This window comes from Sulfobacillus sp. TH-112 (assembly GCF_057473405.1).
This window is the reverse complement of record NZ_JBYCKN010000126.1, coordinates 1-41,758: the sequence shown is the minus strand read 5'-3', so window position 1 is coordinate 41,758 and position 41,758 is coordinate 1. Positions and strand designations below refer to the sequence as shown.

The window sequence follows — 41,758 nt, the reverse complement described above, 5'->3', positions numbered from 1 at the left end:
AATACCGTGGCTGATTCGCCTCATTCCCGTCATCTTAGCCACAAATTTTGCTTTTGCTGCAGCATTTACCATGTTGCCCTATTGGAGTCGGCATGTCCTTCACGGCAATGCCTTCATTTTTGGCGTGGTCGAAGCGAGCTGGGCCCTAGGAATGGTCATTGGCAGTGTGGGCGTGGGCCTTACCGCACGATTCAATCTCAATGCGGTCATTTGCGTCACCGGTATCGGACTAGGCGCGGGCGCCTTGGCCTTTGCCTTAAGCGGCTCCTCTCTCTTATCTATCGGTATTCTCCTAGTAACCGGCGTAGCCAATGGGATCGCGAACGCCCTCTTGTTTACCATGATGCAGCGCACCATTCCGGAACACATTCGCGGTCGAGCGTTTGGCCTTCTCATTTCCCTGATCACTATTTCTAGTCCCCTAGGGACTTTCCTTTCCGGGGCATTGCTCAATGTCCTTCCTCTGTGGTGGTCCTGGATATTAGCCGCTATCGCAGGAGTAGCGCTGGCAGTCTTAGCCTGGCGTTGGTTACCGAACGATCAGTCGCATGTATCCTCAAACTCCGTTGAGCTATCGGAAACCGTCTAAGCTCTCAAACGGACCACCTCGAATCTGACATCTATTCCCTTGACTATCCACCCTATCATTCCGGGAGACACCGAGACCTACCACACCATATCGGCAAGTTCTCTCACACAGGGATTCAAACTAGCTCTCCGATCCCAGATTAAGCCGTTACGCGCCAGCCATTAGTCGACACAACATCTCCCAGAACAAGGTACAGGGGCTTGCTGAATATTGGTCTGATTTAAGCCCACGAATTTCTCAGGCGTAGGACTGGGAAACCCACCTTTGCATGAAAGAGATATGCGACTATTTCAATTCGCGATCCGAAGATAAGCGCACCAGATGTCCCACCCTCCCGGCAAACGAAGGAGAATTCATCACCAACGGTTATTCACTACTGCACGTTCAACGAAACACGCCGGGCAAAAGGCTGTTGGAAAGTGTCTTCTTTTCCATGTATAGTTAAATGCGGCCGAGATTCCTATTGCACATCGGAAGCAATGACGCAACGAGCATCCCAGCTGAAATTGTGCAGGACACCGGTCACAATTTTCGATGTGACGGCGACCATAAATCATTGATAACTGCAGTAATTTAGAATATGGTTTTCATAATGAGGTGATCCCTAGTGTTAGCGACCCGAATCAGGGCGGTGGCCATCTTGAGTGTCATGGTCGCGACCATGTCTGTTTCGGTTATCGGATGCGGCTCATCAACCACGGCATCTCCGTTGACCTCGTCCAAACTCTCCCGACAGTTCACCGCTATAGCGAACTTTATCGCACAAAACCAACCCACGTTGCAACAACCCTCGACATTGGCACAATTTCGTCGCCGAGAAGACCGATTAGCGGTTCGGTTGCGGAAAAATCCCACCCAGTCGGCCTTGTGGGTGGCCGGAGCTCAATTGGCAGCGAGCCTGCATGATGCTCACACTGTCGTGAGTCCGCCAGAAGATCCCCACTCAACGTTGCCAGTAGCTTTTTTCTCGGTGGCGGGTGGTGTAGTGGCGGATCCAGTGCCAAACTATCACCTCGGGTTTAGACCAGGCGATCGCGTCCTGAAAGTCGGTCCATTGACCCCCACCGCCATTGTCCGACGCCTTAAGGCTGTGTTGCCGGGCAATGTCTACTGGCGCGAGAGTAACCTCACACCATATATGCAACGCTCTACGGTATTGGAGTGGCTGGGCGTCGTCCAGCACCACAAGGTTCACTTAACCCTGAGGACGCAGCACGGGCGAACGATCGCCGTAGAGGTTCCGTTAGTCACGATGACAGCGAGCCAAGCAGCCGATCCAGGTTTTCTTCAAGCTCGGTTTATCCTGAGCTATTTGGCGCCACTGACAATTCCTTCCAGCCAACAAAAGCCGGGCTATTTCTTCTTCTGGCAAGTAAACCGTCCAGCCGACTACGCGGTATTTTGGTTGCTTCAGTGCACAAACACACCTGCATACCGGGCGGCAGTACAGGAATTTTTCCATCGTGTCACCACGGAACATGTCACGCGAGTGGTTTTCGACTTGCAAGAAAATGGCGGTGGGAACTCCGATGTCATCAACTCATGGGAAGATAACCTCCCGTACTATGAGGGCCAACTCTATGTGCTCATTAATGGCAGTACGTTTAGTTCGGCGGTCTTGGTCAGTGATGTGTTAGCAACCCTCGACGACGCGATCCTCGTGGGCCAACCGAGCGGTCTGGGTTACTCAGGATACGGCAACGTAGTGGACAGGAAGATTGGCGGTCTGTATGTACAATCGTCCACCGTGCCCATCGAAGGGCCGAAAAACAGTCAAGCCACCGTCACCACACTAGTCCCGACGATTTCTGTTCCGGTGACGCTCGCTGATGTCTGGCGCCACACCAACCCCATCCAGCAGTGGTTATTGCACGGATTGGGTAAACGTCACATCGCCCCCATCAATCGGTGAATGCGAGCGGGGTTAACCTCCTCGTACGGATCAGAGGAACGCCATATCAAAACTTATCGGACAAGGTCATGCCGCGCCCATCGACCCGTGCTGTTCAATACCCTGGGGGTGCTACCAATCGCCCCGTCCTCTGTAATACCAAGAGGTTCTGTAGACAAAGCCCACCCCGCATGTGGGGTTAAGGCTCCTAAGGAGGGCTCCGTCGCAGTATCGCGTCATCTCGGTGAGTGGTATCCGCACGCTGTATGAAGTCGAAAAAATCCACACCTTTCTAATATCGGGCGACTCATCTGCCCGGCTGCATCCACCGTAAGCCATCGTTTGTCCGCGTTATAGGCATCTCGTGATCGCGCTTCAATCAGTGCCGTATAGGCACCCTGTCCACGAAATTCTGGTACTGTCGCTCCTCCCCAACATGAAGCAAATGCGCTCCCCTTTTCTAGATACATCCAGCCCGCACTGACGAGACGCCCCTCGACTCGTATTCCATAGAGACGAACATCGTTGCGATGGTGCATCACGTCCTGCTTAAGCGCATACCGCAAGGACCCGTAAGAGGTGTGCCAGATGGACTCTTCAAGATCAATTACCTCGTCCACCCCGTCGCTCGAATTCAAAGACTCCACTTGAAGTGCTGACGACGACGTCGCTGAAGACACATGCCCGTCAAGTGGTAAGATCATCACAGCTTCGGAATCCTCTGCGTGAAATCCTTCTCCTAAAAGCAGTTCTCCTAAGTTAGACGGAATATCAGTGTCATATACTTTCCACTCGAATTCTTGACCAAGACCACGAAAATATTCCACTTCTCGTTCAATAATACGGGACGCGTTGATCTCATCAAGGTGCGAACAGAGAATATAGCCCGACCTATTAAACTCCGAGAGAGACCGTACCACTTCGGCAGTCTCTTCTCGGCGATAGCCCTCAGTGACAAGATAATGTCGCATCTCACGATGATAGAGGTCTTGCAGATCCTGTGATGTCATGGTAACCCCTCCCATTCGCGATGGATAAACCGCACCCCGCATCGCGCGTTAACTACCGCGATTCTCCACTTCAAATCGAATTTCACAAAATCCCCTTCCGCGTCTGGCCCCCCAGATATTGATGCCTCATGAGCGAATCTTATACCAGCGAGTTTGAATTTACATGAACTTAAAGGAGGCTTACACGATGCCAATTGAAAATAATAGCAATGATACCACTCATCCTTCCACCATCGAGACCACGCGTACCGTAGAGACCGTAGATAACCGCTATGGGACGCCACAACGGGCCCGAGGGCAAATCATAGCGACCCGAGTGATCTGGCTCGTTGACGCCATCCTCCTCATATTATTAGCATTTCGATTTGTGTTGGCACTCATGGGAGCTGATCCTGCCAATCCCTTTGCGAACTTCATCTATTCGGTATCCTATCCCTTTGTCGCCCCATTTTTTGGCCTCTTCGGCTATCATCTCACCTATGGCATCTCTCAACTTGAAGTCTTCACCTTAGTCGCCATGGCGGTCTATGCCGTGATCGCCTGGATTATCGTTAAGATTGTCAACATTACTCGCACCAGCCCGACACCATAACAAATCACTACTCATCACAACGAGCGACCCCGCAGTCGCTCTTTTTTTCATTGCAGGCATTGTGATGCGTATTCACTCTAGTCGGGATATGAGGGTGCTCGTGTCCACCACCTCGGCAAACTCTCCATGTAGACTGGCTAAGTGGCTCGCATGAATGACCTCGGCAGAGAAGTCTTGCCCCCGATGATCGCACTTTCCGAAAGTCGCTGTGGCATCATCAATGACATAGCAGTGAAATCCCAAATTAGCGGCCATGCGCGTCGTGGTGGAGACACAGTGATCCGTCGTCAATCCCACAATGACCAACACGTCGTATCCATTCTGACGTAATCTTTTCTCGAGGTCAGTGCCGATAAAAGCACTATTCACCTGTTTCGTTATCACGGGCTCTTTGTCTAACGGCCGCACCACATCTTTAATCGCATACCCCGCATTGTTGGGATGGAGCGGGCTTAAGGCATCCGTCGACCGATGTTGAATATGATAGATCGGTCGATGAGTTGTCCGCCAAGACTTCAAAATCCGTGCCATGTTATCTTCCGCCTGCCAATTATTCCGCACACCCCAACGTGGAGCATCAAATCCTTTTTGAACATCAATAACCAGTAGTACGGCATTGATGGGCACCCTATCCATGTCTTTACCCCTCTCGTTTAGACGCTCAGATAATAGTTCTGAACACGTTATGGATCCCTACCCTTCCCGCCCCACGGCTCTCATCATCATGACGTATCGTTCCTAATCCGCTACAATCAAATGACAACGTTCGGCAAATTCAATGATCACTGCCTAGGGGTGGACAAAAACATCATGCCAGATTTCACGGTTTCTCATCGTCAGCGAATCGTTTATATGGACTATAACGCCATGGCATCGCGCATTGACTCCTATTGTGACATCATCCGATCGCAATTCGATGCGATTGTGGTCATTCTGCGTGGTGGGACATTTCTCGGATTGCAGCTGTCCTTTGGCACCAACCTTCCCGTCTATTTCCTCCAGTATAATCGGACCAACAACAGCCCATCATGGTTTAGCCCGCCAGTCCCTGCAGGAATGCGAATCTTACTCTGCGAAGATATTGCCGGTCGGGGGACCACCCTCATCCACTGTCGACAATTTCTCGAGTCGTCTGGCTATGCCGTGCAAAGCTTTGTGATGTTTCAAGATACCTATTCGTCCACTCGTCCCGACTACTGTTGTTATGAAACCAAAGATCCTCATAGTCACTTTGTACCACCATGGGAGCGCTATCGCATCAATTTGCTCACTAATCCCTCCCTAGCCGATGATGTCCCCGATCCCGACCTTTTTAAGACCGGATGGGATCTTGATGGCATTTTCCTCAGCGATCTCGACCCACTTGAGTGGGCCAAAGGGTTCCCCCACGCCCTGGCCACTAGGGATCTACTGCCCCTGGCCGAGGATGCACCCACGCTCCGTGCAGCAGACCTCATTATTACCGGACGTCCGGAAATGGATCGTGCGCGAACGACCCAATGGCTCCATCAGCAGGGACTAAGCGCGCCATTATATCTGCGGAATGACGGCATTGAATTTCCCAGTGCACTTACAACCGCACAGTGGAAGGGAGCCACCGCCATCGCCCTTGGATGTACCCACTATGTTGAAAGCGAAGCCGCCCAAGCCATTCACATGGCGTCCCTCTTTCCCGAACTACAAGTCTCTTGGTGGAACCAGGGGCAGCCTGTCATAATCAATGCCTCTCTAGCACAAGAGAAATTGCGTCTTCCGGTGCAGTGATAGACCCGCCATCGATCACGAGGACTTGTTCAATTTGCGCAAACTTGAGGTCAGGTATCGATGGGAGACCTCTCCTGGATAAAGAGAGAAGCCTTGTTCTCTTGCGCGTTTCCATCCTCAGTGACCTCAAAAAGAATGGATTTGAAGACCCGTTATCGTCGTGACGGTCTCTTGCGACCAGGACGGCCAAATGCCACAGTCACGGCTATCCTTTTCACACTCTGCGGTAGACTACGTCTCGAAATTCGATCGCCCTAAGTCTTCACACAAATTTAACCCAAACTTCACAGAACGACACGATAGCCCTGGTAATCTAATGAAAGAAATGTCATTTCACTAGGATCGTCCTGATTGGGTGGACCGTGTTGGTGTAGAGTTCACTCCACAGCTCATAAATAGAAGGAGATAATCCATGACATCACGAAAATCTACGGCCTTATTGATCGGTTCTCTGGGATCGATGGCTATCCTATTGAGTGGATGTGGGCAGAGTAACAGCGCAGCGTCAAGTGCTACAACAAAGACAGATACCGTTACCATTTCCTTTATGCAACGCGAATCGACCTCAACCTTAAAACCCTACCTTATCCATTTGACCAATCAATTTATGAAATTACATCCTCACGTGAAAGTTAACTTAATATTTGAACCCAATAGTTCTACCCTGCATACCGAAGAAGAAGCCGCCATTGCCGCCAAAAATGCTCCCACATTGGGGCAAGTTGGCGGAGGATGGGCACAAGCCTATGCTGATTCTGATGCCATCGTGCCCCTCACTGCGTTCATCCACGGAAAAGACGGGCTCACACCGGCGCAAATTTCCGATATTTGGCCCGGGATGTATCAAGAAGCCCATCTCACCAACGGCGACGTCTGGATGTGGCCATTTAACCAAAGCGTCTGGGTCATGTACTATAACAAGCAATTAGTGCAGAAATTGCATCTTTCCGTCCCCAAAACTTGGCCACAATTCCTCAAAGTCGCAGACGATATTCATGCCCCGAACACTTGGGCACTCAGTATTGATCCAAACGACATGGGGGAAGATCTGGCCCTCATCATGGCAGAGGCCTACGGGTCTCCCATTATAAAAAACGGGGAGCCGAACTTCGATACCTCAGGCGCAAAAGATGCCCTTTCACTAATGGAAAAACTGTACGCTTCCGGGGAGATGAAACTCGGCACGGACTATCCCGGTGAAGTCGCTTTTGGTTCGCAACACGCCGTGTTTCATATTACCACCACGGATGGCTACTACTATGACTTAGCGTCGGCGGCGGGAAAATTCACTATTGCCACCGCTCCCATCCCGGAAGGTCCCAATGGGGACGTAGGCAACATGCTGGGGGGAGACAATCTGGTCATTTTTTCTCAAGCAAGTAAGCCCCAACGCCAGGCGGCCTGGACCTATATGAAGTGGCTCACCGAGCCTCAACAGACCGCCTATTGGGGAACGCACACGGGGTACCTTCCCGTCACCAAGACGGCAGTTCCTCTCATGAAGCAGTACCTCGCGACTCACCAGTATAAGGAAGTAGGGATGAGCGAACTTGGTAGCGCACCCCCAGAACCTGAAGTCACCGACTTCACTGAAGGAGCCGATGATTTCGGCGATGCGTTACAAGAGGTCTTAATCAATCACGAATCCATTGCGCGAGCGCTCAATACGGCAGAACAGCAAGCAAAACAATCGATGAGTGCCTCGAATTAACCCGCCATTTGGGGATCCCAAGGGTTCACTAGCGCAGGTGCTCGGGTCTCATGCAGGACGACACGACACCTAGCGCCTCACCAATAATAAGAAGGGCCCATAGCGCACTGCTACGGGCCCCTCTTCAATGCGGATCACATATCAAGCATTGCTAACCATTCGTGCAGGCATCCGCCACGCGTCGACCGGACCGGTGGAGGAAAAACCATGGCCCGGTTCCGCAGGTAGCCTATGAATTCGATATCCACCAGTATTGCGGTTGAATCCCTCCTGTGAGGGCGTTGGTGTACTTAAAGGAATTGTGCACCGTTTTGGCATTCACTTGCAAGGTCGCCGTTTGGTTCAACCATAGCACGGGCAACTCTTTGGCGGTAAAGTACTCATACTGATAGAACGCGTTCATTGTCTCCGCCGTGGTCGCATAGGGCTGATGGGTCGCATTAATCAAGGAATTTTCTTCAGCGTTGTTCCATCCGAAGGGTGCCGCGGCGGCCGTATCAAAGAAGCTCCCACCTGTCGGATATGATCCTCCATAAATCCACCCAGTACCACCAATGGCTGCCCATTGCGATGCTGTCGACGGCGAGGAATTAATCCCTTCCAACGTCGCAAAAGGCTCTGACTTCAAGGTAATCTTCACACCCATTTTTCCCCAGTCTTGCTGAATGAGCGCCATTTGATTATCGGTCGACGTCGTACCCCCTGCATAGGTTAGGGTAAACTCCAGTTTCTTGGTCCCTTTCGTCATGACGCCGTTGACTTCATGCCAGCCATGGGACTCCAGCAGCTTTCGAGCCGCGGTAATGTTGTACGGATAGATGGGCTTATTAAGTTTGGGATCAAGAAACTTGGTTTTCGGAATGGTCGGGATGGGGCCATAGGTCGGTGGACCAAACCCTTCGAAAATGGCAGAATTCATGGCTGGTTGGTCGATCCCCATTTGCAGGGCTTGACGCACATAGAGCTTGGAAAAAATCGGCCCCATGCCACTTTGCGCTTGAGGCAACATGTTGAGACTCAGATAGTTAAAAGCCAGTGCATAGGTGGGACGAATGACATTGGTACTCAGCAATTCACCGCGAGCGCCATATTCCGAATTATCCAGGTATCCAACCTGCACGGTACCGGTTTTGAGTGCAGCAAATTCCGCGGCATTCGATCCCTCATATGCCATGACAAATTTATTCACATACGGCTTCTGACCCGCGTAGGTAGGATTCGGAACCAGCGTCCACGATTGATTGGCGATAGCACTCTCGAGCTTAAACGGGCCATCGACAACACTATCGAAATTGGGGTCCGTTCCCTTGGCACCGAGGTATTCCACTTCCTTCACAATGTTGGTGGGATATTTGTCCCAGACTTGGGCTGGCATGGGAGTCAGTTGGCTAATGCCGTTGTAGATAAACCACTCTTGGTTTACCGGGGCCTTGAGGGTCATAGTAAATTCATATTTACTGTTCATAGTTATGCTCTTGACACCGTCGGGTACGTCGCCGTAGGTCGAGCCGCCGGCCCACGGATTGGGCGCATTCGGCTGTGAAATTTCTTTATCCACTTGCCAAGCAAACTCAATATCTTTAGTGGTCACCGGTACGCCGTCCGACCATTTCCACTTAGGATTTAGATAGATATGATAGACTGTACCCTCTTTATTATAGGTAATTTTGTCGGCAATGGACTGGTGATAGTTAATGTTATAGGCGGTATTAATCATTAGGAGGGGCTTATACAGTTGGTTCACGAGCTGATAGTTTTGGAGTAAATCATAGGCTCCCGGAGTATATGGAAAATACCAATTGATGTTCGTTTGAGGAGTCAGTGCCCAGACAATCGTTCCACCTTTTTGCGGCTGTCCAGCGGCACTAGCGCTGGAAGAGTGTATAGGACTTGCCCCACAACCGGCAATAATCGCTGTCATCGATACCGAGAGCGCACTGGCCATCATAATCTTGTTTAATTTCACACGATAAAACTCCCTTCCCTTGGACCTAGAGTGATCGCCAATAGCGATAAGTCAAACAATTTCGCCAAGAGCAAGGAAAATCCTGCTTGAGAGACCGTATTCGTCGTGGGATTCTCTGATATCGCCGCTGTCACCGCGACTATTTTCCAAATTTCTTCGTCGACTCACGTCACCTCCTGGGTGATCTCCCCATACCATATTCCATATTTTACCATATAGGAGGAGTTTCCGATGGCCTTATTTGAAACAACCTATGCTCCTTATGTCCCCTTCGGCAGTCGAACCCTAACCCGCGGCATCCACGGAACCGACGTCGCTATCGTGCAGACCGTCTACAATTTAATGCTAAAAAGCATGAACCCCCCGCAAGGGCCAATGGGTTCTCCCATCGCTATCACTTGCCGCTATGACGCGCCCACCGCATTCGCGGTAAAGAATATTCAATCATATTTTGGTCTCGCGATTGATGGTATCGTAGGAAAAGAGACCTTTCTGGTGTTCGGCCAAGACACCCATTTACATGGTGCCGATGCGCCTTCCTATGGACGCCGCACGCTATTACTCGGCGACCAGGGTAGTGATGTCCTTATCCTACAAAACCGCCTTAATTGTTTTCGTTATGCCAATATTGTCGGTAGCCCTGCGACGGGGCAGTTCGATGAGCCCACCGCCTCTGCCGTACTCGCTTTTGTGCATGACGCTATCTCGCATGGCGATCTAGGAATTCCCCAAAAACCAGTGGCTAGCGATGGATTCTATGACGCTAGTTGGTTGTATACCTTTGCCGGGGGACGCCCCTTGTCCATAGGGCGAAATGGTTTTGACGTGGTATTCGTTCAATTCCTTCTCGAGAGATTGGGCTATTACCATGCACGAATCAACGGGTACTTCGGATCACGGATGCAATCTGCCGTGAAATCCTTCCAGAACGCTCACAAGATTTCCTGCGATGGAATCATTGGTCCTCAAACTTACTATGCTATAGGTCTAAGCAATGACCAAAGTGCTCCCTCTCCGTTCGCCATCGAATGGCCGACCACCGTTCCATCCTCCTGCCTCAACGGCGTGGATAATAATGTCGACCTTTCCTCCATTGCGCAATGCTTAGCTAATCAGGGTTACTCCTTCGTCCTGCGATATTTGGGCGGGCCGTGCTACGATGCCGGCATTCCTGTGACTCGCGTGGAAATTGAGGCGCTACTGAATGCGGGTCTCATGATCGGGACCATCTATAGTGGGGCCAATAGCGTCAGCGCCTATACCTGTGGGTGTCAAAGTCTAGGGCAAGGACAATTAGACGGTGAAAGCGCCGCTCAGTTAGCAGCATCTGTGGGTCAACCACTCGGATCCGCCATCTACCTCGATCTACAATCAGACCAAGTAAGCCCAGAATCTGATTGGTTGTCCTATGTCGAGGGATGGACCACCACTGTGGCAGCGCAAGGATACTTACCCGGAGTGTATTCTTCTCGCACGCAACTAGAGGTAATCCAGTGCCAACCCTTTGGGGGAAGCGCCCTTTTATACTGGGTCGCCCATTGGATTACCGTAGGCCCTCTCGATCCCCCTCCCTGCCCAGATGAAGAATTCACTAATGCGGCCCTCTGGCAATATTCTGATGGCACCACCATCTGCGGCATTTCCGGGTTCGATATCGATAGTCTCGAAAATGACGCTGGTCTGTTCGACGAAATTTCCCCGGGTACCACAAAGATCTAGTGCAGAGTGCATACTCCCATCGCCACTGGCCGTCCCAAGGGATCGTCCTAAGGTCGGCTAAAATACCCAGTTTAAGTTCCCGGGACCGGCCTTTATCCCGAGGCGCCGACTTCGGAGGGACAGTGGGTTCCATGTGACAAGTTACAGCGGAATTATGAGACGCAACACGAGACTGCACACTGCTACCGCCGCAGAGTATAGTCCAGGCGATAGACGTTTTCTAGACATGTAAGAACGGAGGCAGTCATGTGATGCATCTGATGCGATGGGCCATAACGGGAATGACATTACTGGTTGCAGGAGCGATAAGCTCTCCAGTGTCAGCGGTCACCATTATCGGGGGAGGAGGGGGTGGGGGCGGGTCGTCCCCAGCGGCACTCACCGTGAACTACATTAGCCAACCCACTCAGACCCCTGCCACCTACAGCTATACCATCAAAGTGTCCGGATTAGTCTATTCATCCGGATCTGGAGATTATATAACGTTCACGGACAATAGTGGACATTTCCCGGTTGACAATGCGGGTAGCGCGATTTTCGTCGACTCCTATGGCCTCAATGCCTCCATCCCGAACTACCTGACAGTCACCGAATACAATAGCAGCGGCAACGAAATCGCCGTCTCGGCGCAATATACTCTCTTTAAGGGACTCCCCTACGGCCAATTACCCGAAACCCCATGGGCCGGCGCTCTCCCTTTGATTGGGCTCGGTGCAGGTATTTGGTTCTGGAAAAGGCAGTCTGTGAGACACTAGCTATCCTTCCCCTCACCCTCCAGTTCCTTGGAGGGTGAAATTTTTCTCCCTCTCGTTCGCCATGCCACCAGTTAAGGTCCCGCGTCATTTCCCCGAAAACACACCTTCAACATCGCTACGGCGGAGAGGGTTACTTTGTCGCTGTGCACCCCTTCATCCATTCCATAATTACCCTGTAGAAGGGACAGTCCGTGGTTCGATACGGTAGAACCCATCCGCCAATCGGAAGGAGTCTTCCTATGTCTCGTGGTGCCGCGCCATCCCTTTTAATTCTTGCCTGTACCGGTTTTTTCGCCATGACCCTTAATTGGTTTGACATGAGTGCCGGATTCCCGACACTGTCGCATCACTTTCACCTCAGTGTGCGCGGTTTTTCCTTCATTATCGCAGCGTTTCTCATAGGTTATGGGGTATTTCATATCCCCTCCGGGATGTGGTTACGGCGCTATGGTATTCGACGCATTGTCCTAGTGGGGCTCATAGGGGAATCTCTGATGGCGGTGCTCAGCGGATTTCCCCCCAGTGTCCCCGTGATTTGGGTGCTCAGATTCTTCGCAGGTGGCGGAGCCGCCATGGTCGCTGGTGCAGAATTAACCTTAGTGACCACCCTCTTTCACCCTAACCACTTGGCCCGGGCCCAAGGTCTCGCCGCGGGTGCGGCCTATGGATTGGGGGCTCTCACTGGACTCTGGTTGTGGAGTCCCCTGGTACAACACTGGGGCATGGCCAACGCCTTCATGCTGGCCGGCGCAATAGGACTGGGAGTGGCCAGTCTGCACTGGATTGCACTCCCTAAAGAGCTCCCACACACCCCCCACCATGATTCGTATGTTGCCCTCAAACGAGTGCTGCGGCAAAAAAACTTATGGTGGATAGGGCTTGGTTCGATGGGCGGCTATGGAGCCTACTTCACGGTGTCGCAAATCGGTGCAGCCACCATCGCGTCAACCTTCCACGTGCATAGCAGCACCGCACTCTACGGAGGTGTCATGCTCGCCACGGGAGTGGTCGGTGCCCTTATTGGCGGATACTTATCCGATCGACACCATACACGGAAGTGGCTCATACTGGGGCCGGGTCTTGCCATCGGTATCTGGATTATCATTTTTCCACATCTCAGTGCAGCGTTTGTACTACCGGGGTTTATGGTCACTGGATTTCTTAGTATGCTACCTCGGCCCGCATACGCTGCCGTTCCAGGCGACGATATCCGGTATATTCCGCTCCATGATGTAGCAACTGCGGAGGGATTAATCTTTACCTTCTTAGCGATTGGGGGCGCCCTCCTTCCCATCCTATTTGGCGCCACATCATGGGCTTTTGGAGATTCGGTGGGATGGAACGTACTCGGAATAGCGGTGCTCTTGTGCACTCTATTCGCATGGCCAATTCAAGACGCATGGGCATCTACCCGAAATCCATCGGTGTCATCAAACTCCACCGAATCATCGCTGTCACCTCTTCCCCATGACTAAAGGGCCGCTTGTTCGTCCGTGCACGTATTGCGGGTTGAGGATCCCAAAGTAAAATTGGCGCGCGTCCCACATAAGAGTGTCTGGATGGCCTCGCGACCATTTTTTCAGGGCCACCGACCTTTGAAGCACGGCATTCCCGACCATAAGTCGGACAGTGCCTAGCCGATGTCAATTCTTTCCTTGTCTATGCCGCGCACCCAGTCTACTCTTTGGGCGCCCATGAAAACTTGGGATAGGGTACGTTTCGGCTGTAATTTTACATTAGTCATCGTTAAGAATTCCCTGCGACGATCATCTAGGCTTTTTCTCGCCCCGGACGATAAGAGACCGAAACGGGGCTGGTCTTTATATTCATGACATTTTACAACCTCGGCGAAGGTACATTCCTGCGTCCACTTTCTTCCCCTGGTGACAGAAGATGGGCGAATACGACGTGTAAGCATCACTACCTTGTTCAAATCTCCGCCTTGAACCTCACAAACCACCTGGGACGTCCCATAAAGAGTAGGGACTTGGGTAGATAGCGATGCTGACCGGGAAACGATTACGGTCGATATCGGGATGGCATTCCGGTCCCCATAACCCCAACCCCACTTATCCTCGCTTGATCGACAGCACCTCATACATTCGATTAGCTTCACGCGTCACTACGACCACAGCTACATGGTGTTGATATCGCACCCTGACAGAAAGAATGTTCGAGGCGACTTCCGTGTTGTTCACAATGTGTCCATGAGTTACACCGTATGCGTGGAGTGCTTCATTGACCACACCGGGCACGGTGTATTGCCATGCTTGCAGGCGAAATACCGTGCCAAGGAGGCTTTCGGGTGCCATGTGAAGGCCGGTAATCGCATGATGCTCTACCGTCATAAACCCATTTTCGTAGCCGATACTTTGGGTTGCGGGTTCATTGACATACCATACTGCCGCTTCCACATAAAATTTGTCCGCCGATACCGGATAGAGCGTAAGCAACTGTGCCAGATGGACGTTCCTGTACGACGTCACCCACGACGAATAGGTCAAGTGTTGGCGTAAGGTTGGGGAGAGCAAATGATAGGCTTGTTGCTCACCGACAGCGACGGAATAGGTCTCGCCTATCTCCCGAAAATCCTGCCAATATGTATAAATCACGTGGCTCGCGGAATTCGAGGCGATGTGAGAGGTGCTTAGTGGGGATTGCAACAGGGGGAAAATCTCGGACGTATCCCATTTGCGCAACGTATTGTGAGTCGTCACCGCAAGGGATTCGTCATGAGATGATGGCATCGACGCATGACCGACACCACAAGCAGTGAACCCTACCAACGCAAGTATTCCAAAAAGACTCGGAATAATGGCACGAAAACGCTTAGACATTGCAGAGCCTCCTACAGGCATTAACGTCAGGAAACTCCGGCAAGTTACCGAACTCGGAATCAAAACACACGTACTTCCATGGACCACAGGCACTATTGCGATAATTGGAGGAACAGCCACATGGTTCCTTGTTCCACTTCAACCATCGTGCGCTGCATCGGGGTTTTCCGCGTTTCCCGAAATACCGCTCCCACTGCAACAACAGATTATTTGGCCCTTATGATCCTACATCTTCCATGGGCACAGAAACCTGGTGGCCGGTTACCGATGGATTTGACAAGTCGTTACTTTCGCAGGTAAGGAAGGTTGACGGTAGAATAGCAAATGCTTCTCTTAATAGTTACCTCGATCGGAGCCCCCATGTATCACCGAACCCAGTGCATGCTTTGCCCGCCCAACGCCCGACCACCTTCTGTTCGTCATCAATAGCTTGGATTTCATCACAGATTACGGGTGCCCTTATCTTAGAAATAGATGATATACGTCGGAGGTAACTCCGATGTGTTCGCCCCGTGTGCGTCAGAAAAAAGTGTGGGTGAGTCGCCATGACTTGGGATATCATACAGCTATGAACATCTCCATTGCCATGGCGACCTACAATGGTGCAGCCTATCTAGTAGAGCAGTTAGACAGTCTCGCCAAACAAGATTTGATACCATTCGAATTGGTTATCAGTGATGATCTGTCAACCGACACTACCCTCGAGATTGTGAAGGAATTTAAAAAAACTGCACCCTTCCCGGTTGTCATTCTGGAAAATCAAGAACGGCTCGGCTACGTCGCTAACTTTCTGCGAGCTGTCGCCCATTGCCAGGGTGACTACATCAGCTTTTGTGACCAAGATGATGTCTGGTTTGCCCAAAAACTTGCACTGGTATCGAACACGCTTGTAAAACATCAGGCACTCATGGTGATACATACTGCACGACTTACCAACCAATGTTTGGAGCCTCTGGGTAGTGTCCTTCCTGTGATATCGCATACCACCATCCTTCGCCCTAATCGTTTGGACGGTGGGCCACTAAAAACCTTCCCGCTGGGCTTTTGCCTCACCTTTCACCGCTCTGTCCGCGACATTGTCATACCCGCCCTCGTGACCTATCCGGAAGAATATCAGCATTACTTTGGTCACGAACAGCCGTTTCATCTCATTTCCCGCTCCCTAGGGCCGGTGGCGTATCTGACCACTCCCCTGGCGTGGTATCGACGCCACGAGAACAATGCCAGTGCTGGGCGAACCCAAGAATCCCCGCAAAAAAACGGTGCCCAAGAATATGCGGCCTATGCACACCACCAATATATCTACAGCCAATTTCTTGAATGGCTCGCTGACCGAGTGACCGCCGAGAGCAGTGATACTCAGTACAAGACATCTCAGTGGCTCAACCATCTCTCAGCCATTCATGCGCACCATGCCCAATTGATGGACGAACGCGCCGCTTATTATGAAAGCCAGCAGATCACGACAAAGGTCCCACAACTTTTTTCTCTCGTACGCCGATCCGCCTACTCCTCGCGCGCCCGGGGTGGACTCGGTGCTAAAAGCCTACTGAAGGATCTAGCTCACCTGCTGCGCTAAGCGGTCTCTCCCAGTCATTTGGCATTATGCACGCCGCATACGTGTCCTCAGAAGAGAGGTCAATTGGTCCAGCGTAGAGTTCTTCCCAAGGCGCAGAACGCCCAGAAATATTAATCCTGAAATCATTACTTCCCCACCAAGCCGTAACGCCACCAGCCACTCGGAACGCGGAAGAGGACCAAATAAATGGCTAAGAGCGACTAACACCACCACCATCATGCCCCCACCCACCATAATCGGAGCGATAATGCGACTCCAACTAATGCCACTCAAGTATCCATACTTGTGCAGCCGATACGCTAAAAGTCCTGCATTAATCCAATTGGCGATGCTGGTAGACAGTGAGAGCCCTTGCGCTGCCAAGGGATGCACTAAGGTTAGGTCGCCAGCGACGTTACACAATATCCCGATAATCCCCAAAAACGCCGGGACTTTCGTGTCCTTCATGGCAAAAAATAGATTGCGAAAGTACAATGTCAGCCCGAACCCTGGAATACCCAGTCCAAATGCGAGTAACGTGCCTGATGTCAGCCTGGTTGATCGGCTGGTAAATGCCCCATGTTGGAACAACACGACGAGAATCGGAACCCGCAATACGGTAAACCACACCGTCACGGGAACCAGGACCAGTAATACGATTCCGAGTCCTTGGTGTACCAGCCGAGTGAAACCGACACGGTCAGATCTCGCATGATATTGTGATAGCCGTGTTAATAACGGCGTCACTAAAGGCGTGAGGAATAACGTTAGCGGGACTTGGACGAGCGTAAACGAATAGTTGATAGCCGCTATACTGCCTGTGATAAGCCACGAGGAGAGAACCCGATCCACAATGATTTCAATACTGTTCACGGACGAATTCACAATGTAGGGCAATGACATGCGGCCCATCTTTCGTAGCAATGGGTGATCAAATCTCCCCGGCCACGCCAACTGAATGTGAGCTCGACGTAGCGGTGGGACCAAGACAAAGATTTGTGCAAACATAGCGACCGTAAACCCGATTGCGACCCCTTCGATATTCCACCAACGACTGAGGACGACAATGCCGATAATGCGGATGATATTTTGAAGAACGGGGATAGACGCTGGTGCTCTGTACTGGTCTCGTTCTTGCAGTATTCCACTAAAAAACCCTGCCACCGCTTGCACCACCAGCGTAGGTGTCACTATCCGTGCCAACACAATCGTTAGTTTCAAGAGAGAACCGTGAAATCCGGGCGCTAATAAATGCGACAGCGTAGGGGTCACGATCTCGGCGATCACCGTGATGACAAAGGCGATTACTGACACAGCCCAAAAGGCCTGGCGCACAAATAACTCTTGGGACTCCGCGGAATGATTCTCCCGAGCTTCCGCCATTAAGGGTACGGTCGTAGAGGAAATCGCCCCTCCAATCGCTCCGAACAATAAGTTGGGAAGTACTGATGCAATAAGCCACGCATCATTTGAGGCCAACGTCCCAAATTCTAAGGCCATCGTAAATTGACGAATAAATCCCCCTAACTTGCTAATTAAGGAGAAGATAAAAACGGTCGTCGCCGACCGTGTTATGCTCGGCCTTTTAGACGAAGGAATATCTTGGTCCAGATGCCTTTCCCTCCCATGCCGTCACCTGTCGAATCCCGTACACGTTGATTTAGATTATCACATTTTACTCGGTTTACTCGACAGACCCATGGACTTATCTTCTGCATTCACAAGACCTATCGACATGCAACACGGATGATAAGCATATACCGCACCCAGAGACGCGAATCATCAAAAAGAGTGTTTTCTTCACTCCTTTCGTAAGGTCTATGGTGCTTTGGACATGACTGCCAGCACCTATTCAAGATCCGACCGAGTGTCGAGTACTCGCCCCATGGCTTCGCTCAATAAGACAAACCAACAGGTCATTGCTGCAGATGATGTCCGCGACTCCTCCCGCAATAGACGAGATCGCAAAAAGAAAATATCCCCATCGTCCCGTTGGGATTATGCGACGGACGCCAAGCGTCCATTCGCGCAAAGAATTTTCGCAAGATACAAATCAACCAACCGATGAGAAGGCATTATAGAAGATGTTAGCGGCCGGTACAAGAGGGAGCGGGCGATGGGAGATTGGGTGCAGATCGCGAGAATCAGCAACAAGACGGTGCCATGAATTCTGTGTACAGTGCGGCAAGGAATCATAACTTTGGACACCATTGGGCTCGGAATAAAGGAAACACTCATGAGCGCAAATGGCCCTGTAGCCATCGGGGCTGTCAAGAGTATAGCTCCCTATTGCACCATGTCGTTCTCCCGGAACCGGATATCTTCGGCCAAAAATTCGAAGAAGAGACCTTGGTCGAAGTGATTCCACATCCCATTGTAAAATCGGCCAATGAGGTGGACATTCTGGTTTGCCAACACATTTTCACCTCTCGCCATCGTTCTTGGTTTCCCTCCTACAGCATATTCCGAGTCCGGGAGGAGCCACTACTGTTTGCGGCGTATAAGCTCCCGCATGCCGTCGGTTACCTCCGTGACGCAATACCGCGGGTTATCTGGTCAGGTCGATTAATCCGGCCTTGGTCGTGCGAAACCCGCATGCTTCCACGTAGAAGTCTTCCAGATGGTCTTCAAAGTCCACATGTAACCACTCGCAGCCCGCTTCGCGGGCCCTTGGTACGCTCCCGGTCAATCAATTGCGTGGCAAGGCCACGGCGCCGCTGATTAGTCGCCACCATGGTATCCAGTATGAAGGCGTAACCCCCACCGTCCCAGGCGACATTGACGAACCCTCTATTCCAGTCGTAATCGATAATTAAGTGGTCGAACGCCTCCGGGTGCAACCTCTGGACTTCCGTATTTTCGAAACAGCCACGCCAAACATATTCGGTTGCAGATTGCTGGTGAGCCAATGCCTCGTCCTCCTCAGAGGACCCTAACTTCGCTCATCACACGACGTCTTTGGCTTTTATGATTACCCAGTATTCTTGAGCAATGACCTTTCTCCTCTTCGATCATACCCATGGCCCGATCGCGCCGAATGCAGACTCGCCCCCGTTAGTTGCCTAACAGGGGCGAGATCTTGCGACGAACTTGGTTAGCTGGCCACGAACTCGGAGCGGAGAAGGCCCATGACGACTTGATCCATCGGCTGCCCGTTCACGAGGGCGGCATCACGCAACCGTCCCTCAATCTGGAATCCCACCTTGGCGTACGATTTGATGGCCCGCTCGTTGTCAGCCCAGGTATCCAATTGAATCCGGCGTAATCGAAATCGATTGAAAAGGAAACGGCATAGGGTCCGCACGGCATCGGTACCGTAGCCTCGGCCCCAATAGGACTTGTCCCCAATCATAATGCCCAGCACGGCGGTTCCCGCGACTAAATCCATGTCCCGGAAACTCACTTCGCCGATGAACACACCGGATTCCGTAAAGATCCCCAGAATCCCGGACTCTTGGTGTCGATCAGTTAAAATGGCCTGATCGAACCGGCTCATGAACGCCTCTTCCGGGACCAGGCTGGACTGATGCGCTTCCCCCGTGGCCCAATACATCACCTCATGATCCCGACGCCAGTAATAATAGGTGCGCCACATATCCCGGGTAAAGGGCTGGAGCGTCACCTGATTTCCTTGTATCAACCGAAGTCCTCCCTGAGGGAGGTCCTGACCGTCGCCACCCCGCCGTTGGAGTTACGCCCCGTGACCGGCAATCTCAGACACTCCGCGATTTGAAACTCCCCGCCGTTCTTTCTCGCGTCCTGGAATCCACTCGTTCATGATTTTTACCATGGCCATCGCCTCCTCATGCGGTGCTTCCATCATAACGATGTTGGCCTGTCGCGGAAAGTTGCTGAAGCAGTTTCTCCCCCGAAAGCGCATGATTAACAACACAAAATAATATTAGCAGGCGAGAGAGAGCAGCAAGAAGCTCATTGACAAGAACAGGGTTCAAATGGCGGCAGGCCTAACTTAACAGCGACTCGGCAGCATCAAAGGCCTCGCTAATGGAACGGGACCAAATTGTGACCGGCAGCCCAGCATGATTTTGAAAATGGATGAGGCAGGACGAGTTAGGTCCCCCCATTCCGTACTGGGCGCTAACTGTAATTTGGCACGTGCCCGATGCCCAGGCGCCGACCGGGTTGCCCGTAGGAGGAAGTTCCTGCAGCACATAGGCAACGACCGCGGACAAACTCCAAGCCGATCCCCGGTGGGTGAACTGTACGACGTAGCGGAAATGGCCCTCCTGCCAGGTGGCCGCCCTTGAATCGATGGTGACCGCCACACCGTGAATCTCCTCCGTCTGGCCCTGCACGGCCACGAACGTGGGCGTAGCTGCGTTGCTCCCTTCTTTAAGCTGCAAGTTGGGAACCTCGGTGTGGTTGGGACCTACGCCGGAAATGCCGACCGTGAGCCCCGTGGCCGACGTGGTTGCCTGGGACCGTTCACTGGGCGTCTGCACAGGCCAATATGCGGGCAATGAGGCGCCTTTTGGCACGGACACCACTAGCGCCGTGGGCCACGCCGGGCTGACCGGCTGCGTCAGGGATACCGCCTTCGTTCCGAAATCCACATTGCCACGGGCAATCTGCAAGGGAGGGATTCCATTCGGATTGGGTAGCGACACACTTTGGGTTACGCCGGTCCCCAGATGATACACGAAGCCCTCAAAGCTAAAATTGCCGATCGGGACAATGGCGTCAGTGCCGGATTCCCATGCTACTACGCCGTCCGCGGCTACAATTTCAGAAAAGTCCCCGCCGGTATCGTGGAGCTGTGCCAGAAGCCGGGCAGCATGGCCGGGTTCGATCAGGTACACCGGATCGGAGACGGGCTGGTTCATGCCCGCGCCTCGCGCTGCAGCCTCAACAATGGCCGTACCAGCGGTCACCAGAATATTGTCCGGGAAATTGTAATAGCCGCCCTGGGCTAACAGGGCCGGCACGGTGAATGGCACCGAACCCACCAATATGGCAGAATCCGGGTTAAGCACAGCCCCCTGGACCGGAATGGGAGCACGATATACGGTAAACGGACCGCCGGGAACGCCCGGATTGAGGTTCGGACCGGGTTCCACGCTCATCACAGGAGGCTCCACCCAGTAGATCTCCCCGTGATAAGTGGTTGCCGGTACATCGATACCCCGCGCGGATGCCGGAATCCGAACGGCATAGACGGCACTTCCCACCTTTACGGTGGTCGTGATCCACCTGGGCGCCGGGGCCTGCGATCGCGTCAGAGAGCCTGGGCTGAATGAGTTGGCCACCGTGGTGACCATGCCTTGCCACTGCGCCTGTTCCGTCGCCGGATAGGTAATGTGAAGCACGTACTGTTTAGTGGGTCCCAAAAACATCTTGGTGTAATAGATCGTGCCGCCCGAGGTGCCAGACACCACCAGCCAATCGGTGCCCCGCGCGTGGTAACTCGGATGGTCTGTGGCCATCAATTGTTGCAAGGTCGACGAGACGGTGGACGAGGGCACCACGGCGTCATACTGACCGTAGGCGACAATTTTGGCGGATCCAGACGTCCAGGTCGCTCCATCCCCATCGGGCGGGGGTGGAAGCTGAGCGAAGTCGCCGGGAACGCTCACCGAAAACGCCCACGTACTATTGTGATACGCGAAATACCCCGATGGAGAGGTGGCCGCGGGGGTAGCTTTGGATGACGTGTGATGACTTGTGAAGCCTGTCGCGTTGACGACAGGCGCGGGACGTGTTCCACATCCGGCCAGCGCGGCTCCTCCGAGTAGAACCAGCGGTAAAACTGCCCTAATCTTCTTCATCAGGGTCCTCCCATGCAATGCGACTCTTATGCTACTCTAACGCCTCTCACACGAAAAACGTTACACGTCAGGGACTTGTTACCACAGTGCGGGTGTAAGTAATTCCATAGGCCGAGCCTAACTACACTTATGCCCCCGTTTGTCCCGTAATCGGTCATGGCAACCTTACCGAATAGAATCTAAGCCGCAGTTCCATAAAGCCGATTTGATTGTTGGCTTGCGCTAGTGCGTGGGATTAGTGCGTTCGCGGTTCCGACTGTCGTTTCCGGCATGATACTATATCCTAAAATTATCCTGAAAGGAGCGAACTGATGGCGTATGGCACCCACGTCGATATTTCATGCAGCATCCTGGCTCACTATGACACCAGTCATTCGAAATCATCTTTCATTTCGCCAGAGACGCAGACACTGATCCTGTGGGTCGTCGATGGCCTTGGCTATACTCTGATGGAGCAGGAGATCAGTCAGGGACTCCTGCGGCACTACAGCCATCATCCGGGGAACCATCAACCACGGCGGCTGGGCTCGCGAGCATGACATTCGCCGCCCCGCCTGCTGACGTTCCCGTCGCCGTGCTCGAAGCATTATTTTCTCTACCCGGGTCCTTCTGATACGACACACCATCCTACCGACCCCGAATTACACCGCAGCACTGAATTGAATTACCGGCATTGCATATAACTGATAATTGCAGTATACTGTAATTAGATTAACGATAGTTTTGATACTGAACGGACAAAATAAACGCGATACCGTGATGAATTACAAGGGGGAATTATGTTATGCAAGAAAGCGATGCACGCCGACAAATCGTCAATGCCGCCCATTTACTCGCCCAATCCGGAATGCTGTTCCGAGGCGAACACGCTAATCTTTCTGCTCGAATCGACGATCAACACATATTGATGACCCGTGGGGGATCAATTGCCAATCTATCCACCGATGATTTGGCGATTCTCGACTTAAACGGCAACATCGTCAACGGAGAATCCATGGACCCGACGATGCAAGAAATTATTCAAATGCACACCCGCGTCTACAAGGCTCGGTCGAGTGTGGGAGCGGTCATTCACACACACGCACCCCATGTCACGGTGTTTGCCGTTGCCAATCAGCCCATCCCGCTAGTCTACGAACCACTCTTGCGATTTGGCGTGACCGAACCCGTACCGGTAGTTCCTTGGGCCCCGCGCGGTTCCGAAAAGTCCGTGAACGGCATCATTGATATTGTAGAGAAACATCCCGGCTTGCCCGCTATCATGATGGCTAATCATGGAGCGTTGGTGTTCCATCAAGATCCGATGAATACGGCGCGCTTGTTGGCAACCTTAGACGAAACCGCAGAACTTGTCATTCAAGCCAAGGCTATTGGTGGTGCTAAGGAGCTTCCTAGCGCAGCTATTGAAGAGGTGCGTGAGCGAATGGCCGCCTTCGGAAGTCGTCGATAAGTTTCAGCGGATACGACGACAATCCCTCTTTCTCGATTCGCCATTGCACGCCGTCCCTTCGGGGGCGGCACTACTTTGAGGACTGTATGGAAGGATAGACATCACCAATGCCTGGATCGCCCATTCATCATGTGCCCGAACGCGCCCCCAAACGATCGATGGAGCTTAGTGGTCGCGCACTTTGGCTGAGCTTTGCGGCCGCCACCACCGGTACCTTTATGGTGAATTTGGATTCCAGTGTCGTCAACGTGGCGCTACCTGTTCTGCAACATCAATTTGCCTTGTCCATTGAGACCCTGCAATGGGTGATCACTGCCTACCTTTTAGTCATTACCGGGCTGCTCCCGGTGACAGGCCGGCTTGCCGATGCATTAGGTCGTCGTGAGGTCTTCTTGGTGGGTATTGCTGCCTTTATTACTGGCTCTATCTTCAGCGCCCTCGCGCCGACCTTTGGGGTATTAGTCTTAGCGCGAGGATTTCAGGCGCTGGGCGGCGCCACCATTATGGCCAATGTCATGGCTATCATCGCTTTGGTCTTTCCTGTGGAAAAGCGAGGACAAGCTTTAGGCATGATTGGCTCCGTGGTGGCAGCTGGCACATTGGCTGGACCGCCGCTCGGCGGTCTTCTCACGGCCTGGTTAGGATGGCGGAGTATCTTTTGGATCAATGTTCCCATTGGCCTTTGGGGATTGTGGGGTTCGTGGCACTATCTGCCCCGGTTTGCTCCCGACGCCGGGTCTGAGCTCAAAACGTTAGACTGGACAGGCGCTGTGTGGTTTATGGTTCTCACCTCGCTTCTTCAATTTGGTCTGGCTAACTGGCATCGAGTGTGGGGGATGAGCCTCTTTGTATTGGAAATACCGGCAGTGTGGGGCTTCATTCGCTGGGAAAATCGTCGCGGCCAACCGCTCATTCCTTTACGGCTCTTCCGCATTGCCCCGTTCTCAAAAAATCTCATTTCAGGCATGGCCTATTGGGTACTGATGATGTTTCCTTCATTTCTCCTGCCCTTTTATCTCCGTTATGAACTTCACCTACCCGTGAGTCTCATCGGAGTGAGCCTTGTTCCGCAAGCACTGACCATGATCATCGTGTCACCTTTAGGAGGACGTTGGCTGGACCGTTCCGGGGTACTCCCTGCCGGTCGTGTGGGTTTGGGTCTCCTGATGATCGCCTCTGCGTTATTTGCACTCCTTCCCCGCCACGCATCGCTATGGGAAGTGTGGGTTATTCTCGCCATCGTCGGCGCCGGGGCAGGATTATACTCCTCTCCTAATAATTCAGCCGTCTTAAGCTCTGTAGGCTCCGGTGATACGGGTCTTGCCTCCAGCCTATTGGCCACCCAACGAAATTTAGGCCGGGCAGTCGGCGTCTCCTTAGCCTCCATTTTACTATCGGTCACATGGATATTTCATGGTCTCGGACCGAGCCCGAGTCATTCCAACACGCTATATCCCCTATGGTTTGATTGGGGCTTTCGCGGTGCGTTTGCCGCTGCTGTAATCATCGGATTCATTGGCTTATGGACCCTGACTGCACCGGATTCAGAACAACTAAGGCATCAAAAAACCAGCGAGACGCCATAAATCGCGTACACTAATAGCCTTTTATGGCGTCGAGCCACACATTACGTCGATAAGGAGTACTCATGTGGCGAACACTAAGAACTATCAAACCGGGAAACATCTCGAAGCGTTTATTCTTCTCGTTATTGCGCAAGAGTCCTTATACGGCGGGGCCGTGATCAGCCGCCTCAAATCCCTATTACCCTCCATCTGGACGGTCGACGACGGGCACGTTTATCGGTTGTTACGCCGTTTAGAGGCGGATGGAGCGGTGGTATCTACCTGGATTTCAGAAGACACCGGAGCCCCTGTTCGCGTATACCAACTGACGGGCCAAGGTCGTGCGCTTCTTGACGAATGGACAGAGGATATCACCCTACGCGTACAGTCTCTACAGAGCTTTCTGGACCTATGGGAGGAAACCCAACCCTCACGAACCCCCACACCTCACTAAGATGTGGTGGGTTTACGCGATTGACGCCAAGCGTCCATCCCGCCTTTTAAGTGAGAGACATGTTGAAATCCCAATTTGAGAAGTGTTGCAGCGGCCGCTTGACTCCGATGTCCGGTCTTACAAATAAGAATCACATGGGTGTCTCTGGACCATTTTTGGGCAATATCCTGCTCGTGACCCAGCGGTATCGATATTGCCCCGGGAATGTGCCCTTGAGCATATTCCCGAGCCGTCCGCACGTCGATGATGACCGGACCCTGCGACAGTTGGTTCTCTACCGCATCCGCCGTCAGGTCCAACAACCCCGCCGGATGTTGCAACAGCCTGAATAGATTCACCGACATCCTCCTTTCACGGCTTGTTTATTGTCCTCAAACACTCGTCGCGATCCTAGGGTCCCTCCTTGAGACGCATTGGTGGCTACAGATACTGCACCCGACCGAAACGGCCTGCCTTGTCTCCTCGACCCGCCGTATCGTGGCTCTTAGGGCTTTTGCCACACCAATCCCCACGTAACCGGTCCGGGATCAAATGATTCCACCAGACGAAATCCCCATTTTATCGCGTCTGGAACAATCGCTTCCGCACTGACGCGCCGTTCTAAGGGAGGGCCTGCAGGCGTCTCTATCAATTTCCAATCGACAATCACCCATCGGCCACCCGACTTCAGCATGCGATAGGTCTCTCCCATCGCTCGAACACGATCGCCCATGTGTAGGGCTACGGTATGCCACACGACCCCATCCACAGTGCCATCAGCCACAGGGATCTTTTCGGCATATGCTTCGAGGGAGATTATTTGATGCAAGTTCCGGCTACGCGCATCGTCCGCTAGCGCATGAACCGCCTCGCCGCTCGGATCAATGGCCCACACTTTCCCATTTTCACCGACCGCTTGCGCCAACGGTAGGGACAACCATCCCAGTCCCGCACCGACATCGGCCCAAATCTCACCAGGGTGAGGAGAAAGTGCCTCAATCACCGGTTCACGCGGCATCCATTCCTCCCGATTGCCACTTAATGTACGCGACAACTGTTCTCGGCTCCATACGTGTGAACGCTCTTGATATTCCACAGAATTCCCCCTACATGTCCGTCACATACTCGACGACGTCCCTCAAGGTGTCATCCCTTGACTTTCCTCAAGCATCTCAGAACCAACGTGTCTAGTGTACCGCCAAACTATCCGATATGCAGTGCCCAATCAATAATGTATCAGCGTCGCTAGTATTATACTGTATTTTACATCAGTCTGTTTATAACAGTATAGTGATAAATTATAACTTGGGATACTGACGGCTCTCGAGTATTGTCTAGCCCCCTCTACGGACACTATAACGAAGCTCATCAATACCCACAGTAAGGAGCGTTTCAAGAATCGAGAACATCAAAGAGCAAATCCTGAACAAAATCGCCGAAGAAGAACGTAAGACAGGACGTAAAGTCGTTCTTCGCCGATATCAATCCCAGGTTAGTCAAAACCCAAGGTGCCTTTCATCAAATTCCTCGCGAAGACAATCCGCTGGCCCCACAAATGTTGGCCGCAGTAAGTCTAGCGGCAGCCTTTGCTAGTCGAGTGCCCATGTGCATCAAAAATAATATGCGAGCTACGAAGGACGCGGGACTCTCTACGGATCAGATCGGTGCCATTATGGCTCTCAAACCCAGTTCGTGACAGGGACATTCTCGGACCTCTGGAGTAGTTAGATGTTGCTGCCCGAGCTATCGCACGACCGAAATCCGCAGGAAGACGTCAAGATCACCCTTCGCCTGAGCGGGCCAATCCCGCCAGTGAGCGTCCAGCATACGATTATGAAAAAGCGAGGTGAGGCACAGGACCAGCGCTCAACGTCTACCGCTACGGTCACCTTCTCCTGCGGCCAACATTGGGTCCTGAACTTGCCATGGGACTTTGCCGAATAACCAATTGGCGTCACGTTATGGTATCGGCATCGGGCCAAGCTAGGGCCAAATTGTGTGGCGGCGGATGTACCACGCACGTCGAAAAAATCGCTATAGAAAAAACTGCCGAATGCCTCCCGGTTTCCTCAAAGAGGTGATGCAGTTTAAGTCTTTTTTCTATTGTATCACCCTTTTTTCAAAGCAGGGCCGACCCGATGCCCATATGGGTAATGCCAAACGCCGGTTTCCCCCGGCGTTAGCGCAGAACTTCACTACAGAACTTAGATGTGGATCTTTTTCTAACGCACCAAAAGTAAGAAACGACAAGAGGCCGATGGTCGCCCGACCACCCTTCCCCTTAAACGCCTGCGACGACATAGCGCCCCACTTTTGCCCTTCCTCATCCTCTTCAGTGCCAGATTATGATGCTACTCAGTGCCAATCATGTTACTGGTTGTACCAAAACATGATACGGCTGAAAACGATCTTTTTTCTAACGCACCAAAACGACATCTGGATCAGATAAACAATCCCATTCGGAATGGAATCACACAAACCTTGATTTCCCGTGCGCTTCGACGGTCGAAGCGCACGGGAAATCTCTTTCGCTTTCTTACAAGCCCCTTCCGGCGTATTAATTAATCCATTTCGCTTTCGACCTTCTCATGGACCTATAAATAGGGCTTGATCACAACCTCACTCAGAAGACCTTCTTACGCAAGATGGTAGCCCTTGCTGCGCGCGCTCGTTTAACGCCCCGGATGTATTTGGAGCCTTCATCACCGTCGCGAACTGAATTAAAAAATCCGACACCAAATCCTCGCGATGCGACGTTATCCATGGCTGAAACTCCATGACGATGGGCTTCTCAGGCTTGCTTCTCTGGGCTAGTTGGTTTTTCATTAGATTCAATACCGAGCTCTTGCCAGATCCCCATTGTCCGTACAGGCCTACTACAAAGCAGTCAGACGATTGGTAATTCATCAAAGCATCGGCAAGTCTTTTGGAGAATATGCCTCGGGTCAACTTATCTTGATCATTGGTGGCTATCGGTTTACCGCTCGAAAACAAATGCATCCCCCGCTTTCTGGATGACTACTCGGTGGATTACCTCGTTGCGCAGTTATGCCGCACCCACCTGCGCGGCATACGCTTTCCGCATCACCGCATGGGTTCTGCTCGGCCTCCGCATCGTTGAATCGCCGATGCACGGTTCTCATGCCGTTGCACGCGATCAACCGCTTGTACGACTCACAAAATTCGACTCAGCCACCGGATTGTAGTCGTTCCTCATCGCGTGCGGGCATGTCCTGAGATTAGTAGCGGCCGGCTTGGCTCTTCATCGGGTCCGATGACATACCTCTCAACACTGTATTGGAAGATCACTCAGCGCATTGTTGTAGACGCCGGTTTTCCGGCGGTAGGTCAAGATGCTCGCTCAGATAGCGGCACAACAACTGGTTTTCCCACGTCAGCGCGTCATCCTTCTGGAATACGTTTACGAAAGACAACTCGTAGTCGCAGGTGGTCATGATCAACTCGTGAATCCGCTGGTTAGTTCGTTGGGTAGGTTCGGGAGAAAAGTATTGTCGAACGCGCTCCCTCAATCCCCCCGCATCATTCCTTGCCGAGTCGATGTAGGCAACGTCCGATTGCCCGTTGCGCCGGTTGAACGAAGCGGTTCGGTGGCGCAATACGTAGACACCGAACCGGTCCGGCAGGTCTCGTAGCAAGGTTCGTTGGTTCCCCGAATCGAAGGCGTGCCATTGAAAAAAAACCTTCGGCACGCAGATCTCGACTGTTCATGCACACCATACCTCCTCGTCACTCACCCTAGGGCGGCCGCTCCTCCCGGCACGACTGGTATCCGACTGCCCAACGGCCGCCATAGCGTTATACCTGACCCCTCCGGCCCTCTACAGTTAGCCGAGACCGAGCACCCCGTCCAATTATTCCGATCGTTGTTGTTCGGGCGGTGCCGGTGGTTCACTCTCTCCCTCATCTTCGTCATCCCACAACCGTTCGTCTTTGGTTGAGGGATTGCTGCCCGATCTTGAATCTATTAGAGTAGTCTTCTTTCATTTTGCGTAAGGACAGGTCAACAACGAGATTTTCCGATGTACTCGTCCTGATTATTTCCCTCTTGGGCATGCTCCGTGGTGGCGAGCGGCTCCCCTCTTACCTTGGCGAGTATCGTTCGAGACATAGCGCGAAACCGAATCATTCATTACGGCTGCGGTATCTGCTGTTGCCGACCGAGCCTCCGCCCTTCCAACCCGTCAAAGGGCAGTGTTCTCACGTGTTATTCCGTTAGACTGCCCGCCGGAACCTTGTCGCGGTGCCCTTGGATTACTTGCCACCTCCAAGACGCTATGACGGGGTACCCGTCGACTAAGTTCCATTGCGGTGTTAATATCCGCATTGGGCGACGAGACCGGTTCTGGATGGTCTTTTTCATTCCCATTCCGAAGCCCCCCTTAAAATCCCGGGTTCCTCGGCTGATGGATGGTACCAATCGGCTTGAGTGGGAGGCCTTCTTCCCTTCTTCGGTGGCTAACTGCTGCTCGGCGGTAAGGGACAAGGCTCAAGTCGACAGGACCAGAAACCCAGGCTCAGTTCCCATGACGAAGGTTCTGGCAATTCAACAAGGTTAGATCAGTCCGCTAACAAACAGGAGCTCCTGTACAACGTCACGGATGGCAGGGGCATTCTTTTCCACGTCTTGCCGTTGAGCGACGAAATACCGACTGTGAGCCGATTTGTCTCCAACGGCCTTAAGACGGGGCAAGACCTGCTTGGCGGAACGACTCAAGTTCCACTTTCCCTTCAGCAGAGCGTCGACCAATTGACCTAGCATGAAAAAGTTGCCTTCCGAGTCCTTAATGAGCTCACTTTGACCAGCCGATTCAAAGACCTCAATAATGAGTGTCTCTAACAAGCGCCGCAACATGACGTTGCAAGCATCATAATATCCACTTTCATATGACCCGTTTGCCTGCTCGATAATCCGCCCAATGTAGGTGTGTTTCTTGGGTTTCAGTGATCGCGGAATAATGGCGCTACTGACTGATATGCCTCCACCTTCGGGTGGTCCCAGCAGGGGCACGTCCGCACGGAAGGACTGTGTCTTTATTAGCCAATTCTTAACCACCATTTCCACTCGGTTATCGCTCTCCATTTTACTGATTAACGCTCCCAAAGAGGTGCTTACGCATGCTTGCAAAAATTTGATCAACTTGCTCTGCCGTCGCGTCGGATGAAATGTGTATTTCCATGTTGATGTGAACAACTGGCGAAAATTCCGGTGCAGGTCCCAGAACGACCTGCCCCACGGGGGCAGGTGATGCCTCCGGGGTAAGCTGTTTGTCCATGGTCTTTGGGTCTTGTACTTCGCGTCCATGTTCTGATTTGGCGTACTGATCGGCGCTGACGGAGGTCAGCGCACCATAATGTACTGCCGACTTCAAAAACACTGAAGTACACTGATTTAAGGCATCCCCTGTTAGTCGCAGATACCGAGTACCGAGCGTTTCGATTAGTTGGGGGCCAAATTGGGATGGCGGTAGGTTGTCATACAGTTCCCGGAATGGGTCTATCGACAAAAACGCCTGTCGCAACGCCTCATCTGCATTCTCTTCTGGCAAGGGATGCGCTATCTTTTGCTACAGTTCGGTGGTCCGAATCTTCTTTCCTTCAGATTGTACGAGACCGAAATATTTCGCCGCGGCCAGCTTCTGCAAAAACGAGGAACTCTTAGCCGATTCGCTAACAACATGCGCGATTGTTTCCGTGGGTACGCCGCCAGAAGGCCCGTACGCCGCCTTGGCAATGAGCGTCGCCTCTTCAAGAGAATACCGGGGGAACTTTAGCGTTGAATTCCCCTTTCTTGCTTCCTCCACCATCCATTCATCACCTCACACCCTAGTTCGACAAGACATTCTACATTTCCTGCTAGTGCCTTGGTGGCATAGAAACTCGCATGCGCTTTCACCTATGCTTCGTCTGTGGCGAACGTAGGCTCAATTCGCAATACCGCCTGGAAATTCCTGCCCAAATGACAGCGAGAGACTCCTTGCGGAGCCTCTCGCTCGTAACGCTCACGTTAAACGATCAACCCACGGCGGACCGTAATGCGGTAGGTCCACGCCATAGAGAAGCGGGGCTGGAACTGTATTGGGATGTCGAAAGCGACGAGAAAGGGGGGGATTGATCCACCTCTTACACGACTCGATAACCCACGGGAGGACAAGTATTGCAAAGACACCGATCCACCAATAGCGCAGAATGGTACCGACATCGCGGATGACGGCACCTGCAGCGCCGCCCATGTAAATTTCCAATGGGACAACGATCACGTAAAAAACCAGCATCGTGACAATACGGCTCCGAATAATCGGAGGTTTTCCTTGATTCATCATGCGACATCTCCCCGGAGGCGGTTCCGCACCCATAGATTGTCTCCTTTCTTGGTCTTAGTTCGGTCGGTGACGTGTACAGTTGGCAGTGCAGAATTCTCCCTAAGGAAGGGGTTTAATGGAGTGGGCGAACGGCGGCGGCGCAGCACGATTACGTGCCCCACCGCCCTGGGCGGGTCGATATAGAGGTGGTCAACTATCCTCTCGTTGCCATGAACTCACCGCTCTTAGTCAGTATCCAACCAAAAGGACGCCCTTAAGGGGAAGTTGAAGGCGAGCGCCAGCGTATATAGCTTGAAGGTAGTCGCGGATATAATCGTAGGGTTTTTCTTTCGTCTTACCGTACCGATATTCCTTAGGTACTGCGAACACCGCGTAGTCGATCTCCATGGCCATGGACAACCTGATAATATTTCGGAACGCCGCGCCACCTCCTTGAGCTCGGCTCGCCTCGATTTCGACGCCAATATGTGCGCCGCGATTCAATGCATCTATTTCGAAGAAGTTCTTCTTTCTATTCAAATAGGGCAGTCCAACCGGAATTTTCCGGCTTTTCGATTCCTCGACTTCGTATCCCATCGCTATCAAATCGGGAGCCAGTATTCCGAGCACTTCATCACTTTTTTTATGTTTACCTGCCGTAGTATCTATATCGTTTTCGTGATCCCTAAACATTTTGACGATACCTCTAACCCAAATAGGTTCATTCTCGGAGATACTGAAGTACTTGCTGTATGAGTCGTTGTTCACGCAATCAACCCTTTCGGCGCGCGTATACACGCTTATATTCAACATGGTGACCTCGCCCACTACTCAACACGATGGCCTAAGAACGAGCGGGGCCTCACGCACGGCAGTCATCAATGGGAAAGTACCCTAGTTGCTGGCTGGAAGACCGATTCGATACGGCCCACACAAAACGCCGATCACTTTTCGATAACTACCGGCCCACGAGCCATATCCATAACCTAGACAGCCAGTTCCCAGACTTCTAGGCCCCTTCAAGCGATGGATTTACCACAGGAAGCTGCCGCTCTCGATTTTCATAGTATCGATGAATATCTCGTGTATCCCGCTCCAGTCCTGCCGCAATCTAGTCTTCACTCCACTGCTCCGCCCATCGGATTGAGTTGTTCGTAATCCAGTAATGAGACCGACACGGAAACTGCCAATTTCCAATCGAGGGCCAAAGCGACACTGAGTCGCCATCGAAAAGCAAATGCCACTGCGCAGGTCTTATGGGAGTAACAACCTTGCTCCCACATCCGCACGCGCATCGGTGGACGGCTGTTCGGTAACGAATGGAAACGTACAATTTGCCCTCCTCGGGATCGGAAGGCAGCATGTCGATGAACACATGGTCCAGATTTGTTTGCTTCACTCCGCCCGATCCTCACTCACCATCTGGTTGCGTCCAACAACATATGAGCTGAAGAATTCGTGTTTTCGGTCGATGTAGAAACCCATAACTTTTTCCACTCGAGGACGGCCAGAGATGCATTTAACATGTTCAAGTCTGCGATCTGAATGTTCCAATCATATTCGTCATCATCCGGATCGCCAAAGGATATCCTTTCGGCTACATGCGAACGATGTCCATCCGTGCTGGTGGTGACACGGACAACGCCCCCAAGTGAGTCATCCTTCCGATAGACCCCGATGCCGCAATCGACGAACGGGATTCCTTGGCTGTCCAGATAATCGATAATGCTCCTTTTGGCAGAGCCACCATCGAGCGCTAGGAACACAAAGTTCATCCCGCGTAGCTCATCCACGTTCGAGGGCGCAATCTGCATCACATGCGGAATAACGTGGCGGTGCATTGGATCATACTTGGCAAAAAGATACTCGACCTTCTTTGGTTCTTTGGCATCCTCGTCAACTCATCAAGGGACGTGGCACCGGGCGTCCGAAAGGCATTGTGAGCATACAGGGTGTCTTCATCGTACAAGTGAATTTCCCCGACGGGCGTTTTAGCAACCAAATCTAAGATGTACGAACCGGTTCCCCCTAGTCCAACAATCGCTACCTTACCTTGCATCAACTTGGCGCTGATTGCGCTGATCCCAGCACGACTTGAGGCCGCGTCCAAATACCGGAAGACCGATTCTTCTGCCGTGGTGGAATGCGCAGGATACGTTTGCGCCGTGACCGTGGAGTCAATGGCTCGGGCAAATCCTGACAGAATCCGAACATATGCCGTCATCTTATTGTAGTAGTTGTCGTAAGCACCTGATGGTGGCTTACTCGAAAAGGAGCAAGTCGCCCTGAGATCATTTCCAAAGTTTGTCGCGGTCCGCTGATTGATCACGCGGTCTAGCTCGCACCCATGATTATCGCAGGGAAATTCTCCAACGAACCAAACTTCATGGGTTCGTGGTCTAATGGTAGAAGCTCCATTCGTTGATAGTTCGGAAACCAATAACCCATATGCAATCGCCAGCTGAGGGGTCACGTACGGCACATGTTTGACGAGCAAGTTGGAGTCCCGAATCTCGATGTCATAGCCGTCATCCACCAGACGACGAAGATCTGGGCTATGACTAGGCAACGTCTTGACGTCGACAAGGCGAATCACCAGGTCGCCGCGATCGCGGCCAGTATGACGACGCACGCACAGGCCCTCCGGCAGGTCGTGCCCGTTGATTAAGGCGTGAATCACCCGTCGCCATTGAGCCCGGGAATGAGACGCGGGATTTGGGACCCGCAACACACCCCCTGCCTCTTGAAGCCGCGCTAAGAGCTCTGCACCACTGCGAGCAACTCCCAAACCCTTGGCGTGAGACGCCGCTGGGCGACTCGGTTGCCCCTGATCAGACGTCGTTCGTTTTCTCACGATGGCATCCCCCTGACCCTCCTACACCGCCGGCTTCTGGGCTTACCGAACGGAATTCCCCGACTTATCAAAAAATTCTTTGAGCCGTATAGATGCGCCGACTCTCCTGCCCACTAGCCTTCTTTCGCAGATCTAGGACTTCGTTGGTTGCACCCCAAGCACCACTGTGCCTTGAACTCTCTCAGCAGCTTCTCGCGGTCATGCCCTGGATATAACGAGTAGTAATCGTAGACGTTGCAATGGTATTTGCGACGCGGCGGTGAGTCCTGCGCTCGGGGTGCTTGAGCTTCGACCATATGGAGATGCTGACAATACGAATCCCGTTCGTGGGCATCCGCAATCAGCCAGTCCAAATCGCTTCTGGCCTGAGATTCTTTGAACCCCATCCTGACGAGGTGTTGTAAGTAGAGATTTTTCATCGGCCCTTGCATATCCCGCAATAAGCTGTCCTGTGACGGTCGTCGGTTAATCCAATCGATAATCCCGAAAATTGTGTGGCCGGACAGAAATGTTTGGGCCTTTTCGACGGTTGGTCGAAGACTGTTGCGCTCGGAGTTCCGCCGTACCTCTTCCGCTAGCATTTGCGCTTCACTCTGTCTCCCGATTGCGTTGAGCAGCTCTGCAACCAATAACTGTGCCTCAAGTTGATCGTCGACGTCGTGTAAGGCCGTCAGTTCTTGCTGCGTCGTCCGCACCCAATTCAATTGCCTCTCTAACTCACGCACCTCGGGTGGTGTTAATGCTGCACCACTGGCCGCAATCGCGTTAGCCATAATCATGAGTTCCCCGCGAACGAGGGCTAGACGAGCCCTGGCGCGATATCTTAGCGGTAATTGGTCATCGAAAGCCATATCCACGAGACGGTTGGTCCATTTTTTCAGGCCCTCATTCACCGATCTCATCCTTGCTTCGAGATCGATTGTCCGCGGCAGAAATCTCGCAGTCAGCATGAGCGAAGTGACTTCCCGAATACTGCATTGCACATAGACTTCTGCCAAAGTAACTTCGCACTGGTTCATAAGGGCAGGGTGATTGGATACTTTTCGAGCAGACTCGATCGTTTGGCTGAGGCTTTTCAGAATCCCATCTGTCCGGGTGTCATCCCCCGGTTCGGGCGCCCAATGTAGCTGGACAAATTCCCGACGAAGGCGGTGTAGACGCAATGTGATTCCTAAGGGCGTGCCCTGACTGATGTTCTCCAGGTCGCAAAGTTCGGCATAATAACTGTTTAAAGTAAGGAATCCCTGAGAGAATCGGAGGATTAACCGCAGGAAGCTGACCATGGGACCCCATTCGACCGCCGAAAGTTGAGAATCATCAATATCCCGAACATCTGTCCAAGCGGTCGTATAATCCCCGGCATGAAATGCGACGTATGCCGAAACTGCAAGGAATTCCATATCTAAACGAGCAGCCTGCTGTGGCACCATGCTGACCCAGTTGCGGACGAGGCCAAATTGCCCTATGTTAGCTAACTGAACGCCGAATTGTTTCACAAGGTGGATGGCATTAACGGCCGTGACCTTTTGGGTGTCCGGGTCATAGCTAATTTGCACGGCGGTTGTGGCCTCATCCAAAAAGCCATTGACCTCACTCAGCACCCGGTAACGTGTAGACACATCCTTGTAGATGGTCTCGAATGCATGCCGGTCCAAACGTTGGGTGAACCGATAGGTCACAGTTTCTTGCCGAAGGTCTTCGATGAGGCCGACATGGTTCTCGACATGACGACGAATTTCATGCACCCACGCCCACAAGAACTCGTTTTCGTCTTCTAAGTATATAATCCACACAGATCTTGGAAGATGGTTACTGAGATAAGTTAGAGTGGCCAATTCAATCGCATAACTAAGCGAACCATCTTTATTGTACTTCGACCTGGCTTTGCTCTTAAGCTGCCCATGAATCGTTACGTCCGTTGGCCAGCTACCGTCCGCCACCAATTCAAGTGCTACATCCCTACCGTAGTCAGGAGGTTCCCCCCCTCGGAACACGAAGAGGTCGTCCGGCACAATGTACTCCAGAGCCTTTCGGGAGCGATCTTCTTGGACATGACTGGGTGGCCGTTTAGGCAAGTGGGGCAGAGGTCAGTCCTCCTTCGGTGTAGCCGTAGAGTTACGAAAGGTCACTGTCACTAATACGCGGAACTCGGCCCATAGGCATCGTAGCACTGTCGGAAGAGTTCAACGAGCGCAGCCCGCGACGGTTTGGACGATTCCAAATCCTCGCGTCCTACCAACACGACGTAGTATCGCCCCCGGGCATTGTATCCAAGACTATTCAAACCGGCGGCGTCGAGCTGACTATCGACGGCGTTATCCCGAGGGATATGCGCTTCCAGTCTCACTCGACCGGTTTTCTGCGGCTTAAAGGCCACGAAATTACGGGCTCGGCCATCTTGCGCCAGTCCGATGTAGTACTTTGTATAGCTCAGCTCAAATTGGTCGTCGAGATGGGTGTTAATCAACTCCAACATAGCATCCGTCAGGGCGACCGTTGCTTTGGTTCCCCGTTGCTTTTCCCAATAAGCCCGATCGGTCGGCTCCTGGATTTCTTCGTCCTCGCCCGTCAATCCAAGCGGCAGGACGTCATAAACCTTGGTGAAATGTAATCCGATCTTGCCATCCCACTCGAATGCGCTCATTTGCAGAGCGACCAACGGGATAAATCCGTTGAAGAGGCCAATCACATTCAGGAAGCGGCTCGTGATATCCTCCGCCACCAACACGGCGGTATGCTCATACTGGGGGTATCGTCGCCGTTCAATGTCCCAGTATTCAATCGTCCGGATGATGTGCGACTCATCGGATCTCCCGAGCTGGACCTCCACCTCGTACCGCCCCACACCTTCCGGCTCTTGAAACAGCAAATCGAGACGGCCGCGTTGAACACGCTCCACATCCTTAAGAATGAGGTCCCCCAGTCCCAACAGTGCCGGATCTCCCGCAATGCGGTCCTTAACCCACTGCTCATTGATGTCGGAGTGGTCCCTCAGCGTGACCGGATTCAGCTTTTCATACTTTAATGACATCATTTACCTCCCTACTACGACCCCAAATGTGTCGAATTCGGCTTCCGGCCGAGATAGACCCGCGACTGCCTTCTTCTATCACCCCACGTACTGCACCAAACTGCTCACGAGCGCGAGCAGCCATTGCTCGTCAGCGGCCGTCCACTCCGGCTGTTGGCCGCCCTCTGGATGCAATTCGGTATTGAAGCAGTCCCTCAACGATTGCCAAAGGTTGTCCAACAAGCGGCGGCGTACGTCGTCGGGTGCCCACTGATGGCGATCGGCGATCACATCCGCCACATGGCGCTGTTTGGTCGCACCCAACGCTTTATTGATCATGTTAAAGACACCTCGGAGGGTCGACACGGAGTCCGCATAGCGTCCATGTTGATAGGCACTCCACGCGCGATCCCACTGTCTGGCAATCGACTCTTCGCTTTCCGGAAACTGCACTTCCATGACGCGATACCGGTCGATGCCCCAAGCCGGGAGAATGCTCTGGACCCACGTTTCGTTAGATATCTCAAAGGTGACACCGGTCCATTTAGAATCCCAGAAAACCGCGACCTGAGACCACAGGCCAACCGAAGTCGGCCAACCGCCCTCACCAAGGGTCGACTGCTGACCGTCAATTCCCCGGACCACGATCACTCCGTTGCTGGCATTGATTAGGCGGAATTCGGTAAAGTCTTCGGTGTCCGAGGCCAACTCACTCGCCCACACCTCCATCCGGTCGGCGCGGGCGACCAGCTTACGTGGAAATGCCGGGCCGAACGGCTCACAGGCCGTCGCTTCAGCGACCAACTGCTCCCCATGGACGCAGCCGCGTTTCACCACGCAGACAGCCCCCTTTCACTACTACGCTCTAAGGTTACCACGAGGTCCACGAAGAACGTCCACATTTGCGGAGGCCGCACGTCTACCCGCCTACGATACTCTTCTGAAACAAGTCAGGTCGGGCCGAGTGAGGCCCAGAAGAGATGGCCCCCCTACGGATCCAGCGACCTAGAACGGGGATTCACGAATCCATCGTTCGCAGTGGGTTGGTCTTGTGTCAAGTCCAGGGGATGCATCGTCGCGGTATTGAAAAGCCCGGGCCGGGGTCGGCCTCCGCAATCTGCAGGCTCTCCGATTTTCGGCAAGTGTATCTTAACTGATTACAAAAGTAGTTATGGTACCGCGCTAACCACATGTACTTTTCGTACACGCGCGAATTCCCCGCGAACTTCTGCAAGTTAGACTCGACCGCTGCTTTGTGTGTGAGAAGAAGTGGATAGGCATCGTCCAGATACCCCTCGTCTTCCTCTCCAAGTGTTGTGAATAGATAATTCACAAACCACCTGCCATCATCATTGTCTACCACTAATTCCCGCGTATAGGGATCTGCCTGGTCTACCGTATAGTAGTTCATATGATGTTTGACCAGGTCAACAGCCAAGTCGCTTAGGATAATCCGTGGATATTGCGCGTGATTTGCTTCCAGGTCGTGGGCTTCAAGGAGGGCGTTGCCGAAAGCGAAATCCGCATCGGCGTAAAAATCACCGACAGCAATTCCTCCTCTTACAAGGAATCCCTCTGACACCAAGTTCCATTGATACGCGGCCAGGTCTAGTAATGTGGACCCCATTTCCCTTTCGCCATCATCCAAGATGGGTTTCCCGAGTACGATGTTATCCGTGAACGCCTTCAATATCCATGAAATCGCCGTCAGAGAGCGAAATTTAGCATACTCGGGTTTCAAGGCCTTATGGAGACGGACCAACAACTGATTGCCTCCACCTTGCTGCTTAATCATGTCGGAAAAACCCATGATGTCTGCGAAACATACCACGGAACGCAACACTTCAGGGTTTGCTGGGTCATATCTTAGAGTTGTTTCGATGTCAGTGCCGAAAAAACCCGTAGAGTCTTCCTTGCTCATGTCTTCCCGTCCCCTTTGTGAATTCAGGGCTAAAGTCCGATCGCTGGGTATGCGGTCGTTGCGCAACCACACCGCCGGATGCCCAGCCGTTCCAACCCATATAGTCGTCCCCACACGCACCTGCTCCCGGTAAGTGGCTGCCCCTCCCGCTGCGTAAGTTGCTGGCGAACCGGTCTGTGTGGCATACGAAAGCGCGGTCACTGTCACGAATATACGCGAGCAACTCCGTCACACAGGCCCGCCTTCTTGCCTAGTGGTCTAACGGCGCTGAGTCGATAACCTTGGTCCGCAGCGTGGCCGGCATATAGCTCGTTGCCCGAATCGCGGATTCCATACGCGGTCCCGCTGGGCTGTCCTACCACCCCCACCGAACGGAAGGCCAGCCCCAAAATTGGTAGCCTATGGTTGAGGGGGATACGGAATAAGGCTGGGCGCCATAGCTTCCGCGAGTGCCTGAGCCTGCTGCGCGATGCTGCCGCTGGCACGATGCATGTCCTTAGCGATTGTCTGCGATTGTCTCACGATCGGGCCCCTCTAGAACCAGTTGACTCGCCCCCTGTAACGACGGGGGTACAATGGGCCCACTCCCCATCTGGTCAATCATGATGGCACCACAGTCACGGCACCGGTAACGTCGAAAGTGATAGTAGCCCTTATAGGGTTCAGAGACCAGTCGGTTCTTGCCAAACGGCTTCCAGTCATGTCGCGGCATGTCTTAATCCCCTTCCTCTACCTGTCTTAGTTGGTCCAACGTCATAATGGTCACTCCCAACGCCGTGGCCGCCCCTTGCCAATACCGGTCCGGAAGGCGAGGCACGATCAGGATCCCCGATTCCGCCGCCGCACTGGCCATAACGCGACTGAGTTGGTCAAGCGCCGCTCCGTAACGGATCGTGCCATGCGACCGAGTCTTGACTTCCACCAAGATAGGCCCAGCCCGGCCTTTAACCACGAAATCAACCGGCAGACCGGTCTCAGCCGGGAGCGCCCGATACCCTTTGGAGGCAAAAAACTGAACGACTAGGGAATCCACATCCACGTCCTCGCCGCCGGGTGTCCGGTCGTGCGCATCTCTAAGTCGGGCCGCCTCCACGCAAAGGGTTTCGTCACCTAAGGACGCGAGATATGCGTCAATCGCCGAGCGAATGACCTGGGTCTGCGACCTGCGTAGACTCCGGGCAAGCATCCGAATGATTTCGACATCGGCCCGTCTCGGTCGAACCATGGACATCTTATTCGCCTCCTGACGCTAGCTACTTTATACGTTAGCGTATATTAAGTCAAGTGAACGAATGGTCTTTTGAACCTGGCCAAACCGCGCGGTCAAAATTCTCCCTACGCCCATGGCGAGAGGCTCCCCCCGGAGCCTCTCGCTGTCAACGTGCGTCTTTAGACCATTAACCCACGGCGTGGGGCGGTCGCGGTCGACGGGGTCGGGCGATTCGCCCTGTCATCCTCAGTTGACCTTCTTCACTTACCCGCCTCAGCAGGTCGGGGGTTAGTGACGCCTCACCATGTCCACCATATTCCTCCCGCTCGATGAGGCGCATCTGAGCCCTCGCGTACAGGCGCACTGACACGCTAGGATTGCCATCGCTGTATTCGTGCAGGGCTTTCGACAGCGCGTCGGTCAAGGGTGTCTCGGCCCGCGTGTATTGAAAGGGCCAGATGCCGCGCACGAAGGAGTGCCACTCTTGTCCTGTCCGCCGAAACGGAACGATTCCCACTCAAACAAGGCCACGCGACTCGCAAAGTCGACCAATAGGTCGAGTATACGCGGCGTCCCGACTAGCAGGAAGGGAATCCGCCAGGCCGTAAGGACACTGACACACTGATGCAGTGCTACCCCGGGCCTGTGAAGGACTCCGTCCCAGCGCAATGACGTCCATATCGTCCAATGCGATGACCCGGATGCGATGCCGCACAATTAGTGTTAAGTCTCAGACTTATTGACAGTCCCAGTCTCACACTGTATGGCAGATCGAGGAGTAAAGTTAAGGGCTGCTTAAGCAGCCCTGGAACAATTT

40 protein-coding genes are annotated in these 41,758 nt (G+C 52.8%); 12 read left to right on the top strand and 28 right to left on the bottom strand.

Translation table 11 applies throughout. The features are described from left to right. A partial coding sequence (locus ACOJWD_RS08860; RefSeq protein ID WP_486992864.1) for an MFS transporter occupies nt 1-589 on the top strand: 589 nt, incomplete at its 5' end. A gap of 607 nt (nt 590-1,196) precedes the next feature. Continuing rightward, a complete protein-coding gene (locus ACOJWD_RS08855) occupies nt 1,197-2,501 on the top strand; it encodes a S41 family peptidase (RefSeq protein WP_486992863.1) in 1,305 nt (434 codons plus the stop codon). Nucleotides 2,502-2,716: 215 nt separating this feature from the next. Here the strand turns inward: ACOJWD_RS08855 and ACOJWD_RS08850 are convergent, their stop codons facing one another. Continuing rightward, a complete protein-coding gene (locus ACOJWD_RS08850; protein ID WP_486992862.1) occupies nt 2,717-3,490 on the bottom strand; it encodes a GNAT family N-acetyltransferase in 774 nt (257 codons plus the stop codon). Nucleotides 3,491-3,677: 187 nt separating this feature from the next. Here ACOJWD_RS08850 and ACOJWD_RS08845 point away from each other — a divergent pair, with 187 nt between their 5' ends. Next, complete coding sequence (locus ACOJWD_RS08845; protein WP_486992861.1) at nt 3,678-4,082, top strand: YggT family protein; 405 nt, start codon at nt 3,678-3,680, stop codon at nt 4,080-4,082. Nucleotides 4,083-4,154: 72 nt separating this feature from the next. Here ACOJWD_RS08845 and ACOJWD_RS08840 read toward each other — a convergent pair whose 3' ends face one another. Continuing rightward, a complete protein-coding gene (locus ACOJWD_RS08840; protein ID WP_486992860.1) occupies nt 4,155-4,718 on the bottom strand; it encodes a cysteine hydrolase family protein in 564 nt (187 codons plus the stop codon). Between the two features lie 174 nt (nt 4,719-4,892). Between ACOJWD_RS08840 and ACOJWD_RS08835 the strand changes: the two genes are divergently transcribed. Then, nucleotides 4,893-5,846, top strand: a complete 954-nt coding sequence (locus tag ACOJWD_RS08835; RefSeq protein WP_486992859.1) for a phosphoribosyltransferase — start codon at nt 4,893-4,895, stop codon at nt 5,844-5,846. A gap of 412 nt (nt 5,847-6,258) precedes the next feature. Further along, complete coding sequence (locus tag ACOJWD_RS08830) at nt 6,259-7,557, top strand: extracellular solute-binding protein (protein ID WP_486992858.1); 1,299 nt, start codon at nt 6,259-6,261, stop codon at nt 7,555-7,557. Nucleotides 7,558-7,786: 229 nt separating this feature from the next. Here ACOJWD_RS08830 and ACOJWD_RS08825 read toward each other — a convergent pair whose 3' ends face one another. Beyond that, nucleotides 7,787-9,523: a peptide ABC transporter substrate-binding protein gene (locus ACOJWD_RS08825; RefSeq protein ID WP_486992857.1), complete on the bottom strand. Its 1,737-nt coding sequence runs from the start codon at nt 9,521-9,523 to the stop codon at nt 7,787-7,789. A 231-nt stretch (nt 9,524-9,754) separates the two neighbouring features. Between ACOJWD_RS08825 and ACOJWD_RS08820 the strand changes: the two genes are divergently transcribed. From ACOJWD_RS08820 to ACOJWD_RS08810, 3 genes are all read left to right on the top strand, one after another. Then, nucleotides 9,755-11,242, top strand: coding sequence for a peptidoglycan-binding protein (locus ACOJWD_RS08820; protein ID WP_486992856.1), 1,488 nt, complete (start codon nt 9,755-9,757; stop codon nt 11,240-11,242). Between the two features lie 248 nt (nt 11,243-11,490). Next, nucleotides 11,491-11,997, top strand: coding sequence for a hypothetical protein (locus ACOJWD_RS08815; RefSeq protein ID WP_486992855.1), 507 nt, complete (start codon nt 11,491-11,493; stop codon nt 11,995-11,997). A 239-nt stretch (nt 11,998-12,236) separates the two neighbouring features. Next, a complete protein-coding gene (locus tag ACOJWD_RS08810; RefSeq protein WP_486992854.1) occupies nt 12,237-13,472 on the top strand; it encodes an MFS transporter in 1,236 nt (411 codons plus the stop codon). A 594-nt stretch (nt 13,473-14,066) separates the two neighbouring features. On the opposite strand, the gene ACOJWD_RS08805 is transcribed toward ACOJWD_RS08810, so the two are convergent. Next, nucleotides 14,067-14,834 carry a hypothetical protein gene (locus tag ACOJWD_RS08805; protein ID WP_486992853.1) on the bottom strand — a complete coding sequence of 256 codons (768 nt, stop codon included), beginning with the start codon at nt 14,832-14,834 and terminating at the stop codon, nt 14,067-14,069. A gap of 499 nt (nt 14,835-15,333) precedes the next feature. Here ACOJWD_RS08805 and ACOJWD_RS08800 point away from each other — a divergent pair, with 499 nt between their 5' ends. Continuing rightward, the gene (locus tag ACOJWD_RS08800) at nt 15,334-16,413 is read left to right on the top strand and encodes a glycosyltransferase (RefSeq protein ID WP_486992852.1); all 1,080 of its coding nucleotides are present in this window, start codon (nt 15,334-15,336) and stop codon (nt 16,411-16,413) included. 24 nt (nt 16,414-16,437) lie between these two features. On the opposite strand, the gene murJ is transcribed toward ACOJWD_RS08800, so the two are convergent. The 5 genes from murJ to ACOJWD_RS08775 form a co-directional block, all read right to left on the bottom strand. Then, on the bottom strand, nt 16,438-17,967 hold the full coding sequence (murJ, locus tag ACOJWD_RS08795) for a murein biosynthesis integral membrane protein MurJ (protein WP_486992866.1): 1,530 nt from the start codon (nt 17,965-17,967) through the stop codon (nt 16,438-16,440). 711 nt (nt 17,968-18,678) lie between these two features. After that, nucleotides 18,679-18,828 (bottom strand): hypothetical protein, encoded by a 150-nt coding sequence (locus tag ACOJWD_RS08790; protein WP_486992851.1) that lies wholly within the window; start codon nt 18,826-18,828, stop codon nt 18,679-18,681. A gap of 191 nt (nt 18,829-19,019) precedes the next feature. Beyond that, nucleotides 19,020-19,301 (bottom strand): hypothetical protein, encoded by a 282-nt coding sequence (locus tag ACOJWD_RS08785; RefSeq protein WP_486992850.1) that lies wholly within the window; start codon nt 19,299-19,301, stop codon nt 19,020-19,022. A 185-nt stretch (nt 19,302-19,486) separates the two neighbouring features. Beyond that, nucleotides 19,487-20,032, bottom strand: a complete 546-nt coding sequence (locus ACOJWD_RS08780) for a GNAT family N-acetyltransferase (RefSeq protein ID WP_486992849.1) — start codon at nt 20,030-20,032, stop codon at nt 19,487-19,489. A 325-nt stretch (nt 20,033-20,357) separates the two neighbouring features. Continuing rightward, nucleotides 20,358-22,178, bottom strand: a complete 1,821-nt coding sequence (locus ACOJWD_RS08775) for a hypothetical protein (RefSeq protein ID WP_486992848.1) — start codon at nt 22,176-22,178, stop codon at nt 20,358-20,360. A 784-nt stretch (nt 22,179-22,962) separates the two neighbouring features. Here ACOJWD_RS08775 and ACOJWD_RS08770 point away from each other — a divergent pair. The 3 genes from ACOJWD_RS08770 to ACOJWD_RS08760 all read left to right on the top strand — a co-directional run bounded on the left by ACOJWD_RS08770 (nt 22,963) and on the right by ACOJWD_RS08760 (nt 25,647). Continuing rightward, nucleotides 22,963-23,628, top strand: a complete 666-nt coding sequence (locus ACOJWD_RS08770; RefSeq protein ID WP_486992847.1) for a class II aldolase/adducin family protein — start codon at nt 22,963-22,965, stop codon at nt 23,626-23,628. A gap of 107 nt (nt 23,629-23,735) precedes the next feature. After that, nucleotides 23,736-25,214, top strand: a complete 1,479-nt coding sequence (locus tag ACOJWD_RS08765) for an MFS transporter (protein ID WP_486992846.1) — start codon at nt 23,736-23,738, stop codon at nt 25,212-25,214. 64 nt (nt 25,215-25,278) lie between these two features. Further along, a complete protein-coding gene (locus ACOJWD_RS08760; protein WP_486992845.1) occupies nt 25,279-25,647 on the top strand; it encodes a PadR family transcriptional regulator in 369 nt (122 codons plus the stop codon). Here ACOJWD_RS08760 and ACOJWD_RS08755 read toward each other — a convergent pair. From ACOJWD_RS08755 to ACOJWD_RS08665, 19 genes are all read right to left on the bottom strand, one after another. After that, complete coding sequence (locus tag ACOJWD_RS08755) at nt 25,644-25,985, bottom strand: rhodanese-like domain-containing protein (RefSeq protein ID WP_486992844.1); 342 nt, start codon at nt 25,983-25,985, stop codon at nt 25,644-25,646. The genes ACOJWD_RS08760 and ACOJWD_RS08755 overlap by 4 nt on opposite strands. Before the next feature lie 146 nt (nt 25,986-26,131). After that, a complete protein-coding gene (locus ACOJWD_RS08750; RefSeq protein WP_486992843.1) occupies nt 26,132-26,722 on the bottom strand; it encodes a class I SAM-dependent methyltransferase in 591 nt (196 codons plus the stop codon). A 1,523-nt stretch (nt 26,723-28,245) separates the two neighbouring features. Next, nucleotides 28,246-28,626 carry a P-loop NTPase fold protein gene (locus ACOJWD_RS08745; protein ID WP_486992842.1) on the bottom strand — a complete coding sequence of 127 codons (381 nt, stop codon included), beginning with the start codon at nt 28,624-28,626 and terminating at the stop codon, nt 28,246-28,248. A gap of 1,573 nt (nt 28,627-30,199) precedes the next feature. Further along, nucleotides 30,200-30,709 carry a hypothetical protein gene (locus ACOJWD_RS08740; protein ID WP_486992841.1) on the bottom strand — a complete coding sequence of 170 codons (510 nt, stop codon included), beginning with the start codon at nt 30,707-30,709 and terminating at the stop codon, nt 30,200-30,202. Nucleotides 30,710-30,728: 19 nt separating this feature from the next. Continuing rightward, a complete protein-coding gene (locus tag ACOJWD_RS08735; RefSeq protein ID WP_486992840.1) occupies nt 30,729-31,193 on the bottom strand; it encodes a hypothetical protein in 465 nt (154 codons plus the stop codon). An 18-nt stretch (nt 31,194-31,211) separates the two neighbouring features. Next, entirely contained in the window at nt 31,212-31,451 is a 240-nt protein-coding gene (locus ACOJWD_RS08730; RefSeq protein ID WP_486992839.1) for a hypothetical protein, read from the bottom strand. Nucleotides 31,452-31,646: 195 nt separating this feature from the next. Next, on the bottom strand, nt 31,647-31,967 hold the full coding sequence (locus tag ACOJWD_RS08725) for a hypothetical protein (RefSeq protein ID WP_486992838.1): 321 nt from the start codon (nt 31,965-31,967) through the stop codon (nt 31,647-31,649). A gap of 228 nt (nt 31,968-32,195) precedes the next feature. Continuing rightward, the gene (locus ACOJWD_RS08720) at nt 32,196-32,759 is read right to left on the bottom strand and encodes a hypothetical protein (RefSeq protein WP_486992837.1); all 564 of its coding nucleotides are present in this window, start codon (nt 32,757-32,759) and stop codon (nt 32,196-32,198) included. A 298-nt stretch (nt 32,760-33,057) separates the two neighbouring features. Next, a complete protein-coding gene (locus ACOJWD_RS08715) occupies nt 33,058-33,309 on the bottom strand; it encodes a ubiquitination-like system serine protease family protein (RefSeq protein WP_486992865.1) in 252 nt (83 codons plus the stop codon). A gap of 52 nt (nt 33,310-33,361) precedes the next feature. Next, entirely contained in the window at nt 33,362-33,721 is a 360-nt protein-coding gene (locus ACOJWD_RS08710; RefSeq protein ID WP_486992836.1) for a hypothetical protein, read from the bottom strand. 38 nt (nt 33,722-33,759) lie between these two features. Beyond that, a complete protein-coding gene (locus tag ACOJWD_RS08705) occupies nt 33,760-34,800 on the bottom strand; it encodes a DUF6791 domain-containing protein (protein ID WP_486992835.1) in 1,041 nt (346 codons plus the stop codon). Nucleotides 34,801-34,913: 113 nt separating this feature from the next. Continuing rightward, a complete protein-coding gene (locus tag ACOJWD_RS08700; protein ID WP_486992834.1) occupies nt 34,914-36,875 on the bottom strand; it encodes a DUF4365 domain-containing protein in 1,962 nt (653 codons plus the stop codon). Between the two features lie 59 nt (nt 36,876-36,934). Then, a complete protein-coding gene (locus tag ACOJWD_RS08695; RefSeq protein WP_486992833.1) occupies nt 36,935-37,831 on the bottom strand; it encodes a hypothetical protein in 897 nt (298 codons plus the stop codon). 78 nt (nt 37,832-37,909) lie between these two features. Continuing rightward, nucleotides 37,910-38,644: a hypothetical protein gene (locus ACOJWD_RS08690; RefSeq protein ID WP_486992832.1), complete on the bottom strand. Its 735-nt coding sequence runs from the start codon at nt 38,642-38,644 to the stop codon at nt 37,910-37,912. A 220-nt stretch (nt 38,645-38,864) separates the two neighbouring features. Further along, entirely contained in the window at nt 38,865-39,731 is an 867-nt protein-coding gene (locus ACOJWD_RS08685; RefSeq protein WP_486992831.1) for a hypothetical protein, read from the bottom strand. A gap of 496 nt (nt 39,732-40,227) precedes the next feature. Next, complete coding sequence (locus ACOJWD_RS08680) at nt 40,228-40,443, bottom strand: hypothetical protein (RefSeq protein ID WP_486992830.1); 216 nt, start codon at nt 40,441-40,443, stop codon at nt 40,228-40,230. A gap of 3 nt (nt 40,444-40,446) precedes the next feature. Then, entirely contained in the window at nt 40,447-40,962 is a 516-nt protein-coding gene (locus ACOJWD_RS08675; protein WP_486992829.1) for a hypothetical protein, read from the bottom strand. 166 nt (nt 40,963-41,128) lie between these two features. After that, a complete protein-coding gene (locus ACOJWD_RS08670) occupies nt 41,129-41,410 on the bottom strand; it encodes a hypothetical protein (protein ID WP_486992828.1) in 282 nt (93 codons plus the stop codon). A gap of 163 nt (nt 41,411-41,573) precedes the next feature. Further along, nucleotides 41,574-41,758, bottom strand: a 185-nt coding sequence (locus ACOJWD_RS08665) for a hypothetical protein (RefSeq protein ID WP_486992827.1), incomplete at its 5' end; no start/stop codon positions are given.

Coding starts and splice junctions, on each gene's coding strand:
- ACOJWD_RS08850 (WP_486992862.1), bottom strand. CDS start 3,490: ATGACATCACAGGATCTGCAAGACCTCTATCATCGTGAGATGCGACAT.
- ACOJWD_RS08845 (WP_486992861.1), top strand. CDS start 3,678: ATGCCAATTGAAAATAATAGCAATGATACCACTCATCCTTCCACCATC.
- ACOJWD_RS08840 (WP_486992860.1), bottom strand. CDS start 4,718: ATGGATAGGGTGCCCATCAATGCCGTACTACTGGTTATTGATGTTCAA.
- ACOJWD_RS08835 (WP_486992859.1), top strand. CDS start 4,893: ATGCCAGATTTCACGGTTTCTCATCGTCAGCGAATCGTTTATATGGAC.
- ACOJWD_RS08830 (WP_486992858.1), top strand. CDS start 6,259: ATGACATCACGAAAATCTACGGCCTTATTGATCGGTTCTCTGGGATCG.
- ACOJWD_RS08820 (WP_486992856.1), top strand. CDS start 9,755: ATGGCCTTATTTGAAACAACCTATGCTCCTTATGTCCCCTTCGGCAGT.
- ACOJWD_RS08810 (WP_486992854.1), top strand. CDS start 12,237: ATGTCTCGTGGTGCCGCGCCATCCCTTTTAATTCTTGCCTGTACCGGT.
- ACOJWD_RS08805 (WP_486992853.1), bottom strand. CDS start 14,834: ATGTCTAAGCGTTTTCGTGCCATTATTCCGAGTCTTTTTGGAATACTT.
- ACOJWD_RS08800 (WP_486992852.1), top strand. CDS start 15,334: ATGTGTTCGCCCCGTGTGCGTCAGAAAAAAGTGTGGGTGAGTCGCCAT.
- ACOJWD_RS08790 (WP_486992851.1), bottom strand. CDS start 18,828: ATGGCGAGAGGTGAAAATGTGTTGGCAAACCAGAATGTCCACCTCATT.
- ACOJWD_RS08775 (WP_486992848.1), bottom strand. CDS start 22,178: ATGAAGAAGATTAGGGCAGTTTTACCGCTGGTTCTACTCGGAGGAGCC.
- ACOJWD_RS08770 (WP_486992847.1), top strand. CDS start 22,963: ATGCAAGAAAGCGATGCACGCCGACAAATCGTCAATGCCGCCCATTTA.
- ACOJWD_RS08765 (WP_486992846.1), top strand. CDS start 23,736: ATGCCTGGATCGCCCATTCATCATGTGCCCGAACGCGCCCCCAAACGA.
- ACOJWD_RS08745 (WP_486992842.1), bottom strand. CDS start 28,626: ATGCATTTGTTTTCGAGCGGTAAACCGATAGCCACCAATGATCAAGAT.
- ACOJWD_RS08730 (WP_486992839.1), bottom strand. CDS start 31,451: ATGGTGGAGGAAGCAAGAAAGGGGAATTCAACGCTAAAGTTCCCCCGG.
- ACOJWD_RS08725 (WP_486992838.1), bottom strand. CDS start 31,967: ATGATGAATCAAGGAAAACCTCCGATTATTCGGAGCCGTATTGTCACG.
- ACOJWD_RS08720 (WP_486992837.1), bottom strand. CDS start 32,759: ATGTTGAATATAAGCGTGTATACGCGCGCCGAAAGGGTTGATTGCGTG.
- ACOJWD_RS08715 (WP_486992865.1), bottom strand. CDS start 33,309: ATGCTGCCTTCCGATCCCGAGGAGGGCAAATTGTACGTTTCCATTCGT.
- ACOJWD_RS08710 (WP_486992836.1), bottom strand. CDS start 33,721: ATGAACTTTGTGTTCCTAGCGCTCGATGGTGGCTCTGCCAAAAGGAGC.
- ACOJWD_RS08695 (WP_486992833.1), bottom strand. CDS start 37,831: ATGTCATTAAAGTATGAAAAGCTGAATCCGGTCACGCTGAGGGACCAC.
- ACOJWD_RS08685 (WP_486992831.1), bottom strand. CDS start 39,731: ATGAGCAAGGAAGACTCTACGGGTTTTTTCGGCACTGACATCGAAACA.
- ACOJWD_RS08680 (WP_486992830.1), bottom strand. CDS start 40,443: ATGCCGCGACATGACTGGAAGCCGTTTGGCAAGAACCGACTGGTCTCT.
- ACOJWD_RS08675 (WP_486992829.1), bottom strand. CDS start 40,962: ATGTCCATGGTTCGACCGAGACGGGCCGATGTCGAAATCATTCGGATG.